At 47.4% G+C, this 40,920-nt stretch carries 35 protein-coding genes; 15 read left to right on the top strand and 20 right to left on the bottom strand.

Going from position 1 to position 40,920, the window contains the following annotated elements; genetic code table 11:
* Positions 1-6 precede the first annotated feature (6 nt).
* From H9626_RS10055 to dxs, 3 genes are all read right to left on the bottom strand, one after another.
* Positions 7-705, bottom strand: coding sequence for a hypothetical protein (locus H9626_RS10055; protein ID WP_191710418.1), 699 nt, complete (start codon positions 703-705; stop codon positions 7-9).
* A gap of 246 nt (positions 706-951) precedes the next feature.
* A complete protein-coding gene (gene trkA / locus H9626_RS10060) occupies positions 952-2,289 on the bottom strand; it encodes a Trk system potassium transporter TrkA (protein ID WP_178257509.1) in 1,338 nt (445 codons plus the stop codon).
* Positions 2,286-4,193, bottom strand: coding sequence for a 1-deoxy-D-xylulose-5-phosphate synthase (gene dxs / locus H9626_RS10065; RefSeq protein ID WP_178257508.1), 1,908 nt, complete (start codon positions 4,191-4,193; stop codon positions 2,286-2,288). The genes trkA and dxs overlap by 4 nt, the downstream gene beginning before the upstream one ends.
* Before the next feature lie 171 nt (positions 4,194-4,364).
* Between dxs and H9626_RS10070 the strand changes: the two genes are divergently transcribed.
* The 5 genes from H9626_RS10070 (at position 4,365) to H9626_RS10090 (ending at position 11,162) form a co-directional block, all read left to right on the top strand.
* The gene (locus H9626_RS10070; protein ID WP_191710419.1) at positions 4,365-5,351 is read left to right on the top strand and encodes a GSCFA domain-containing protein; all 987 of its coding nucleotides are present in this window, start codon (positions 4,365-4,367) and stop codon (positions 5,349-5,351) included.
* Positions 5,327-7,795 (top strand): bifunctional UDP-N-acetylmuramoyl-tripeptide:D-alanyl-D-alanine ligase/alanine racemase, encoded by a 2,469-nt coding sequence (locus tag H9626_RS10075; RefSeq protein ID WP_191710420.1) that lies wholly within the window; start codon positions 5,327-5,329, stop codon positions 7,793-7,795. Before H9626_RS10070 ends, H9626_RS10075 begins: the two co-directional genes overlap by 25 nt.
* 4 nt (positions 7,796-7,799) lie before the next feature.
* Positions 7,800-8,765, top strand: a complete 966-nt coding sequence (locus H9626_RS10080; protein ID WP_191710421.1) for a transporter — start codon at positions 7,800-7,802, stop codon at positions 8,763-8,765.
* Positions 8,766-8,911: 146 nt separating this feature from the next.
* Positions 8,912-9,490, top strand: coding sequence for a helix-turn-helix domain-containing protein (locus tag H9626_RS10085; RefSeq protein WP_178255849.1), 579 nt, complete (start codon positions 8,912-8,914; stop codon positions 9,488-9,490).
* A gap of 19 nt (positions 9,491-9,509) precedes the next feature.
* Positions 9,510-11,162, top strand: a complete 1,653-nt coding sequence (locus H9626_RS10090) for an AMP-binding protein (protein WP_178255848.1) — start codon at positions 9,510-9,512, stop codon at positions 11,160-11,162.
* Between the two features lie 94 nt (positions 11,163-11,256).
* Here the strand turns inward: H9626_RS10090 and hisC are convergent, their stop codons facing one another.
* The 7 genes from hisC to H9626_RS10125 form a co-directional block, all read right to left on the bottom strand.
* Positions 11,257-12,300, bottom strand: a complete 1,044-nt coding sequence (gene hisC / locus H9626_RS10095) for a histidinol-phosphate transaminase (protein WP_191710422.1) — start codon at positions 12,298-12,300, stop codon at positions 11,257-11,259.
* Positions 12,297-13,592: a histidinol dehydrogenase gene (gene hisD / locus H9626_RS10100; RefSeq protein WP_191710423.1), complete on the bottom strand. Its 1,296-nt coding sequence runs from the start codon at positions 13,590-13,592 to the stop codon at positions 12,297-12,299. The genes hisC and hisD overlap by 4 nt, the downstream gene beginning before the upstream one ends.
* A 24-nt stretch (positions 13,593-13,616) precedes the next feature.
* The gene (gene hisG, locus H9626_RS10105; RefSeq protein ID WP_191710424.1) at positions 13,617-14,468 is read right to left on the bottom strand and encodes an ATP phosphoribosyltransferase; all 852 of its coding nucleotides are present in this window, start codon (positions 14,466-14,468) and stop codon (positions 13,617-13,619) included.
* Positions 14,469-15,092: 624 nt separating this feature from the next.
* Positions 15,093-15,584 carry a PaaI family thioesterase gene (locus tag H9626_RS10110; RefSeq protein WP_191710425.1) on the bottom strand — a complete coding sequence of 164 codons (492 nt, stop codon included), beginning with the start codon at positions 15,582-15,584 and terminating at the stop codon, positions 15,093-15,095.
* A gap of 15 nt (positions 15,585-15,599) precedes the next feature.
* A complete protein-coding gene (locus H9626_RS10115) occupies positions 15,600-15,899 on the bottom strand; it encodes a Dabb family protein (protein WP_178255843.1) in 300 nt (99 codons plus the stop codon).
* Positions 15,900-15,950: 51 nt separating this feature from the next.
* Positions 15,951-17,039 (bottom strand): hypothetical protein, encoded by a 1,089-nt coding sequence (locus H9626_RS10120; RefSeq protein ID WP_191710426.1) that lies wholly within the window; start codon positions 17,037-17,039, stop codon positions 15,951-15,953.
* 21 nt (positions 17,040-17,060) lie between these two features.
* Positions 17,061-18,116, bottom strand: a complete 1,056-nt coding sequence (locus tag H9626_RS10125) for a DNA adenine methylase (protein ID WP_191710427.1) — start codon at positions 18,114-18,116, stop codon at positions 17,061-17,063.
* 143 nt (positions 18,117-18,259) lie between these two features.
* Between H9626_RS10125 and udk the strand changes: the two genes are divergently transcribed.
* Both udk and H9626_RS10135 read left to right on the top strand, forming a co-directional pair.
* Positions 18,260-18,871, top strand: a complete 612-nt coding sequence (udk, locus tag H9626_RS10130) for a uridine kinase (RefSeq protein ID WP_178255842.1) — start codon at positions 18,260-18,262, stop codon at positions 18,869-18,871.
* Entirely contained in the window at positions 18,868-20,235 is a 1,368-nt protein-coding gene (locus H9626_RS10135; protein ID WP_191710428.1) for an MltF family protein, read from the top strand. Before udk ends, H9626_RS10135 begins: the two co-directional genes overlap by 4 nt.
* Before the next feature lie 83 nt (positions 20,236-20,318).
* Here the strand turns inward: H9626_RS10135 and H9626_RS10140 are convergent, their stop codons facing one another.
* A complete protein-coding gene (locus tag H9626_RS10140) occupies positions 20,319-21,329 on the bottom strand; it encodes an aspartate-semialdehyde dehydrogenase (protein WP_178255840.1) in 1,011 nt (336 codons plus the stop codon).
* Between the two features lie 207 nt (positions 21,330-21,536).
* Here H9626_RS10140 and H9626_RS10145 point away from each other — a divergent pair, with 207 nt between their 5' ends.
* From H9626_RS10145 to H9626_RS10155, 3 genes are read left to right on the top strand one after another with little or no spacing between them, the layout of a single operon-like run.
* Complete coding sequence (locus H9626_RS10145; RefSeq protein ID WP_191710429.1) at positions 21,537-23,684, top strand: cation:proton antiporter; 2,148 nt, start codon at positions 21,537-21,539, stop codon at positions 23,682-23,684.
* Complete coding sequence (locus H9626_RS10150) at positions 23,681-24,403, top strand: tRNA threonylcarbamoyladenosine dehydratase (protein ID WP_178255838.1); 723 nt, start codon at positions 23,681-23,683, stop codon at positions 24,401-24,403. Before H9626_RS10145 ends, H9626_RS10150 begins: the two co-directional genes overlap by 4 nt.
* A 5-nt stretch (positions 24,404-24,408) precedes the next feature.
* Positions 24,409-25,062 (top strand): ABC transporter ATP-binding protein, encoded by a 654-nt coding sequence (locus H9626_RS10155; protein WP_178255837.1) that lies wholly within the window; start codon positions 24,409-24,411, stop codon positions 25,060-25,062.
* A 127-nt stretch (positions 25,063-25,189) separates the two neighbouring features.
* Here the strand turns inward: H9626_RS10155 and rny are convergent, their stop codons facing one another.
* The 8 genes from rny to alaS form a co-directional block, all read right to left on the bottom strand.
* The gene (gene rny, locus H9626_RS10160; protein ID WP_178255836.1) at positions 25,190-26,719 is read right to left on the bottom strand and encodes a ribonuclease Y; all 1,530 of its coding nucleotides are present in this window, start codon (positions 26,717-26,719) and stop codon (positions 25,190-25,192) included.
* A 114-nt stretch (positions 26,720-26,833) separates the two neighbouring features.
* The gene (locus H9626_RS10165) at positions 26,834-27,127 is read right to left on the bottom strand and encodes a cell division protein ZapA (protein WP_178255835.1); all 294 of its coding nucleotides are present in this window, start codon (positions 27,125-27,127) and stop codon (positions 26,834-26,836) included.
* Positions 27,128-27,144: 17 nt separating this feature from the next.
* Positions 27,145-27,438 carry a coiled-coil domain-containing protein gene (locus tag H9626_RS10170; protein ID WP_178255850.1) on the bottom strand — a complete coding sequence of 98 codons (294 nt, stop codon included), beginning with the start codon at positions 27,436-27,438 and terminating at the stop codon, positions 27,145-27,147.
* A gap of 203 nt (positions 27,439-27,641) precedes the next feature.
* A complete protein-coding gene (locus H9626_RS10175; protein WP_225230958.1) occupies positions 27,642-28,565 on the bottom strand; it encodes an adenylate/guanylate cyclase domain-containing protein in 924 nt (307 codons plus the stop codon).
* Positions 28,566-28,568: 3 nt separating this feature from the next.
* The gene (locus H9626_RS10180; protein WP_191710431.1) at positions 28,569-29,138 is read right to left on the bottom strand and encodes a Pycsar system effector family protein; all 570 of its coding nucleotides are present in this window, start codon (positions 29,136-29,138) and stop codon (positions 28,569-28,571) included.
* 119 nt (positions 29,139-29,257) lie between these two features.
* A complete protein-coding gene (locus H9626_RS10185) occupies positions 29,258-29,491 on the bottom strand; it encodes a hypothetical protein (RefSeq protein WP_191710432.1) in 234 nt (77 codons plus the stop codon).
* A gap of 439 nt (positions 29,492-29,930) precedes the next feature.
* Complete coding sequence (locus H9626_RS10190) at positions 29,931-31,280, bottom strand: MATE family efflux transporter (RefSeq protein ID WP_191710433.1); 1,350 nt, start codon at positions 31,278-31,280, stop codon at positions 29,931-29,933.
* 186 nt (positions 31,281-31,466) lie between these two features.
* Positions 31,467-34,085, bottom strand: coding sequence for an alanine--tRNA ligase (gene alaS / locus H9626_RS10195; RefSeq protein WP_191710434.1), 2,619 nt, complete (start codon positions 34,083-34,085; stop codon positions 31,467-31,469).
* 135 nt (positions 34,086-34,220) lie between these two features.
* On the opposite strand from alaS, the gene H9626_RS10200 reads away from it, so the two are divergent.
* The 5 genes from H9626_RS10200 (at position 34,221) to H9626_RS10220 (ending at position 39,975) form a co-directional block, all read left to right on the top strand.
* Positions 34,221-35,189 carry a M23 family metallopeptidase gene (locus H9626_RS10200; protein ID WP_178255832.1) on the top strand — a complete coding sequence of 323 codons (969 nt, stop codon included), beginning with the start codon at positions 34,221-34,223 and terminating at the stop codon, positions 35,187-35,189.
* Between the two features lie 33 nt (positions 35,190-35,222).
* Positions 35,223-35,570 (top strand): MerR family transcriptional regulator, encoded by a 348-nt coding sequence (locus H9626_RS10205; RefSeq protein ID WP_178255831.1) that lies wholly within the window; start codon positions 35,223-35,225, stop codon positions 35,568-35,570.
* 891 nt (positions 35,571-36,461) lie between these two features.
* On the top strand, positions 36,462-37,226 hold the full coding sequence (locus tag H9626_RS10210) for a DUF2971 domain-containing protein (protein WP_191710435.1): 765 nt from the start codon (positions 36,462-36,464) through the stop codon (positions 37,224-37,226).
* Between the two features lie 262 nt (positions 37,227-37,488).
* Positions 37,489-38,541, top strand: coding sequence for a DUF6998 domain-containing protein (locus tag H9626_RS10215; protein ID WP_191710436.1), 1,053 nt, complete (start codon positions 37,489-37,491; stop codon positions 38,539-38,541).
* Between the two features lie 126 nt (positions 38,542-38,667).
* Positions 38,668-39,975 carry a Na+/H+ antiporter NhaC family protein gene (locus H9626_RS10220; protein ID WP_191710437.1) on the top strand — a complete coding sequence of 436 codons (1,308 nt, stop codon included), beginning with the start codon at positions 38,668-38,670 and terminating at the stop codon, positions 39,973-39,975.
* Between the two features lie 23 nt (positions 39,976-39,998).
* Here the strand turns inward: H9626_RS10220 and H9626_RS10225 are convergent, their stop codons facing one another.
* Positions 39,999-40,784 (bottom strand): glycoside hydrolase family 16 protein, encoded by a 786-nt coding sequence (locus H9626_RS10225; protein WP_191710438.1) that lies wholly within the window; start codon positions 40,782-40,784, stop codon positions 39,999-40,001.
* Positions 40,785-40,920: the final 136 nt, after the last annotated feature.

Below are 40,920 nucleotides of genomic sequence, written 5' to 3' on the forward strand. Positions count from 1 at the left end.
TCAGGATTAACGGATGAAGTCCCACTCGTCATCTCCTTCATCGAAATGGTCTTCGCCGTCATCGTGTTCGTCATCACGGCTGTGGCGGCGGTGATGTTTTACGTGGCGGTTATCCCACTCGTCGTCTCCTTCGTCGAAATGGTCTTCGCCATCGTCCCATTCTTTGTTAAACCGTCCGCCGAAGTAAATCCGTCCGTCATTCCACCGGTCGTCGCTGTACCGGCGTATCACTTTGCCTCGTTCCGAAACGAGGTACATCCCGTCTCGTCTGCCGCAATCCACCTGTACAGCGAAATATCGTCCGCGTGGGGTTTCCAGAAGCTGGTTGTCGTTGTCGTCGATGTCGGAATAAGCAAATCCCGCACGTTTCAAGCCTACGATAACTCGTTCGGGCAACTGGTTCCGCCTTACTTCCCAAAGCGTATGAAGCCATTTTGCATTTCCGTCGAACAAGATTATTTTTTCTATGCCGTGATGTCTGATTTTTATTTCAACAAACCCGTCGTCGGTGTCTCTGTCAAGAATCCTGCATCCGGGATATTTTTGTTTGATGAAAGAATTGATGGCTCTTCGTGGCGGGACGTTTCTCCGCATCGAGGATACGTTTGCTTCATTTCTTTCTAACTTTAAATTGCCGGCATACGAATCGGTAAATGATAGCGCAATGCCTATCAAAGCTGCTGTGATAAAATGGTTTGTTCTCATAATCATCGGATTATATCGTGTTTCTGCAAAAATATGGATTTATTCGATAGAACGTGTTTTTGTTAACATTATTAATATAATTTGCTTAACTTTGTGTGGCTTTGTAGGAGCATAAAAAACGCTACCCGTAGAACCGGTGGTTTCTATGGGTAGCGTGAAGCAATTCTACCGCTTGTGCAGTGAGATGCTAACGGTAGTGTTTTGTGGAGGAATAGATCTGTCTGTTGACTGTTGGTTTTCAGTGTTTTAGAAATATTTCTCCAGTTTCTTTATCATCATGCCTAAACAGAATACTACCACGTGGTCTCCTTCTTGAATCATGGTATTACCTGTAACCAACATGCCTTCCCCGTTTCGGGTCAGTCCGCCGATGGTTGCGCCTTTAGGCAGCCCGATGTCTTTTACGGGAGCTTTTGTGATGCGCGACCCTGCCTTGACGGTAAATTCCGCTACGTCGGCATCGGCAAATGTCAGACACTTTACGTTTGAAACGTCGGCGTCCAGCATCATTTGATAGATATGGCTTGCGGCGATGAATTTTTTGTTGATAACCGTTCCGATGTCTAAACTTTCAGCCATGCTGATATAGTCGACGTTTTCTACCTGCGCAATCACCTTCGTAACGCCCATCCGCTTGGCAGCCAAACAAGCCAGAATGTTGGTTTCCGAGCTTCCCGTCAGTGCCACGAAAGCCTCGGTGTTGCGTATACCCTCCTCGCGCAGCAGTTCGATGTCGCGTCCGTCTCCGTTGATAATCATCACCTTGTCGTCTACCAGTTCGGTCAGGCGGTTGCAGCGGTTCAGGTCGTTCTCTATGATTTTGGCATGGATGTCTTCAGGCATATACTGCACCGTGCGCACGGCTATCCGGCTGCCTCCCATAATCATAACGTTATGTATGTCGGGTTCGTTTTCCTTTCCGGATATTTTGCGGATGTAAGGGATGTATTTCTTTGTTGTGGTAAAGTAAACTACATCGTTCAGCCGGATGGTGTCATCTCCTCGCGGGATAATCGTTTCGCTTCCGCGCTTGATGGCTACGATATGGAACGGGATGTTTTGTCCGCCCAGTTCGTGAAGCGGAACGTTCAGAATCTCGGCCGTTTCACGCATTTTAGTACCCAGCATCACCAATGCGCCTCCGGCAAATTCCCACCATTGGCGTATCCAGCTCAGCTTCACGGCATCTACGATTTCGCGTGCGGCGAGCATTTCCGGATAAATCAGCGAGTGTACGCCCAAGCGGGAAAAAAACTCTTTGTGTTTAGGCAGCAGGTACTCGTAATTGTCGATACGCGCTACCGTTTTCTTCGCTCCCAAGTTCGTGGCAAGCATACACGCGGTCATGTTTTGACTTTCGTAGGGAGTTACGGCGATAAACAAGTCGGCATTGGCTACTCCGGCTTCTTTTAAACCGTTAATCGAGGTTGGAGACAGGTTGACCGTCATTAAGTCGAGGTTGTTTCCCATCCGGCTTAACTTTTCGTCATCCTCGTCCATTAATATAATGTCTTGTTTTTCGCCCGAAAGCAGTTTGGCGAGGTGGGTTCCTACCGCTCCTGCGCCTGCAATGATGATTTTCATAAGTTTAACGTATGAATAATAGCATGATATATACTGTCTTCGTCAAAGCCACACAAGGCACGAAGTTCTTTTACTGTACCGTGTTGGATGAAACGGTCCGGGATGCCCAAGCGCTTTACGGCAGGTGTGTAACCGTGGTCTGCCATAAATTCAAGCAATGCGCTTCCCATGCCTCCTTTTAGCACACCGTCTTCTACCGTAATGACGTGTCGGAAGTTGCGTCCTATTTCGTGGAGCATCTCCTCGTCAATGGGTTTCAGGAATCGCAAGTCGTAATGTGCGATGCTGCATCCGGTTTCTTTCTCGGCACGCCGGATGGCTGCCGCGGCATCGTTTCCAATCGGTCCGATGGTTACTACGGCAAGGTCGGTGCCCGATTTCATTTTCCGTCCTTTTCCTATTTCAACCTCCTCTAACGGACAGTGCCAGTCGGTTAGCACCCCTCTTCCCCTCGGATAGCGGATGGCAAAAGGACCACGGTCGGGGAGTTGGGCGGTGTACATCAGCCGCCGCAGTTCATGTTCGTCGTAAGGCGAGGCGATGATGAGGTTCGGTATAGGGCGCAAGTATGCCAAGTCGAATGCTCCGTGATGCGTAGGCCCGTCCTCGCCAACCAGTCCGGCACGGTCAAGGCAGAACACCACGTTGAGTTTTAATATGGCAACGTCATGGATGATATTGTCGTACGCACGCTGCATGAACGACGAATAGACGTTACAGAACGGCAGCAATCCTTCTTTAGCCATTCCTCCTGAGAACGTCACGGCGTGACCTTCGGCAATGCCGACATCGAAAGCCCGTTCAGGCATTGCCTTCATCAGAATGTTCATCGAACATCCGGAAGGCATGGCAGGTGTGACACCCACTATTTTGTCGTTCTGCCGTGCCAGCTCCAGCAGGGTATTCCCGAATACGTCTTGGAACAATGGAGGCATCCCTGTGGTATCTGCCACGATACGTTCGCCCGTTTCCTTGTCGAATATGCCGGGAGCGTGCCACACGGTAGCCGCCTCTTCTGCCGGCTTGAATCCCTTGCCTTTCCGCGTATGAACGTGAAGCAGTTTCGGGCCTTTCATGTCTTTTATCTCCTTCAATACCCGTGTGAGCGCCGTCACATCATGTCCGTCCACCGGACCGAAATAGCGGATATTCATGCCCTCGAAAATGTTTTGCTGTTGCATGAGCATCGACTTCAAGCTGTTGTTGAAACGAATCAGGCTTTTGCGCCGTTCATCGTTCAGGATTCCCCAGCGATAAAGTTTTTTCGACAAAGCGTTCCGCAGGCGGTTATATCCTTCAGACGTATGCAGGTTAAGCAAATATTGCTTCATTCCCCCCACACTCCGGTCTATCGCCATGTTGTTGTCATTAAGAATGATAAGCAAATCATTGGGAGTAGACGACACGTTGTTTAACCCCTCGAAAGCCAGTCCTCCGCTCATGGAGCCGTCTCCGATAACCGCTACCACCCGGCGGTTTTCCTCTCCTTTCCGTGCCGCAGCCACAGCCATACCGAGTGCGGCGGAAATGGAATTGGATGCGTGTCCGCACGTAAACGTATCATATTCGCTCTCTGTCGGTGTAGGAAACGGACAAAGGCCGTTCAGTTTGCGGTTTGTATAAAAGATGTCTCTGCGTCCGGTCAGTATCTTATGCCCATACGCCTGATGCCCTACGTCCCACACGATGCGGTCGTAAGGAGTATTAAATATATAATGAATGGCAACCGTCAGTTCCACTACGCCTAAGCTCGAACCGAAGTGCCCCGGATTACGTGAAAGTTCGTCGATTATTTTATCCCGAAGCTCGGCACACACCCGTGGCAAAGCCTCGACGGGCAGTTGGCGCAAGTCGTCAGGAGAATCTATTTTATTTAACAATTCGTATGAAGTTTCTTCTTTCATTCCTGTTTCGTTAAACATTAATCGCACAAAATTAGCATAAATAAATAGATTGTACTTATTTTTGCGTAAAAAAGTACAGACACGCTTCCGTTGAGGCTTGGAAGAATATTTATTCGGGATGCTGAGACTTTTTCGAAAAAGAAACAAAATGTAAGAATCTTGCGATGATTTATGGAATTGAGAACTAAAGTAGAACTTCCTGTCGGACAATATGAAATCCGCCATGCCGATAAGTTAATGTTGTGGGGGTCGTGTTTTGCCGAAAATATCGGAGAAAAACTGGATGCTTACAAGTTTACTTGTGACGTTAATCCTTTCGGCATTTTATATAATCCGCTGTCGATAGCCGAGGGCATCGCCCAGCTTTACCGCGGAAAACGATACACGGATGCCGATTTGCGTTACGACCGCGGACAATGGTTCAGCCTGATGCACCACGGTTCGTTTTCGTCGCCCGATAAAGCAGTCTGCCTCGAAGCTATCAACCGCCGTATGGAAGCAGGGGAGGAGCATCTGAAACAGGCTGACTGGCTGCTGTTTACGTGGGGAACGGCACGTGTGTACGAGTGGTGTGAGGACGGGAATATCGTAGGCAACTGCCACAAGCTGCCGGAACGGTTGTTTACGCGCCGTCTGCTGGAGGTGGAAGAAATCGTATCCGTTTATACCACCATGCTGGGCGAGCTTAAACGCATGAATCCCCACCTGAAAATCCTGTTTACGGTAAGCCCCATCCGCCACGTCAGAGACGGGATGCACGGCAATCAGGTGAGCAAAGCCACGCTGCTGCTTGCTGCCGACTGTTTGTGCCGCCGGTTATCCTACTGCCATTATTTTCCTTCTTACGAAATCATGATGGACGAGTTGCGCGACTACCGTTTTTATGCCGATGATATGTTTCATCCCACTCCTCTGGCTGTTAATTATATTTGGGAATGTTTTTCCGATACAGCCTTCTCTGCCGATACCCGGATTGTGATGAAGCAATGGGATGAAATCCGCCGGGGACTCGCTCACCGCCCGTTCGATGCCACATCCGAGGCATATCGCAGCTTTTTAAGTCAAATACTGTTAAAGATTGAAAGACTAAAAGAAAAATTACCGTACTTAGATGCGGAAAAAGAAATCAAGTTATGTCAAGCAATATTGAAGAAATAACTCTTGTCACGGGTGCGGAGCGTCATGGAAACGCTTCGGCACAGATTGATTGGATTCTGACGGACAGCCGTTCGCTGTGCTTTCCGGAAGAAACCTTATTTTTTGCGTTGAAAACCAAGCGCAACGATGGACACAAATATATAGACGACCTTTATACGCGCGGAGTGCGCAATTTTGTGGTGAGTACGTTGCCCGAAAACATTGCACGTTATGCCGATGCCAACTTTCTGTTGGTGGCAGACCCGCTGAAAGCCTTGCAGAAGCTGGCAGCACGCCGGCGCGAGCAGTTCGATGTGCCGGTTATAGGAATCACCGGCAGTAACGGGAAAACGGTGGTCAAAGAGTGGCTGTATCAGTTGCTCAGTCCGGAACGTATCATCACCCGTTCGCCCCGCAGCTATAATTCACAGATAGGCGTGCCCTTGTCGGTATGGCTGATGAATGAACATACCGAGCTGGGTATCTTCGAGGCCGGCATATCCGAGATGGGAGAAATGGAATCTCTTACTCCGATTATCCGCCCCACCATCGGCGTGCTGACCAACATCGGGTGGGCGCATCAGGAAAACTTTTCCTCGCTGCAAGACAAGTGCATGGAAAAAGTACAACTGTTTAAAGACTGCGACGTGATAATTTATAACGGCGATAACGAGCTGATAAGCAGCTGCATTGCAAAATCGCTCTTCACGGCACGCGAAATAGCATGGTCGATGAAAGACAGCGAACGCCCGCTCTTCATTGAGAAAATACAGAAAGACGATACCGGAACCACGATAAAATACCGCTACTTGGGGTTCTTTAAAGAATACCGAATCCCGTTTATTGACGATGCTTCCATTGAAAACTCGCTGAACTGTCTGGCAGTGGCGCTTTACCTGATGGTGTCGCCCGAACTTATCGCCGAACGGATGGCACGGTTGGAGCCGATTGCCATGCGTCTGGAAGTGAAAGAGGGAAAGAACGGATGCGTATTGATTAACGACAGTTACAACTCCGATTTTGCTTCACTGGACATTGCACTCGACTTTATGGCGCGTCGTTCCGAAGACAAACACCGTAAGCGTACCTTGATTTTGTCGGATATTCTTGAGAGCGGACAAACCAGCAAACTGCTTTACCGGCAGGTGGCAGACTTGGTACACAGCCGTGGCGTAAACCGCATTATCGGTGTGGGGAAAGAAATCTCCGAATCGGCATCGCGGTTTGAGATAGAAAAATCGTTCTTCCGCTCTACCTCCGAATTGTTGGAGTCCGGCATCCTGAACGGGCTGCGTAACGAAGTGGTACTTATCAAAGGAGCACGGGCTTTTCATTTCGACACGATAACCGACTTGCTGGAACTGAAAGTACATGAAACCATTCTGGAAATCAATCTGAACGCTTTGGTTGACAACCTGAATCACTATCGTAACAAGTTGAAGCGTCAGGATACCAAAATGGTTTGCATGGTGAAAGCATCGGCGTATGGGGCAGGTTCATTCGAAGTGGCGAAAACGCTCGAAGACCAGCGTGTAGATTACTTGGCAGTGGCTGTTGCCGATGAGGGAGCCGACCTTCGCAAAGCAGGTATCCAAAGCTCCATCATCATCATGAATCCTGAAGTAACCGCTTTCCATACCATGTTCGATTATAAGCTCGAACCCGAAGTTTACAGTTTCCACTTGCTGGAAGAACTGATAAAAGCCGCCGAACGTGAGGGCGTGACCAACTTCCCGATTCATGTGAAAATAGATACAGGAATGCACCGGCTGGGTTTTGCACCCGAAGATATGTCCCGATTGGTGGAACGCCTGCATCGACAGAGTGCCGTGATTCCACGGTCGGTATTCTCGCATTTGGCGGGCAGCGACGATGCCCGTTTCGATGCCTTTACCCGCCGCCAGATAGAGACGTTCGAAGCTGCCGCCGCCGAACTGCAAGCAGGATTCAATCATAAGATTCTGCGTCACATCTGTAACACGGCTGGTATCGAGCGTTACCCCGGCGCACAGTTTGACATGGTTCGTCTGGGCATCGGACTGTACGGGGTAGACCCCTTTACCAATAAAATGCTTCATAACGTTACTACCCTGAAGACTACCATTCTCCAGATACGCGACGTTCCGGCAGAGGAAACCGTGGGCTACAGCCGGAAGGGAATCCTGAACCGCGATTCGCGCATTGCAGCCATCCCCATCGGATATGCCGACGGATTGAACCGACACTTGGGTAACGGACATGCCTACTGCCTTGTGAACGGACAGAAAGCTCCTTACGTGGGCAATATCTGTATGGATGTATGTATGATAGATGTGACAGACATCGACTGTAAAGAGGGCGATAAGGTGATTATCTTTGGTGATGACCTGCCTGTAACGGTGCTGTCAGACCTCCTCGAAACCATCCCTTACGAGGTGTTGACCAGCGTTTCCAACCGCGTAAAACGCATTTATTACCAAGATTAACCCCATGAACATTATTCGATTTTGTAAGAACTGGACACTCCCGATAGCAATGGTATCGGGAGTGTTGCTTTATGTGGTCTACGTAAACATTCCCGCGCTTGCCCCGACCAAACCTTTTGTGGCACGTGCCGTCGACATCATTCAGCCGTTGCTGATATTCACGATGCTGTTTCTTGCCTTCTGTAAGATTAGCCTGCACGACTTGCGCCCCTGCCGCTGGCACTTGTGGCTGCTGCTGATACAGGGCGGGAGTTTCTCGCTGATGGCATTGCTCCTTATACTCTTGCCCCACTTCCCCGCACGCATCTTGGTAGAAGGTGCCATGCTCTGCATGATATGTCCTACGGCTACGGCTTCCGCCGTGGTAACACGCAAGTTGGGAGGCGATGCCGGACACATCACCACCTACATTATCCTCGCCAACCTGCTGACTTCGTTTCTTGTGCCCCTGCTGCTTCCTTTGGTGCATCCGCAGCCGGGTGTAAGTTTCGCAAGCGCCTTTACGCTTACGTTAGGCAAAGTCTTTCCGCTGCTGCTCTGTCCGTTTGTGGCAGCCATCCTGTTGCGCTATCTTTGTCCCAAGCTCCATGCGCGTGTCGCCGAGTATCAAGACCTCTCGTTCTACCTGTGGGCAGTAGCCCTTACCATCGCCATTGCGGTTACGGCTAAAAGTGTGGCTCACAGCGATGTCTCTTTCTGGTATCAGGCAGGACTGGCAGTAATATCACTCGTGTGTTGCGCTTTACAGTTTATTTTCGGGAAACGCATAGGCCGCGTGTATGGCGATTCCATTACTGCCGGACAAGCATTGGGACAGAAAAATACCGCCCTCGCCATTTGGATGGGATATACGTTTTTCACTCCCGTAACCTCCCTTGCCGCCGGCTTTTACAGCGTATGGCATAATGTGGTCAACTCGTATCAGCTCTATCGTAAGCGGAAAGAGGAAGCATCGTCTGCCTCGGAATAAGCGAAACGATACCCTGTGGCGATAAATCATAACGGATTGTGCGGTTTTACTGATTTCCTTTTCTTTATATTATGTAATTTGCGTATATTTGCAGCTAAGTGGTTATTTATTATAGCAAATACAGATAACTTAAAACAACGATTACTATGGATTGCACGAATATCATTGGCGAAAAGATTAAATCGCTCAGAACACTCAAGGAAATAAGCATTGAAGAATTGGCGGAACGCTCGGAACTGACTGTCGACCAAATCCGCCGCATTGAAGATAACATCGACATCCCTTCGCTGGCTCCGCTAATCAAGATAGCACGGACGCTGGGGGTACGTCTGGGAACGTTCCTCGATGACCAGCCCGACGAAGTGGGAGCCGTAGTTTGCCGTCAGGGAGAAGCCGACGATACGGTGAGCTTCTCGAACAATGCCGTCGATGCCCGCCAGCACTTGCATTATCACTCGTTGGCACGCAGCAAGACCGACCGTCACATGGAGCCGTTTGTCATTGACATCGATGCCGGAGAAAACGAGGATTTCCGCCTCTCGGCACACGAGGGAGAGGAATTCATTCTGGTGATGAGCGGTAAGCTGGAAGTGAATTACGGTAAACAGACGTATGTATTGAGCGAAGGAGATACGATTTATTACGACTCCATCGTGCCACATCACGTACATGCTTACGAAGGACAGGCGGCGCGCATTCTTGCGGTAATTTATACTCCCATTTAATCTCTAAAACCCAACGGCTATGTTACAACTCTCTGAAAGAACTTTAGGCGACTGGCTGGAGCATTGGGCGGAAACCACTCCCGATAAGGAGTATTTGGTGTATTCCGACCGTAACCTGCGTTTTACATGGAGCCAGTTTAACCGGCGTGTAGACAATATGGCGAAGGGATTGCTTGCCATCGGTGTGAAAAAAGGTACACACGTGGGGATATGGGCTGGCAACGTCCCCGACTGGCTTACTTTCCTTTATGCCTGTGCCAAGATAGGGGCGGTGGCAGTAACGGTGAATACCAGTTACAAGCAAGCGGAGCTGGAGTATCTTTGCAAGAACTCTGACATGCACACGCTTTGCATCGTGAACGGCGAGAAAGACAGTAACTTTGTTGACATGACTTACACCATGCTGCCCGAACTGAAAACTTTCGAGCGCGGACACATGAAGAGCAAACGTTTTCCGTGTATGCGCAATGTGGTTTACATCGGGCAGGAGAAGTATCGCGGTATGTATAACACGGCGGAGATTCTGTTGCTGGGAAATAACATCGATGATGAGGAGTTGCGCCAAGCACGCAGCAAGGTAAACTGCCACGACACGGTGAACATGCAGTATACTTCCGGAACTACGGGATTCCCCAAAGGCGTTATGCTTACACATTATAATATTGCAAACAACGGCTTCCTCACAGGTGAACACATGAAGTTTACTGCCGATGACAAACTCTGTGTATGCGTGCCGCTGTTCCATTGTTTCGGTGTGGTACTTGCTACGATGAACTGCCTCACGCATGGATGTACGGAGGTGATGGTAGAGCGGTTCGATCCTCTGCTGGTGCTGGCATCCGTACACAAGGAACGTTGTACTGCCCTTTACGGTGTGCCTACCATGTTTATTGCCGAGCTTCATCATCCGATGTTCGACATGTTCGACCTCTCGTGTCTGCGCACGGGCATCATGGCAGGTTCGCTCTGTCCTGTAGAATTGATGCGTCAGGTGGAAGAAAAGATGTTTATGCGCGTAACCAGTGTGTACGGGCTTACCGAGACTTCGCCGGGAATGACTCACAGCCGTATCGACGACGATGCGGAAGTGCGCTATAACACCGTAGGACGCGATTACGAATTTACCGAAGTGCGCGTTATCGACCCCGAAACGGGCGAAGAATGTCCCGTAGGCGTGCAGGGTGAAATGTGTAACCGGGGATATAACACCATGAAGGGGTATTATAAGAATCCCGAAGCTACAGCCGAGGTTATCGACAAGGACGGTTTCCTCCATTCGGGCGACTTAGGTGTGAAAGACGAAAACGGCAATTACCGCATCACGGGGCGTATCAAAGACATGATTATCCGTGGCGGTGAAAACATCTATCCGCGCGAGATAGAAGAGTTCCTGTATCAGATGCCGGGTATCAAGGATGTGCAGGTAGCCGGAATCCCTTCGAAGAAATACGGTGAAGCGGTAGGTGCTTTCATCATCCTTCACGACGGATACACGATGAACGAGTTCGACGTGCGTGAGTTCTGTCAAGGCAAGATAGCCCGCTATAAGATTCCGAAATACATCTTCTTCGTGAAAGAGTTCCCGATGACCGGAAGCGGGAAAATCCAAAAATTCAAGTTGAAAGATGTCGGACTGGAATTATGTAAGCAGCAAGGTATAGAAATTATCTGATAACCGACGGTGGCTGTCATAACAGAATCCCGCCGTACCGTCTGAGATGTGCATCCGGACGGTGCGGCGGGATTTCGTTATTTACAAGCTCAGCTTACTGAAGTTTCAGTTTCTTGAGTGCATCTAATAGTGCATCGTTTTCGGGGCGCGTGCCGATGGTAATCCGCAGGCAGTCTTTACAGAGCGTGATGTTGCTCCGGTTCCGCACGATGATACCCTGACTCACCAAGTAATCGTAAATTTTCTTGGCATCGGTAACCCGCGTCAGGAAGAAATTGGCATCCGTAGGATATACATGCTGGCAGCAGGGGAGTTTCTTGAACTCGCGGACGAGGCGGGTACGCTCTTCGAGCAGCGAACCTACCCATTCCTTTACCCGGTAATGCTGTTCCATCATCCGCACCGCCTCTTGCTGCGTCAGCCTGTTCACATTATACGGATATTTTATTTTATTTAAAATGCCGATGATGTCGGCGTGGGCAAATGCCATGCCGAGGCGGATGGCAGCACATCCCCATGCTTTTGAGAACGTTTGAAGCACCACCATGTTGGGGTATTTCTCCAAGTCGAGCAGGAACGAAGGAGCGTCGGAAAAGTCGGCATACGCCTCGTCGATAATCACCAGTCCTTCAAATCCCTGCAAGAGCGCGATAATCTCTTCCCTGCACAGGTTGTTCCCCGTCGGGTTGTTGGGCGAGCAGAGAAAGATGAGTTTCGTGTGTTCGTCCGAAGCCGCCAGCAGCGAGTCTGCCGTAAACTGGAAATTCTCATCGAGTTGCACTTTACGGTACTCCACATCGTTCACCTCGGCACACACCTGATACATGCCATACGTAGGGTCGATAGCCACCACGTTGTCTACCCCCGGACGGCAGAACGCCCGATACATCAGGTCGATGGCTTCATCGCTCCCGTTTCCGAGGAAAAGCTGTGAGGGCAGCACCTTCTTGACCGGTGCAATCAGGTTTTTCAGTTCCTTTTGCAGCGGGTCGGGATAACGGTTATTAGGCGTGTTATACGGGTTCTCGTTGGCATCCAAAAAGATAGATGCCTCTGCGCCACTATACTCGTCGCGTGCCGATGAGTAAGGCTTCAGCGCCCAGATGTTCGGGCGAGTCAATTCTTGTAACGGTTTCATAGTTTGTTCTGAGGATTAAAAGCCAGCCGGACACTCACGGCATTCTTATGCGCGTCTAAATACTCGTTGGCAGCCAATACTTCGATGGCAGGACCTATCATGCGGATACCTTCCTGCGTTACTTCTTGGAACGTGATTTTGCGGATGAAACTATCCAGACTTACGCCGCTGTATGCCTTTGCGTATCCGTTGGTGGGCAGCGTATGGTTCGTGCCCGACGCATAATCGCCCGCACTTTCCGGCGAGTAAGGGCCGAGGAATACCGAACCTGCGTTGACGATGCGTTCCGCCGTCTGCTGGTAATCTTTTGTTTCGATAATCAGGTGTTCGGGCGCATACTCGTTCACCATGTCGACAGCCTCGTCCATCGTGCGCACCAGTATCAGTTTGCTGTTGGCGAGCGACTTCTCGGCGATGCCCTTGCGCGGAAGCTGTTCAAGCTGGCGCTGTACTTCTCCGGTCACTTCACGCAGCAATGCCTCCGAAGTGGTAATCAGTATCGCCTGACTGTCGGTTCCGTGTTCCGCCTGCGAGAGCAGGTCGGCAGCCACGAAAGCAGGTTGCGCCGTCTCGTCGGCAAGCACCGCCACTTCCGACGGACCGGCAGGCATGTCGATAGCCACATCGCGCAGTGACACCTGCTGTTTGGCAGCCGTAACATACTGGTTGCCCGGTCCGAATATCTTGTACACCTTCGGGATGCTGCTCGTTCCGTATGCCATTGCCCCGATAGCCTGCACACCTCCCGCCTTGAATACCCTGCTTACGCCTGCCACCTTTGCCGCGTACAAGATGGCGGGGTGGATTTTTCCGCTCCGGTCGGGAGGCGTACAGAGAATGATTTCCTTGCATCCGGCTATCTGGGCGGGAGTGGCGAGCATCAGCACGGTAGAGAACAGCGGCGCCGTTCCGCCGGGAACGTACAGACCCACCTTTTCGATAGCCACCGCTTTCTGCCAGCACGTAACGCCCGGCAGCGTGGTAACCCGTTTCCCCTCAAATTTCTGGGCAGCGTGAAACGTGCGGATGTTGTTAAAAGCCAGCATGATGGCAGCTTTCAGCTCGATGCTTACCGCTTTTTCGGCATCGGCAAATTCCTGTTCGCTCACGGCGAGCGATTGAAGCGTTACTTTGTCGAATTTCTCTTCGTACTCCATTACCGCCCGGTCTCCCTCGGTGCGTACGCGGTTCAGAATTTCGAGTACCGTGTCGCGCAGCGTGTCGGTATTCATCACGGGGCGTTTCAGCAGTTCGTTCCATGTAGAACGTTCGGGATAAGTTATGATATTCATGGCATTCCGTTCTATGTAGTAAGGTTAAATAATCATTTTCTCAATGGGTAACACCAGTATGCCCTGTGCGCCCAGCGCCTTCAGCTTACCGATGATGTCCCAGAAACACTTCTGGTCAAGCACCGTGTGTACGCTGCTCCATCCCTCGGTGGCAAGCGGCATCACGGTGGGGCTCTTGATGCCCGGCAGCACGCCGATGATGTCTTTCACTCGCTCGGTGGGAGCGTTCATCAGCACATACTTCTTGTCTTCGGCAGCCTTTACAGCATCAATGCGGAACAGCAGCTCTTTGAGCGTTTCCTTTTTCTCGTCGCTGAGGCTCTTGTTCCCGATGAGCAACGCTTCGCTCTTCATCACCACCTCTACCTCTTTCAGGTTATTGCTGATAAGCGTAGAGCCGGAGCTTACGATATCGAAGATAGCGTCTGCCAGTCCGATGCCCGGAGCTATCTCCACCGAACCGGTAATTACGTGGATTTCCGCATCGATTCCGTTCTTGTCCAAGAAGCGTTGCAGGATGCCCGGATACGACGTAGCTATTTTCTTTCCCCGGAACCACTCCAGCCCCTCGTAATTCTCCTCTTTATGGATGGCGAGCGACAGGCGGCATTTGCTGAAGCCCAAGCGGTAGATGATGTCGGCATCCTCGTTACGTTCCACAAATTCGTTCTCGCCCACGATTCCCAAGTCGGCTACTCCGCTTGCCACACACTGGGGGATGTCATCGTCGCGCAGAAACAAAACCTCCACCGGGAAGTTGGACGACTGGGTGAGCAAGGTACGTTTCGAAGTCGACAGCTTGATGTCGGCTTCCGCAAGTAAGGTCATTGTGTCATCAAACAACCGACCTTTTGATTGTACAGCAATTCTAAGCATATCTTTTTATGTATTTATGAAGTTGTCAAATAACCGGTTAAAATTTCCCGACCAACTGAAACATGGAAGAAATCCGCAGCCGATATCCCTCCCGAAAACGCTACCGTTAGCACTCCCCCTTCCAAGCGGAAGGGTTGCCCCTTCTTACCCGTAGGATTCATCGGTTTATCGGATAGAATTTTTTCAAGCTCCGGACAACGCCGGACACCGTGTTTCTTCAATCCCGGAAATAAAAAAAGGCTCGCCGTTGGTAATGGGCAAGCCTTTGCGTTTTTTTCTTGTTACATACACGCCGTATCAGCCTACCGCATAAACGTTAGGTAATGATGATGCACGTGGTATGTAGCTGTAATATTCATGATTATCTTTGTTTGTTTGCGACAAAAGTAAAGCGTGCGAATGAGAAATCCAAATATTTATCAGGAAAAGTTTTATTTTTCTTTCAAATTACGCTGTTTCTGTAAGGATGAGATTAAGAACCTGTTTAAATTTTCCAATAAGTTGTTTTTATCAGCTTCCCTTTGAGTTTGTTTCCGGTCTGTTTTCCCGTTTTTACTCGTCAGATAGCCCGCTATCCTCCTCGCAAAAACAAAAAAACAGTCTCGGAAACATGCCATTTTTTCTTCATCCTATCGGATTCACGTCTTCTTTTTCAGTGAAGCAGCCGTTGAAGTACATCTCCTCGCGTGCTTTTTCTTTCGAGAAAGTGAAATACGTACATACGGCTTGTGTGCAAACCTCACCCGCCCGGTTGCTGATGCTTGCGGTAACGGTGACAAGGTTACGGCGTTGTTCTTTCACGCTCGCCCGTAAGACGAGGTACTCATCGGTAGTCATCACAGGTTTCAGGTAGCGCGTTTCCATCTTCGAGGTAACCCCCGTCGTCTGAAGTTTAAGCGCGATGGCCCACGCACAGATTTCGTCGAGCAACACCGCCTGAATTCCTCCGTGAAGCGTGTCTTTCCATCCCTGATATTTAGGTTCGGGATGCCAGAAGCTCACCACCTCGTCGCCGTCTTCGTAAAACTCCATTTTTACGCCGGCTTCATTCTCCGGAGCACACCCGAAACAGAAGTACCCCTTTATCCCTTTCCACGGGTTGATAATTTTTTTCATGGCAGCCCCTCCCGTTTACAGTTCGTAATCCACGCAGGCGCGACCGTCCTTCGCGTCCTTCAGTATGCCGGCAGCCGCCACGTGGTCGGGATGCACGGCGTAAGCCTTCACGTCGTCCAGCGAGTCGAACGTACTGTCTAAGCAGATGTCCCACTGTTCATCGGGGTTGATGTTCAGTCCCACCCGTATATCGCGTATAAAATCAATTTTTTGAGGCAAGGCTTCGATAGCCGCCTTGAAACGGTTCATTACGTCGGCTTTTTCCGCGCTTGTCAGGCTTTCTTTCAGCTTGAATAAAACAATGTGTTTGACCATAGTTGTTTATTTTATATAATGTTGATATTATTGGAATTGTTGCTGCTATAATTAATTTTTTGTCACGAAAATTACATCTGCAAGACTGGTATATGAATTTCCTTTGAAAGTGAAATCAATCTTTTTTAACGATGTTCGGGTAAAGTTGTTAAGATAATTATTGATTTTGGGTTCAATCAATGAGAAAGCCCTTTTCATTTTCCAAGATTGGCTTATGTCGTTTGCATCTGTTAGAATGACAAAAAGACGGTTTTCTGCACCAAACCTCATTTCGCCTTGGTTGGCATATAGCCATGTCATTAGTTCTATGGGGTTTGTTTGTGCTTCGTCAATAATTTCCTTGCGTTTGGCATTTAGGTCAGAAATAATGTCTTTACGTCCTATTTCTGATAATTTTTCCGAAATGGTATATATTTGCTGGGTTTCTGTCTGATTCGCATCTATTGTTATGTTATTTTCTTTGGCTTTTTCTTTTAACCATGAAATTTCTTTTTTCCCTAATTTCTCCTTTAATTTTTCATTCAAATATTGGTTAGGGAAGAATGTGACTTTTAAATCAATGGGATTATCATCCAAAAAGAAATCGACACTTTTTATTTCTCCAACTGCCGATATGACTTTTTTATGGCGTTTAAACAGTGCCTCTATGAGGTACGATGTCCAATTATTATACCAGCTTGTCTGTACATAGTTCCATGCGTTATCTGCTATTTCGGATTGTTTGCTTGCTAATACATCGAACTTGCTGATTACTTTTACATATCTGCTTATCAAATGCTTGTCTAATGAATTATTTTGATCGCCACCCCATGCATAGTGGTGAATTTTGTATAAATCGTTTTTCAGTTGTTCTTCATCAATTCCTAATGACTTGTACCATTCATGCTCCTGATTATTTAAGAACTCATTTAATAGCAACATCGCATCAGGCTTCTTTTCCAGCAGTTCGAATAACTCTACATTTTGTTCTGCGATTTTAGTTGTAGTAAGGGTTATTTTATTGATTTCAGTAAATTTCTTTAATTGTTTGCTTCTACATACAGCGCGTGTCTTTAGCCATAGTAATCCGTTGGTGTCTCCATTAAACGCATATAGATTTTGCGCTCTGAATTCTTTTTCCCATTTTGAAAAATTTTTCATTGACATAATAGCTTATCGTATTTATTTCATGGTACAAATTAGAAGAACCTCACTGCTGCCGGCTACACTGCCTTTTCCGCCTCGTCCTGTGTTATATTTTTTTCTTTCGATTTTTACCTGTCGATAAGGCGTAATCATTTCAATCATCGTGTTTATATCCGGATAACTTCGGTCATTATAACTCACTATCCATGTAGGTATGTGATTGGCTCGCTCAAACATTAGTTGAAGATTTGAAAGAGTTTCACTGTTTTTGTCAAATCCACTATATCTTTTGGGTTCATAACGTTTGATACCATTAACGAACTGTTTGTCTTTCCAATATTCTACGTAAGTTTCTAATAAGTGATAAAATGATTGATAATCCGCATGGCTGTTACAATACGGAGGATCAAAATATGCTAAGTCTATATCGGTAAGTTGAGGTAATAGGTCTAAAATATTTTTATTATAACTTTTATTGTCTTTTGAATTATCAAATACGGCTGCGTTATATTCGGGAAGTAACTCTTCGAATATGTCTTTGAGTGGTCGTACTAAACTGCGGTTACGTTTGATACGGGCAGGATCTGCTGCATATACTAACGCTTGCGTGTGGGCGAAATGTCCCATTGTAACTTTTCGTGTCATACTTCGGCACATTACAGATAAAGCCAATGCTTCTTTATACTTGTTGTTTAGGCGATTGACGTTACTGCGGAAACTATCGGCAAAGGCAGCTTCTTCAGGTAAGAAAAATAAGTTTGCAAATAGCTTTCCCATGAGATTAAAGACTTCCGGATTGCTGTTTTCTGAGAAAAGTATTTCTAAATCTTCTTTGTTAAGAGTATATTGTTTGTTTTCTATTAAAGCCTTTCCTATCAGGTTGTTGCAATTTAGAAAATCATTGGTTATGACTTTCTTGCCTAATTGCTTGAACATATATGCAATGGATTGTGAGCCGGAAAAGGCATCCAAAACATTGTTTGCTTTGTCGGGGATAAACTGGGCAATCCATCCGCGATGAATGTATTTAGCCCCTAAATATTGTGGTTCGGGAAATTTATAATCAAGATATTTGGTGTCATCAAAGAGCATATAATTACTATTTTAATACAAAAATACACGTTTTTTCTTTAAAGGAAAAATGATTTTAATTTCTTCTTCTCGTTATGTGTTTATTTTATGAATTATCGTAATTTTGTATATTGCAAATATATAACTAATTATTGAAACGAACCATGATTATTATCGGAATTGCAGGAGGTACAGGCTCCGGGAAAACAACTGTGGTGAGAGAAATCGTTGCAAGTCTGCCCGAGGGCGAAGTGGCAGTTCTTCCGTTAGATTCTTATTATAAAGATAGCAGCCACGTGCCTGTGGAGGAACGGCAGAGTATTAATTTCGACCATCCGAATGCGTTCGACTGGGATTTGCTGTCTGAGCATATCTCCATGCTGCGCCGCGGTGAGGCTATCGAACAGCCGGTGTACTCGTTTTTGACGTGTACGCGCCAGCCCGAAACCATCCACATCGAACCGCGCAAGGTGGTTATTATCGAAGGGATTCTGGCACTGAGCGACAAGCAGCTTTGCGACTTGATGGACTTGCGTATTTTTGTGGATGCCGACCCTGATGACCGATTGATACGGGTTATACAGCGCGACGTGATAGAACGCGGGCGAACTGCCGAGGCGGTGATGGAACGCTACGAAAAGGTGTTGAAGCCCATGCACTTGGAATTTATCGAACCTGCCAAGCGGATAGCCGACCTGATTGTTCCGCAGGGAGGGCATAACCGCAAGGCGATTGAGATATTGAAGATGTATATCGAAAAAATAGTAGGGCGATGAAAACCGTTCCGTTTGCGTATGTATGCGTGGTGTTGTGCCTGTTACTTGCTGCTTGCGGAAAGAGTAAGGAAGAGGCGGTAGACTTGCCGCAAATCATCGAGCGCGGAGAATTGACCGTACTCACTGTCAGCGGTTCTACTTCGTACTTCAATTACCGGGGAGAGCCGATGGGATTCCAGTACGAGCTGGCGCAACAGTTTGCGCGTTCGCTCGGAGTGAAGCTCAATGTGAAGATTGTGAAAGATGAAAATGCACTGGTAGACAGCCTGCTGGCGGGAAAAGGCGACTTGATAGCGTATAATCTTGCCGTAACCAACCGGAGGAAGGATAAACTGATTTATTGCGGCGAAGAAAATATTACGCATCAGGTCATCGTGCAACGGAGGGGGAAAAATGCGCTGACCGACGTGACTCAGCTCGTAGACCGCGACGTGTACGTCAATCCCGGTGTATACCGGGTTCGGCTTGCGAATCTGAATAAAGAGCTGGGTGGGGGAATCCGCTTACATGTCATGCCTGCCGACAGCGTTTCGGCGGAAGGGCTGATTACGCAGGTGGCGGAAGGGGTAATCGACTATACGGTGGCAACCAACGAGGTGGCGCGTATCAATAAAACCTATTATCCCAATCTTGACATCCGACTGAAGATTAGTTTCGACCAGCGTTCATCGTGGGCGGTGCGGAAAACATCGCCACGGCTTGCCGAGGCTGCCGACAAGTGGCACAAGGAAAACATCAACTCAGCCGAGTTCCGTGCCAGTGCGCAGCGTTATTTCGAGCTGAACAAACACGTTTCCCACGGTGCCATCCTCTCGGTGGCGGACGGAAAAATTTCGGTGTACGATGATTTGTTCCGTAAATACGCCAAGCAGATAGGCTGGGACTGGCGGTTGCTGGCGTCTCTTGCCTATACCGAATCGAATTTCGACCCCAACGTGACCTCGTGGGCAGGGGCAAAAGGACTGATGCAGCTGATGCCGGCAACTTCGCGTGCTATGGGAGTGCCCGCCGGCAAGGAGAACGATCCGGAAGAAAGCATACGTGCAGGAGTGAAGTTGATAGCGGCATTACAGCAGATTTTTAAGAAAGTAGACGACCCGGCAGAGCAAGTGAAGTTTGTGCTTGCCGCCTACAATGCCGGAGCGGGACACGTGACCGATGCCATCGCGCTGGCACGGAAATACGGGAGAGACCCTTACGTGTGGGAGCATAACGTGGCACATTACATCCTGCTGAAAAGTAACGAAGAGTTTTATCAAGACCCCGTATGTAAGAACGGGTATTTCCGTGGGACGGAAACCTACAATTTCGTTCGCGAGGTGCTTGAACGCACAGAAGTATACAAAGAAAAAATAAGGAGTTGAATACCCTCCGGACGGGTGGCAAAAAAACGACACCCCTGCTTTCACGACGGTTGCCGGAAGCAGGGGCGCGCTGTTTATAAAAATTATCGGATGTTGTTCACTTTAATCAAATACTCGGCAATCTGTACCGCATTGAGCGCCGCACCCTTCTTGATTTGGTCGCCCACAATCCAGAATGTCAGTCCGTTTTCATTGGCAAGGTCCTTGCGTATACGTCCCACATATACCGGATCTTTGCCGGCAAGGAAAAGCGGCATCGGGTATTCTTTCTTTTCCGGATTATCCATCAGCACCAGTCCTTCGCCGTGAGCAAACGCCTCGCGTGCTTCTTCTACCGACACAGGACGTTCGGTTTCAATCCAGATGCTCTCAGAGTGAGAACGAAGTGCAGGCACACGTACACACGTTGCGCTCACCTTTACATCGGAGTGCATGATTTTACGTGTTTCGTTATACATCTTCATTTCCTCTTTCGTATATCCGTTATCGGTAAACACGTCGATTTGCGGAATCAGGTTAAACGCCAATTGGTATGCAAATTTTTCTACCGTTACCGGTTCGCCGGCCAATACTTGGCGGTATTGTTCGTAAAGCTCATCCATAGCTGCCGCACCTGCTCCGCTGGCTGCCTGATAAGTCGATACATGCACGCGCTTGATGTGAGTCAGGTTTTCGATAGCTTTCAGCGCCACAACCATCTGAATCGTCGTACAGTTGGGGTTGGCAATGATGCCGCGCGGACGGTTCAGCGCATCTTCAGCATTCACTTCGGGAACCACCAGCGGAATATCTGCATCCATACGGAATGCGCTTGAGTTATCAATCATCACAGCCCCGTATTTGGTAATGGTATCGGCAAACTCTTTCGAAGTTCCGGCTCCGGCAGAAGTGAAAGCAATGTCTACACCTTTAAAGTCATCGTTGTGCTGCAAGAGTTTTACTTCGATTTCTTTTCCTCGGAAAGTGTATTTTCGTCCGGCGCTGCGTGAAGAACCGAACAATACCAACTCGTCTATCGGGAAGTTTCTCTCATCGAGCACGCGCAGGAACTCTTGTCCTACGGCTCCGCTCGCACCAACAATTGCTACTTTCATTTTCGTTGTCTTTAAAAATAATGGTTATCGTTTGTTTGTTCTACCGCGAGGAGTACGCCAACGCATCACGTTTGTCGTTTCGTGTCTTTGTGTCTCCTTCGTCAAGGTTTCTGCTGCAAAAATAAAACATTTTGAAATAATAATCGGGAGATATTGAAGATTTTTCGTATTTTTGTTCCTAAAAACGGATTAAACTATACGCATTTTATGAAGGAATGGTTCGAATGGATAAATTTTGATATTGCATTTCCGATAACTGACCCCACGTGGATTTTCTTTCTGGTTTTGGTGATAATTCTGTTTGCTCCTATCCTGTTAGAGCGTTTGCGCATACCGCACATCATCGGCATGATTTTGGCCGGGCTGGTTGTGGGAGAGCATGGGTTTAATATTCTTGCACGCGACAGCAGTTTCGAACTTTTCGGCAAAGTGGGATTGTATTATATCATGTTTCTTGCCGGACTTGAGATGAACATGGAGGACTTTAAGAGCATCCGTATGAAAGCGACGGTACTGGGCTTGCTTGCCTTTATTTTTCCGTTGGGCATCGGTATCTGGACGAATCTTCATCTGCTTGACTACGGGCTGATTACTTCGGTATTGCTGGCAAGTATGTATGCCTCGCATACGCTGATAGCCTATCCGATAGTGATTCGGTACGGCATTAACCGGAACAGGGCGGTGAGCATTGCCGTGGGAGGTACGGCGGTAACGGATACGCTGACGCTGCTGGTGCTGGCGGTCATAGCAGGCATGTTCAACGAAAAAGGCATTTCGGAGATGTTCTGGGTATGGCTGGTGGTCAAGGTAGTGGTACTCAGTGTGGTGATAATGTACACATTTCCGCGCATCGGACGCTGGTTTTTCCGCCGTTACACCGATAATGTGGTGCAGTTCATCTTTGTGCTGGCAATGGTGTTCTTAGGTGCGGGACTGATGGAACTTATCGGTATGGAGGGCATCTTGGGAGCGTTCCTCGCCGGACTGGTGCTGAACCGCCTTATTCCTCACGTGTCTCCGCTCATGAGTCATCTGGAGTTTGTGGGCAATGCGCTGTTTATCCCTTATTTCCTGATAGGTGTGGGGATGCTGATTAACGTCAACGTGCTGTTCGGGCATATCGACTCGATAAAGGTGGCGGGTGTGATGATTGTGGTGGCGCTGCTGGGCAAGTGGATTGCCTCATGGGTTACACAGAAAATCTACGGAATGAAGGCTTTAGAGCGTGAACTGATGTTCGGTTTAAGCAATGCGCAGGCGGCGGCTACGCTGGCAGCGGTGATGGTGGGATATAACATTATCCAGCCCAACGGCGAGCGGTTGCTGAACGAAGATGTACTGAACGGAACCATTCTTCTCATATTGGTAACGTGTGTAGTCAGCTCGTTTATAACCGAACATGCGGCGAAGCGCGTGGCGATGAGTGATGCCGAGCTGAATGAGGAAAAAGGACAGGAAAAAGAACGTTTCCTTATCCCGGTGGCAAACCCCGAAACGTTAGACCGCCTGATGGGGCTGGCGATGGTGGTGCGCGATGAAAAGCAGATAAATAACCTTGTGGCTCTTAACGTGATAAACGATAATAACGACTCGGTGAAGCAGGAGATGAAGGGAAGGCGCAGCTTGGAGCGGGCGGCGCAAATTGCTGCCTCGGCAAATGTCATGCTGAAAACGGTGAGCCGTTTCGACTTGAATATTACCACGGGTATCTTACACACGGCGAAAGAAAACGAAGCTACGAGCATCATCATCGGGCTGCATCATAAAGCAAGTATCGTCGACTCCTTTTTCGGAAATCTGACCGAGAATCTGCTGAAAGGTACTTACTTGCAGGTGATGATTGTTCGCTTTCTTATTCCGGTGAACACGCTTCGCCGTATCATCGTGGCGGTTCCGCCCAAAGCCGAATTCGAACATGGGTTCGTAAAATGGATAGTCCACCTCTGCCGCATGAGCAGTCAGCTGGGGTGCCGGTTACACTTCTTTGCCCACCCGCAGACGCTGGGCTACATCAAAGGGTACATCCAGAAGAAACATAAAGACGTATTGACGCAGTATCAGGAATTGGAGGATTGGGATGACTTGCTGATTATCACCGGACAGGTGAACTATGACCATCTGTTGGTTGTCGTCAGCTCGCGTCGTGGTTCCATCTCTTACGATTCGGCTTTCGAACGTCTTCCGATGCAGATTTCCAAATACTTTAATAATAATAGTATCATGTTGCTTTACCCCGACCAGAAAGGCGATCCGAGCGAGGCGTTGAGCTTTGCCGACCCGCGCGGATGGGCGGAAACACAGTATTATGACCGAGTGGGCAACTGGTTTTATAAATGGTTTAAGAAAGATTCATGAGTGACGATAAAAGAGCGTGGCAGCAGCGTACCGAATTGTTGCTGGGCACGGATAAAACCGAACGCCTGCGCCGGGCACATGTGCTGGTGGTAGGACTGGGAGGTGTGGGAGCATACGCTGCCGAGATGATTTGCCGGGCAGGAGTGGGGCGCATGACCATCGTAGATGCCGATACGGTACAGCCCAGTAACATCAACCGTCAGCTTCCGGCAACCCATTCGGTGCTGGGGCGGTTGAAAGCCGAGGTACTTGCCGAGCGTTTCCGTGACATCAATCCCGAACTGGAGCTTACCGTGCTTCCGGTTTACCTGAAAGATGAGGCGATACCGGAACTGTTAGACAGTGCGAAACCCGACTTCATAGTCGATGCCATTGATACCGTAGCCCCGAAATGTTACCTTATCTACCATGCTTTGCAGCGTGGAATGAAGATAGTGAGCAGCATGGGGGCAGGGGCGAAAAAAGACATCACGCAGGTACGCTTTGCCGACCTGTGGGACACTTACCATTGCGGACTGAGCAAGGCGGTGAGGAAACGTCTGCAGAAGATGGGGATGAAGCGGAAGTTGCCCGTGGTGTTCAGCACCGAACAGGCAGATGCCAACGCCGTAATACTTGTCGACGACGAGCGCAACAAAAAGTCTACAGCCGGAACAGTAAGCTACATGCCTGCCGTATTCGGGTGTTATTTGGCAGAATACGTAATCAGAAAGCTATAAAACAGATGATAGAATTACAGGGTATAACCAAGAGTTTCGGTTCGCTCCAAGTATTGCGGGGGATAGACCTCACCATCGAGCGGGGCGAAGTAGTGAGCATCGTTGGTCCCAGCGGAGCGGGAAAAACCACCCTGCTTCAGATAATGGGTACGCTTGATAAGCCCGACAGCGGAAGTATCCGGCTGAACGGGGTAGAGGTCAACCGCTTGGGCGAGAAAAAACTTTCGGCATTCCGAAACAAAGAAATCGGTTTCGTTTTTCAGTTTCATCAGTTGCTGCCGGAGTTTACCGCACTTGAAAATGTCACGATTCCCGCATTGATTCAAGGTGTGTCGGCGGGTACGGCTCGCAAGCAGGCGCAAGAGATGCTGGACATGCTCGGACTTTCTGAACGGGCTGCCCACAAACCTGCCGAATTGTCGGGCGGTGAGAAACAAAGGGTGGCGGTGGCGCGTGCGCTGATAAACCACCCGTCGGTGGTTCTGGCCGATGAACCTTCGGGGAGCCTTGACACTCAGAACAAAGAAGAACTTCACCGCCTGTTCTTCGACCTGCGCGACAAGTTGGGACAGACGTTCGTTATCGTGACCCACGATGAGGGCTTGGCTGCACAAACCGACCGTACGATTCACTTGGTAGACGGACAAATCGTAAGATAATACCCGCTTCGGGCATCCGCTTCAAAGGGTATGCACATAAAAAGAGAGGGAGAACAGCGTCATCCGTATCGGAAACATTCGTCTGTTCTTCCTCTCTTTCTGTATTGGAATATCAGCAGGACTTGAGTTACTTGGCAAAACTTACGGCGCGTGTTTCGCGGATTACCGTAATCTTAACCTGTCCCGGATAAGTCATTTCGTCTTGAATCTTCTTAGCGATTTCGGCAGACAAGTTTTCTGTTTGCTTGTCGTCAATCTTATCTGCACCTACGATTACGCGGAGTTCGCGGCCTGCCTGAATAGCATACGTCTTGGTAACCCCCGGATACGACATAGCCAACTGTTCAAGGTCGTTCAAACGCTTGATGTACGCTTCTACGATTTCGCGGCGTGCGCCCGGACGCGCTCCTGAGATGGCATCACATACCTGAACGATAGGAGCCAGCAGGCTGGTCATTTCTATTTCATCGTGGTGAGCACCGATAGCGTTGCAGATATCCGGTTTTTCCTTGTACTTCTCGGCGAGCTTCATACCCAGCAGTGCGTGTGGCAATTCCGGTTCTTCATCGGGCACTTTACCAATATCATGAAGCAATCCCGCACGTTTGGCTTTCTTCGGATTCAGTCCCAGCTCAGATGCCATGACCGCACACAAGTTGGCGGTTTCGCGTGCGTGCTGCAACAGATTCTGTCCGTACGATGAGCGATATTTCATTTTACCGATGATACGGATAAGTTCAGGATGCAATCCGTGGATACCCAAGTCGATGGTAGTGCGCTTTCCGGTTTCGATGATTTCGTCTTCCACCTGCTTGCGTACTTTGGCAACCACCTCCTCGATGCGTGCCGGGTGGATACGTCCGTCGGTAACTAATTGGTGAAGCGCCAAGCGGGCAATTTCGCGGCGAACCGGGTCGAATGCCGAGAGAACGATTGCTTCGGGCGTATCGTCTACTACGATTTCCACTCCCGTAGCAGCCTCCAATGCGCGGATGTTACGTCCTTCGCGTCCGATGATGCGTCCTTTGATTTCGTCCGATTCGATGTGGAATACCGTCACCGAGTTTTCGATGGCTGTTTCAGCAGCTACACGCTGGATAGACTGAATCACGATGCGTTTCGCCTCGCGGTTGGCAGTCAGTTTGGCATCGTCCATGATGTCGTTGATGTACGACTGCGCCTGCGTTTTAGCCTCCTCTTTCAGCGATTCCACCAAACGCTCTTTGGCTTCTTCGGCAGATAATCCCGAAAGCGTTTCCAGCTTCGTGCGTTCCTGCGACTGAAGTTCGTCCAGTTCCTCCTTTTTCTTTTCGATGATAGTCATCTGCGCTTCAAGATTTTCGCGGATAGCTTCCGTTTCATTCCGTTTGCGCTGTAACTCCTCGTTTTTCTGGTTCAACACCATTTCGCGTTGTTTCAGTTTGTTTTCCGCCTGCTGAATCTTTTGGTTTCGTGCAGCCACTTCCTTCTCCAAGTCAGCTTTCTTGTTCAGGAATTTCTCCTTCACCTCCAAAAGTTTGTTTTTCTTGATTACTTCCGCTTCGTTTTCCGCCTCTTTAATAATCGAATCATATTTTGATTTCAAGCCATACTTGAAAAAACAATATGAAAGAGCCCCTCCTACGAGGAAGGCCACAACCACTAATATAACTGTCATCTCGTTACTGTTTTAATAATATATAAATAAAAACGCACAAACCTCGTCTGCCGATATTCCGGCTCTGAGGTCTGTGCGTGAGTCTCTTCGTGTTTCTATTTGCTAAACAGCTACCTATTCCCCTGTCCCGATGCACTGGTCGATGTCGGTTGTCAGTTCTTTTATTTTGTCAATAAAAGGTTGCGTATCGTTGCGGTCTTTCACCATCACGTACTGAAACGACAGTTCAAGCATCGACATAGCCCAAATCCGGTCGGTAGTAAAGCTCGGGTATTCCCGGCGGTATCTGTTTAGTTTATCTTTTATTAGTTTGGCAGCATCGCGGTATAACTTTTCGTCCTCACGTGGGACGATTAGTTCAAACAGTTGATTGCCTACCCACAAACTTATATTCTGTTTATCGTCCATATCCGTATCGTTTTTTGCTATTCGTTCAACATGGCGATACATTTATCGACTTCACGCACCAAGCGCGCCAACCGTTGTTTCGTATCGCGGAGTTCACTGTCGTTGATACTGATTATGCGCGCCATTTTCAAGTTAGTGTACTTTTCTTCCAATTCTTTCCGGCTATTTTCCATGCGCAGAATTTCGTTGTCTTTTTCTGCAAGAAGTTCCCGAAGCGAGGCATTTTCTTTTTTTACTTCTTCGTAAAGCAAGAGTAAATGCCGCAGTTTTCCTTCGAAAGTGTTTAATAGCTTCTTGTCTTCTTCCGTCATTACTACACTAAAATTGTACACAAATATAATGGATTGCTTGGAAACACAAAAATATTTGCTGAATATTTTGCGAAAAAAACGATATTAAAATAGGAATATATTAGAAATAAGCTTCTTATGAGTGTTTTTTTAAGAATAAGGTTGGTTAACAGTTGCAATTCTGTGATTAATCATTGTTTTTATAATATTCAATTATAGGATATTCATGGTAGTTTCCAACGTAAATTTGCTCCCCATACTCTATATGATATATCTTTTATTTCTCTTGTTTCTTGTTTCCAATGCTTAGATTCTTGAGGGCGTTGTTTTATGTATTCCTTATGTACTTTATCTGAAATCAATATAGAACTGTATTTGTATGATTCTGTTTTTTTCTCAAGTGAAGATATATTACGAATGTTTGAATAGCATAATTCATGCGCAAATTGTTCAGCTGTTAGTTTTTTACGTTCTTTATACCATTCATCATGTGGTTTACTAAAGAATGGTGGTATTACAAATGGGTTATAATGATGGAAATCTCCAGTTACGTCATAAAATTCGTCTTCTACCGTTTTTCCTGCAAAATCGGTAAGGCGGGAAGCGAAATTAGCAGGTTTGCCAACCCAAACCAATCCTTTATTCTCTGTGTTTTCGTCTCCTTTGCGTTCAATACCGACTTTTATCACTCGCATTTTCCCATAATCAATACCTATACCACAATGAAAATCAACATCGGAAAATGTTTCGTTAATCATTTGAGAGATATGATTGATTGTAATAGCACAATTTACAGCATTGATAAAACAGTCTTCAACAGGAAATACAACCATCACTCTGTCTCCTATAATATTCCTAACATATCCATCATGTTCTCTTGCAGCACTAAGCACCCCTTTGGTAAATGTAGTATAAATCCGCCCCATCGTTTCGGTATTATGTTTGCGGGTCAATTCTACAGAATTTCGAATATCAACAAACAATACGCATGTTTCAATACATTTACCTTTTTTTGCCTCTCCACTTTCATATGTCAAATCACAATCGGATAAAGAAGGAACTTTTGATGATGTACTGTATGTGAAGTTTTTTGTGCGTACATCATTTATCATATTTCTCACATTTGTTATAAAGTCTTTTAGATTCATAAGCTATTTAATCACAAATAGAATGACTGATATAAAAACAAGTAAAAATAGAAACCAGCAAAAATAATACACTGATTTTTTATGATATTTAAACTTAGTAGTGCAAATAGATGAATTTATATATATCTGTGACAACAAATCATTCAACATTGATTCATTAGACTGGTTTATAGTCGCTCTTTTAAAATTATTAAAACTTTCGCTTGATATAGATGTAAAATGTAATAATGACTTTTCAGTCAATCCAGATTGTTTAAACAGACTCGGATCTGTTGTCCCTTTTATAACTTGAAGAGAATAAAAGATAGAAGATACAATCAAGACAAGCATGACAGTAAGTAAACATAATTGAATAGCATTGATTAATGAAAATTCTCCATTCCTCGTCTCATAATAGTAGTATATTGGAAATATAAGTTTTTGACGTATCCAACTTATATAATCAGATGTGCACAAGATAGTGACTACGATTCCTTCAACCGCTAATAGAATACTTGCTTTTTGATCACAATTATTAATCCAGCTATTTATTCTATCCAACCTTAACTTTAATTCATCCTCAGTTATTTCCATAATTCTAATCTTATTGTAAAAGTAAAAAAACAACCTCTTTATATATGTTTGGCGGTTGTTTTCTTAATATATACGTCACCTACAAATAGTTGCTGCAACTTGTTTTACAATCTTAATTTTTATTCGTCTTTGACAAAGAATATGTAGAAAGAGTCTTTAATCAAATAAACTCCAGCTATTGCCATTAGTCCCAAATAGATACCTCCACCTCGACTAGAAAGCATCCAAAAAAAATTAGTAGCTCGTTCAAATAGCTGAAGAATGAATACAAATACTCCTAAAACAGGAGGTAGCAAGAAAAACAAGCCTATAATACATTCTACCTTTTTTGCTTTAATAATAGTTTTATCCATATTGTTGAGGTTTATATTAGTGTTTCATTTTCATGTCTTGAAAGGGGTAAGCTTAATCCGATTACAAAAGTAGAGGATTTTTGCGATAATCATCTGTTTTTTAATGATTTTCTTTGCTTCTGAATTGGTTTTAGAGTAAACTCTATATTTTCGCTCCTTTATATATAGCTTTTAAATAATATAAAGCAATATAAAATACAGAAATAGAGACTGCTATAGCTAATGTGCATTTGATGTCGGGTAATGGTTTAGAAGTGCATTTATTGCTATAATTCACTTAAATTCATTTTCTTTCCTTATGCTACATTGTGCTACTCAAAGCCAATTCTAATCGTCAGTGAGAACGTTCAAATTCGCAAAACGTTCTGTTAATACGCCGAATATTTTGCGAAAAAATCCGTTATCCCCTTTTTATCGGAGGCGTGAAGTGGTTTTTCCGCTACCGCGCAGCCATCCGGTTTTGCAGTTTCCGATTGTTCCGCCTCAAGTACCAGAAGCATATCAGCAGCGATACGATGGTGGAGAGCGGCGGGGCGTATCCCATCAGTACCAAGTCGGTAGGGTCAATCTTACCGCACAGGTAGGAGAGGGGGATACGGAACAGGAAGGTGGCAATCATGCTGTGTATCATGGGGAACCACGAGTTGCCCTGCCCGCTGAAGTAAGAGTTGATGCAGAACACGAAGCTCACCATCACGCAGTCGATGCTGTATCCGCGCAGGTATCCGGCTGCCATTTCTATCACGGCGGGGTCGTTCGTGAAAATGCCTGTCAGCGTTTCGGGCAGGAACTGTGAGTACACGCATACCGACACGCCGAATACCAGCGAGATGCCGATGCCGGAATACAGGCAGCGGCTCATGCGCTGAATCAGTCCCGCACCGTAGTTTTGAGCCGTCATGGTGGCCACTGCCGCAGCCATAGCCGTGGGCGGAAGCATGGCGAAGATGATGATTTTCTCTACCACGCCCAGCGAAGCCGAAGCGATGACACCCATCTGGTTGACGATGACGGTGATTATCAGAAACGATACGTTGATAAGCGCATCTTGAAGGGCGATGGGTGCGCCGAGCGTAACGATGCGCCGTGAGAGGTCTTTGTGGAAACGGATGTCGCGGCGGGTAAACTCGAAATGGAATCCCCGGCGGTGAAGAAACCACAGCGCGGTAAGGAAACTGATGCCTTGCGAGAGTACCGTGGCGATGGCGGCTCCTGCTGCACGCATCCCGAATCCGCCCACGAGGAGGAAGTCGGCACCGATATTGATTATACACGCCAGCCCCACGAAGTAGAGCGGCGACTTCGAGTCGCCCAGTCCGCGCAGGATACCGCATACCACGTTATAGCCCATGATGAACGGAATCCCCGCCGAGCAAATCAGGATGTAATGAAGCGTGTCTGCCATCGCTTCCTCCGGCGTGTGCATCAGTGCGGCGATGGGACGGTGGAACAATACCATCACAAGGGTAAGTATAATCCCCGTCACCGTGAAGAAATAAACCGACGTGCCGATGGTGGCAGCCACCTTCCGGTCGTCTTTCGCTCCCGTTCCCATCGCTATCAGGATGGTAGTCCCCGTGGTCAGCCCGAGGATGATACCCGTAATGGTCTGCATCACTTGGCTGCCGATGGCGACGCCCGCTACGCTGGCAGCATCGTCATACTGTCCCACCACGAATAAGTCTGCACCGCCATACAGCGCCTGAAGCACGTTGGCGATAAGAAAAGGCATCGCGAACCGCAGCAGCACCTTCGGAACGCTTCCCTGTGTCAAATCCAGTTCTTTCATACTCAAATTTGTGTTTATGTTTACATGAAAAAAGCCGGATAAGTTGATTGGTTTTACCCAGTCATCTTATCCGGCTTTTTATTTTGCCCTCCGATGAGGATTACAAAACGCATTTATCTGTCAGGTCGCTGCAAAGGTGGGTCAAAAGTTTGGAATATCCAAATCTTTTTCCTGCGTTTTTTTCTTTTAGAACCCTGCAAGCTCCACCACCTTGTCTACCGCTGCGCTCAGTCCGTCGGGGTTCTTGCCTCCCGCCGTAGCAAAGTGAGGCTGTCCGCCTCCGCCGCCCTGAATCAGTTTCGCAGCCTCGCGCACTAATTGTCCGGCGTTCAGTCCTGCCTTCACTTGGTCGTCGCTCATGGTTACCGTAAGCAGCGGTTTGTCATCGTGCACGCTGCCGATTACCACAAACAGGTTTTCCGTTATCTGACCTTTCAGTTGGAAAGCGATGTTCTTCACCGCGTCTGCCGGCATGGGCAGTACGGCTTTGATAACCTTCACGCCGTGGATTTCTTTTGCCGACTCTATCAGCTTAGCTTTCACCGCAGCTTCTTTTTCCTTCATGAATGCTTCCATCTGCTTCTTCAGTCCGGCGTTTTCGTCGATGTACTTGGCGATGGCAGCTTTCAGGTCGGGAGCGTTGTTAAACAGCGCCTTCAGGTCGGCGATGGTATCCTGTACGGCATCGAACATCTCTTCCACCTTTGCTCCGGTGATGGCTTCGATGCGTCGAACCCCGGCTGCTACCGAACTTTCCGACAGAATCTTCACCATACCGATTTTTCCGGTTGCCGATACGTGTGTACCGCCGCAGAACTCGATAGACGAACCAAACTGAACCACGCGCACTTCGTCGCCGTATTTTTCGCCGAAGAGGGCGATGGCTCCTAACTCGCGAGCCTTTTCGATGGGCAGGTTGCGGTATTCCGTCAGCGGGATGTCTTCACGGATTTTGGCGTTCACCAAGTGTTCCACCTCGCGGAGCTGTTCCGGCGTTACTTTCTGGAAGTGAGAGAAGTCGAAGCGCAGGCTGTCCGGTGTAACGAGCGAACCTTTCTGTTCTACGTGCGTACCCAGTACCTGACGCAAAGCCTCGTCAAGCAGGTGGGTACAAGAGTGGTTGGCTGCACACGCGGCACGCTTCTCCGTATCCACACAAGCCATCATCGGTGCGTCGAGGTGTTCGGGCAGTTTCTTGGCAATGTGTATCGGCAGGTTGTTTTCTTTCTTCGTGTCGATGATGTCGATGCTTTCAAATTCGTTGACCAGCACACCCGTATCGCCTACCTGACCTCCGCTTTCGGCGTAGAACGGTGTTTCGCTCAGCACGATTTGATACAGCGTCTGGTTCTTCTGCTTCACCTGACGGTAGCGCAGGATGGAGGTTTCATACTCCGTATAGTCGTAGCCCACGAACGTGGTTTCGCCCTCTTTCAGCGTCACCCAGTCGCCCGTTTCAACGGCGGCAGCGTTACGTGCGCGCTCTTTCTGTTTCTTCATTTCCACCTCGAAGCCCTTCACATCGGCAGTCAGTCCGTTTTCGCGGAGAATCAGTTCGGTGAGGTCGAAGGGGAAGCCGAACGTGTCATACAGCGTAAAGGCATCCACGCCGCTGATTTCCGTCTTTCCGGCGGCTTTCGCGTCTGCCATCATCTTGTCAAGCAGGCGGATACCCGTCTCTAGCGTGCGCAAGAAGGCTTCTTCTTCCTCCTTGATAACCTTTTCGATGAGCGTTTGCTGCGCTTTCAGTTCGGGATAAGCCCCGCCCATGTTTTCTACCAACACAGGCACTAACTTGTAGATGAACGCCTGCTTCTGACCCAAGAACGTGTAAGCGTAACGCACGGCGCGGCGCAGGATGCGGCGGATTACGTAGCCCGCTTTGGCATTCGAGGGGAGCTGGCCGTCGGTGATAGAGAAAGCGATGGTACGCACGTGGTCTGCCACTACACGCATTGCCACGTCCGTCTTTTCGTCCTTGCCGTAGGTAGTTCCCGCCAAGTCGCCGATTACCTTGATGATGGGCTGGAACACGTCGGTGTCATAGTTCGAGCGTTTGCCCTGCATAGCCATGCACAGACGTTCGAATCCCATACCCGTGTCGATAACCTTAGCCGGCAGGGGTTCGAGGCTTCCGTCCGCCTTGCGGTTATACTGCATGAACACGAGGTTCCAGATTTCGATAACCTGCGGATGGTCATGGTTCACCAGCTCACGGCCCGGCACTTTGGCGCGCTCTTCTTCCGGACGCAGGTCGATATGGATTTCCGAGCAAGGACCGCACGGACCCGTGTCGCCCATCTCCCAGAAGTTGTCATGCTTGTTTCCGTTGATGATGTGGTCGGCGGGCATGAACTGTTCCCAGTACGAAGCCGCCTCGTTGTCGCGCTCCAGCCCTTCGGCAGGACTGCCTTCGAACACGGTGGCATAGAGGTTGGCAGGGTCTATCTTCAGCACGTCTACCAAGAACTCCCATGCCCAACTGATGGCTTCTTTCTTGAAATAGTCGCCGAATGACCAGTTGCCTAACATCTCGAACATCGTATGATGGTAAGTATCGTGTCCCACTTCCTCCAAGTCGTTGTGTTTTCCGCTTACGCGAAGACACTTCTGCGAGTCGGTAACACGCTTGTATTTCGCCGGATGGTTGCCCAGTATGATGTCTTTAAACTGGTTCATGCCTGCATTGGTAAACATCAGCGTAGGGTCATCCTTGATGACCATCGGTGCCGAAGGCACAATCTGATGTCCTTTCGACTCGAAAAACTTAACAAACGAGTCGCGGATTTCATTAGCTGTTAACATATCGTCTATAAAGTACTTGTAGTTAATATTCTCAAAATCGGTTTGCAAAGATAATCGGTTTTATTATTTTTGTCCGTATGTTTGACGCAAAAACTTGGAGTTTGGTCTCTTATTTTTTTTCAAAATCAGATTTGAATGCGTAAAGTTTATTATATCTACAACCCTAAAACCCGTACTTACGACCGTATATACCCCACCATCCGACAGCGGATGCTGAGCTACGTGCGCCGCCTGATGCTCGGTATCGGTCTGGGGGCAGGCAGTTTCCTGTTGCTGCTGTTCATTTTCGGGTCGCCCTCCGAGAAAGACCTCCGCACCGAGAACGCACGCCTTCAGGCGCAGTATAACATCCTCTCGCACCGGCTGAACGAGGCGCTCGAAGTAATGAAACGCTTGCAGCAGCGCGACGATAACCTTTACCGGTTTATCATGCAGGCAGACCCCGTGGCCGACGGGCTGCGGACGGCGAGCTACGGCGAAACAAACCGTTACGAGGAGCTGACGGACATGGCGAATGCCGAGCTGGTGGTAAACACCACGCAGAAGATGGACTTGCTGGCAAGGCAGATTTACGTGCAGTCGAAATCGTTCGACGAGGTGGTCGACCTCTGTAAGCAGCACGACGAGATGCTGACCTGCATCCCCGCCATTCAGCCCGTGGCGAACAAGAACCTGAAGCAAACGGCGTCGGGCTACGGGATGCGCATCGACCCGATATACAAGACGCTGAAGTTTCACTCCGGGATGGACTTCTCGGCAAACGTGGGTACGCCCGTCTACGTAACCGGAAACGGGAAAGTGGTGCAGGCGGGATGGGACGGACTGTATGGCAAATGTATCGTGATAGACCACGGGTTTGGTTATACCACCCGATATGCTCATCTGAACAAAATCAGCGTGAAGGTAGGGCAGCAGGTGAAGCGCGGAGAAACCATCGGCGAGGTGGGGAGCACCGGAAAAAGCACCGGGCCGCACCTCCATTACGAAGTTCACGTAAAGGGACAGGTGGTAAATCCCGTGAACTACTACTTCATGGACCTCACCGCCGACGAGTACGACCGCATGGTGGAAATGGCGGCAAATCACGGCAAAGTGTACGATTAATCTTTAACCCTGAAACAAAAACATTGCAGCATTATGGCATTACGTCCGGAAAAAGAACTGAAATTATACTACTCCATCGGCGAGGTGGCGAAGATGTTCGGTGTAGCCGAGTCGCTCCTCCGCTATTGGGAAAAAGAGTTTCCCTTCATCGCGCCCCGCAAGGCAGGCGGGAACATCCGCCAGTACCGCAAAGAAGACATTGAAAACGTGCGGCTGGTCTATCACTTGGTAAAAGAGAAAGGCATGACGCTTGCGGGTGCCAAACAGCGCTTGAAGCAAAACAAGGATGCGGCGATGAACAATGCCGAAATCGTGGAACGGCTGAAGCGAATCCGCGAGGAACTGGTAAGCATGAAAAAGGAGCTGGACTATCTGACGTAAACCCGATAGTTGGCTTGTCAATATTTTTTCATCCAAACAAATGTATTGTGGAAGTTTTCTCCGTAAAACTTACCTTGCTTATTATTTCTTTCTTTATATAATATATAGAGAGGGTGGTACGGCAGGTGGCTCACTCGTGTCACACTACCCTCTGTATCGAGCTGATATACATATTGTTAAGTATGTCTAAAATAGTTGTTAAAGTGGCTCACCCTAAAAATAGTTTTCACTAAAAGACTGATTATCAGTAGAAAGCAAAAATACGCTTCGGTCGGTTTTCCGCTCCGGGGCAAGGAACGTACAGTCTCACCGTGTTATGATTCTTTACTCGCGCATTGGCGAAAGGCAGAGGTTGGGCTTGATTTTGTGGCGGGATTGGATTTGCTTTTTAATGTCACGTCGATTGTGTGAAGGAGTATTATGTTATCTTTTTGTGTTGATGTTTTCCGGATTTTTCTTGTTCTTTTATCGGTTGATGTAATATACTTTGAGATGAGCGGATATATTTCTAAATAATTTTCTATCTTAGTAGCTCTATCAGGTTAGATACAATTAATACGGAATGTAATTTATGGAACTCGTATTAAATCTGTTTTTACAGAGAAAGACAAAGGTGGTGTTTGGGGCTTGAAAAACAAGCGGGCAGACCGATGAGTCTTACGGATAGAATTGGTAAACTTATCCGCATGAGTTGAGTGATGCTATTCGTAGTATTTTTATATGTCATCGGAGAACTCTTTTTAAGTGGTTCTCCGAATAGTAAGGCAGAGTTTTACTATAAATTTCAAATGGGTTACAAATGTAACCCGCCCAATATGGAGATGTTGATTTAAACATCTAACCATTGAGTGCGATTGTAGATGATTTATTGAGAACTAAATAAATGAATTTATGGGAGAAGCTAAATTATATAAGTACCTTGATTTTAACGGTGGATTGATGATGTTGCAAAATAGTGATATTCAATTTACCAATGCTACGCAGTTGAATGACCCGTTTGATTGCCATCCCTCACTGATTGATTTCTCTAACGTTCCGAAAGAAGCGTGTAGAGGATGGACGCCGGAAATTATTGAAGAATTAAAACGAGACCCGTTTCGGAGAATAAGAGAAGAGGCATGGATATGTAGCTTGTCTAAAGTATATGATTCCATATTGATGTGGAGCTATTATAGCAAGCACAAAGGTATCTGTATCGGTTTGGATATGGAAAGAAGCAGGAAATATCTTTCTCGCATGTTGGGTGGAACTATGATAGGTTGTGCCGAAGTGGAAGTACAATATAAAGATATTGTAGAAAAACCGGATTATTTCAGAGATGCAAAAGATTTTTTCCGTTATCAGATATCCACTAAGGCAAAGGCTTGGGAGCATGAGCAAGAGGTCAGGTTATTTATTTTAGATCCTTTTCCTACATATATGGCATTATTGCCATGGCAAAATGATGATAAAGGTCCGATTGATTGGAAGGAGGTTCGAGCTTTTCCTAAAATAGGAGGTGAATGTTTTGAGTCCGTTTATTTGGGAGTAAATATGGATACCGATGAAAAATCGAAAATAATAAGTGTTGCCCGAAAGCTGAATCCGGATATAAAGATTTATCAAATGGGAATTGATTCAAATGCTTTTAGGCTAAATGCAGAGTTGATTAAATAATAAAAACTAAGAGTGTGTTGTTTAAATTTTCCAATAAAGTAATTTCGTTTGCTTCAATTTGAGTTAGTTTCCAGTCTGTTGCTCCGTTCTAAATTACAGACAGTTTGCTATCTTCTTTATAGAGCAGAAAAAACTCTTAAATTAAATCAGAGCAAGATTTAAACGACAACTCTATTTTTCCCATAAAATGTACATGAAGATAATTTAAATAGTTTCTGAATTTGTATTTTTGCAATCTATAAATAGAAAGACAAAATATATTATGGGGGAGCAGATATTAGCAAGGGAGATTTTATTGAAAGATTTTGCAAATTGCAGTGACGAACTTTTCAATTTAGGGATAATCCGTACAGATAGTTTTACAGGGGAAATTGGAGAATTTATAGCTTCCAAGTATTTTAATCTTCGTTTAGTAGGAAAATCAACTAAAGCATATGATGCTAAATGTTCTCAAGGGTATAAATACCAAATCAAATCTAAGATTCTTACTAAGAAAAGTTTAAATTGCAGTATTTCTAATTTAAAATGTTTAGCCTTTGACTTTCTAATAGTTGTCTACTTTGATGAATATTATAATCCTCTGTATATATTAAAAATTCCTTCTAAAGAGATAAGTGCAGAAAAATATTATGTTAATTCTTCCGTTATTTCTATGTATTCTTTAGATGTGAATCTATTAAGATTGTCAGAAAAAGAAAAAAGTGCTATTAAGAATTTTGCTTTAAGTTATTTGAGTTTACGAAAAGCAAATATTATCAGAAGTCGCAGAGTTGTAGGAGATATTGGTGAATATTATGCGTGTAGACGTTTGAATTTAAAATTATGTAATAACGTAAATGAAAAAGGTTTAGATGCAATAAATCAAAAAGGATTAACTTTTGAAATTAAAACAAGAAGGGTATATGATAGCGGAAGACGCACTTCCGAGGCTAGAAGGTTAAATAAACTCAAAGGTAAGAATGCTGATTATTTGATAGTGGTGACTTTAAATCATGCTTTTGAATGTTCCGGTATGTGGATAATGCCAATGAAAAACGTGGTTAATCCGGATTCTGCCCATCTTACGATTGTCAATAAAATCATAGGAGTAAGAAATCTAGTACCTAGTCAAATTAATGGGTTGGAAACGGGTGAAAAGTTTGTGTCTTTCAATGAAATGAATAGGCAAAAACAATCTCTTGTGTTAAATAATAAGCAAAATGAGCGTCAATCAGAATTAGCAGATATTATTGTTCCTGCAAGTGGGAACCATAAAGGAATGTATTTAATTTTATTAGTAATTATAGGTTTTATTCTGGTTTGCTTAGCTTTTTAATTGTTTTAAGTTAATTCAAATTCTGTATATTGGCATTTGTTGAATATCTCTAAATAAAAAATTGAATAGAGGGGATGTATCTCGCAGATTTTCTCTAATTTTGCATTTCCAATCACTAAACTATCTATGAATCCGAATAAATTGACCCCCATCGTCAACAAGCCCAGCGCATGGGCGCTCAGTCCGCTTGTGGTGTTTCTGTGCCTCTATTTAGTTACTTCGCTCATTATCGACGATTTCTATAAAGTGCCTATCACCATCGCCTTCTTGGTAGCGTCGGTCTATGCCGTTGCCATTACGAAGGGATTGAGCCTGAACGACCGCATCCTGCAATACTCTACGGGAGCGGCTAACAAGAACATCATGCTCATGATTTGGATATTCATCCTTGCGGGAGCATTCGCTAAGTCGGCAGAAACGATGGGAGCCATTGATGCTACGGTCAACCTCGCTCTTTACCTCCTGCCCGATAATCTGCTGCTTGCCGGAGTATTCCTCGCCTCGTGCTTCATCTCGCTCTCTATCGGCACGTCGGTGGGAACCATCGTTACACTGGTGCCTGTGGCGGCAGGCATCGCCGAAAAAACCGACCCCGGGATGCTTCCCCTCGTTACCGCGTTGGTGATAGGAGGGGCGTTCTTTGGCGATAATCTGTCGTTTATATCCGATACCACCATCGCCGCCACCCGCACGCAGGGATGCGTGATGCGCGACAAATTCCGTGTCAACCTGCTCATCGCCCTGCCTGCCGCCCTCATCGTATTCGTCTACTACATTGTGTGCGGGTCGGGTGTCGAGTCGGCATACGAAGTGCAAGAGATAGCGTGGGGCAAGGTGGTTCCTTACCTCATCGTGCTGGCTACGGCGATAGCGGGTGTCAACGTTACGCTGGTGTTGCTGCTGGGCATCGTGTCGACCGGCATCGTGGGGATGTGTTACGGCAGTTTCGACGTGTTCGGATGGTTCGGCTCGATGGGAGAGGGGATTATCGGCATGGGCGAACTGATTATCATCACCCTGATGGCGGGCGGACTGCTGGAGCTGATTCGCTTCAACGGCGGGGTGGATTACATTTTGAACGTGCTGACGAAACACATCCGCGGAAAGCGTGGAGCCGAGCTGAGCATCGCTGCGCTGGTGAGCTTGGCAAACGTATGTACGGCAAATAACACGATAGCCATCATTACCGTAGGCCCGCTGGCAAGTAACATTGCCGAGCAGTACCGCATCGACAAACGCAAGAGCGCCAGCATCCTCGACATCTTCTCGTGTGTGGTGCAGGGCGTTATCCCTTACGGCGCACAGATGCTGATAGCTGCCGGACTTACCGGACTGTCGCCCCTCAGCATCATCGGTTACCTGTATTACCCCATGCTGCTGGGCGTGGTGGCGCTGCTCAGCATCCTGCTCCGTTTTCCCCGGCGGTACTCCTGACGAGAGACCTCCGGAGGCTTCCGTTATTCTTCCCTGAGCTTATAGATCTTTACCCAGTCTACCATCATCTCCACCGGAAGTTCTTCGGGTTTTGCCTTCCCTACCCATGAACCCTCTATCTGCATGTCTATCAGCAGGTAATAGGGCGTGCCGAAAGGATACTGCCCCTCTTTGTCTGTCTCGATGCGCGGGTAAGCGAATGTTCTTTGTCCGTTGATGGAAAACACGAGGCTGTCGGGCAGAATTTCCACACCATAGGTATTATAACCGTCGCGGTCTATCGTTCCGGTACCTCCGTGCGGCGGGTTGTTCTTCTCCTTTAATATGTGCGTGTAATACGAATGTACGGTCTGGTAAGCGATGCTGTCGTGGTTGAGGTGCTCCATGATGTCTATCTCGCCCCCGTTGGGCCATTTTCCCGTTTCGGGCAGCATCCAGATGGCAGGCCAAGCCCCTTGTGCGCGTCCTAATTTGGCACAGACTTCCACTTTCCCGTACCCGATGTTTACCTTCCCTTTGGTAAAGAGTCCGCCCGTGATGAAGCGAGCCGTATCTTGCGGCACCTTGCCGTTGTTGACCGTGCCGTGCAGCACTAAATTCCCGTCTTTTACTTCGTAGAGGAAGTCGGCATCCGACATGTGCCGGTTCCAGTCCGCTCCTCCCCGTGGAATCTTGCTCCAGCACTGTTCGTCGAAGGTCCGCCCGCTGAAGTTGTCCTCCCATACCAAGTCATACATAGCCTGTTGTGCCTGTGCAGTCATCATCAGGCAGCAGCCGCAAAGTGCGGCAAGCATTTTCATAGTTTTCATACGTTGTTCTTTTTATGTGAAAATTGGGCTTTAAAGATAATACAAATTCGGTGAATACAGCCGATTATCGAAAAAACGGGTGATAAATTTGTAAGATTCAAAAGAAAAGTCTACCTTTGCACCGCAAATTGAGGAT

Source organism: Phocaeicola faecium (genome assembly GCF_014837055.1).
Lineage (GTDB): Bacteria > Bacteroidota > Bacteroidia > Bacteroidales > Bacteroidaceae > Phocaeicola > Phocaeicola gallinarum.

Excerpts from the sequence above, each read along its gene's own strand:
- H9626_RS10135 (WP_191710428.1), top strand. The coding sequence starts at position 18,868 with ATGAAAACCGTTCCGTTTGCGTATGTATGCGTGGTGTTGTGCCTGTTA.
- hisD (WP_191710423.1), bottom strand. The coding sequence starts at position 13,592 with ATGAATATCATAACTTATCCCGAACGTTCTACATGGAACGAACTGCTG.
- H9626_RS10120 (WP_191710426.1), bottom strand. The coding sequence starts at position 17,039 with ATGAAAAATTTTTCAAAATGGGAAAAAGAATTCAGAGCGCAAAATCTA.
- H9626_RS10090 (WP_178255848.1), top strand. The coding sequence starts at position 9,510 with ATGTTACAACTCTCTGAAAGAACTTTAGGCGACTGGCTGGAGCATTGG.
- H9626_RS10190 (WP_191710433.1), bottom strand. The coding sequence starts at position 31,280 with ATGAAAGAACTGGATTTGACACAGGGAAGCGTTCCGAAGGTGCTGCTG.
- H9626_RS10150 (WP_178255838.1), top strand. The coding sequence starts at position 23,681 with ATGAGTGACGATAAAAGAGCGTGGCAGCAGCGTACCGAATTGTTGCTG.
- rny (WP_178255836.1), bottom strand. The coding sequence starts at position 26,719 with ATGACAGTTATATTAGTGGTTGTGGCCTTCCTCGTAGGAGGGGCTCTT.
- H9626_RS10145 (WP_191710429.1), top strand. The coding sequence starts at position 21,537 with ATGAAGGAATGGTTCGAATGGATAAATTTTGATATTGCATTTCCGATA.
- udk (WP_178255842.1), top strand. The coding sequence starts at position 18,260 with ATGATTATTATCGGAATTGCAGGAGGTACAGGCTCCGGGAAAACAACT.
- H9626_RS10185 (WP_191710432.1), bottom strand. The coding sequence starts at position 29,491 with ATGGATAAAACTATTATTAAAGCAAAAAAGGTAGAATGTATTATAGGC.
- H9626_RS10055 (WP_191710418.1), bottom strand. The coding sequence starts at position 705 with ATGAGAACAAACCATTTTATCACAGCAGCTTTGATAGGCATTGCGCTA.
- H9626_RS10180 (WP_191710431.1), bottom strand. The coding sequence starts at position 29,138 with ATGGAAATAACTGAGGATGAATTAAAGTTAAGGTTGGATAGAATAAAT.
- H9626_RS10200 (WP_178255832.1), top strand. The coding sequence starts at position 34,221 with ATGCGTAAAGTTTATTATATCTACAACCCTAAAACCCGTACTTACGAC.
- H9626_RS10070 (WP_191710419.1), top strand. The coding sequence starts at position 4,365 with ATGGAATTGAGAACTAAAGTAGAACTTCCTGTCGGACAATATGAAATC.
- trkA (WP_178257509.1), bottom strand. The coding sequence starts at position 2,289 with ATGAAAATCATCATTGCAGGCGCAGGAGCGGTAGGAACCCACCTCGCC.
- H9626_RS10125 (WP_191710427.1), bottom strand. The coding sequence starts at position 18,116 with ATGCTCTTTGATGACACCAAATATCTTGATTATAAATTTCCCGAACCA.
- H9626_RS10170 (WP_178255850.1), bottom strand. The coding sequence starts at position 27,438 with ATGACGGAAGAAGACAAGAAGCTATTAAACACTTTCGAAGGAAAACTG.
- H9626_RS10175 (WP_225230958.1), bottom strand. The coding sequence starts at position 28,565 with ATGAATCTAAAAGACTTTATAACAAATGTGAGAAATATGATAAATGAT.
- H9626_RS10220 (WP_191710437.1), top strand. The coding sequence starts at position 38,668 with ATGAATCCGAATAAATTGACCCCCATCGTCAACAAGCCCAGCGCATGG.
- hisC (WP_191710422.1), bottom strand. The coding sequence starts at position 12,300 with ATGAAACCGTTACAAGAATTGACTCGCCCGAACATCTGGGCGCTGAAG.
- H9626_RS10210 (WP_191710435.1), top strand. The coding sequence starts at position 36,462 with ATGGGAGAAGCTAAATTATATAAGTACCTTGATTTTAACGGTGGATTG.
- H9626_RS10075 (WP_191710420.1), top strand. The coding sequence starts at position 5,327 with ATGTCAAGCAATATTGAAGAAATAACTCTTGTCACGGGTGCGGAGCGT.
- hisG (WP_191710424.1), bottom strand. The coding sequence starts at position 14,468 with ATGCTTAGAATTGCTGTACAATCAAAAGGTCGGTTGTTTGATGACACA.
- H9626_RS10140 (WP_178255840.1), bottom strand. The coding sequence starts at position 21,329 with ATGAAAGTAGCAATTGTTGGTGCGAGCGGAGCCGTAGGACAAGAGTTC.
- H9626_RS10225 (WP_191710438.1), bottom strand. The coding sequence starts at position 40,784 with ATGAAAACTATGAAAATGCTTGCCGCACTTTGCGGCTGCTGCCTGATG.
- H9626_RS10080 (WP_191710421.1), top strand. The coding sequence starts at position 7,800 with ATGAACATTATTCGATTTTGTAAGAACTGGACACTCCCGATAGCAATG.
- alaS (WP_191710434.1), bottom strand. The coding sequence starts at position 34,085 with ATGTTAACAGCTAATGAAATCCGCGACTCGTTTGTTAAGTTTTTCGAG.
- H9626_RS10155 (WP_178255837.1), top strand. The coding sequence starts at position 24,409 with ATGATAGAATTACAGGGTATAACCAAGAGTTTCGGTTCGCTCCAAGTA.
- H9626_RS10205 (WP_178255831.1), top strand. The coding sequence starts at position 35,223 with ATGGCATTACGTCCGGAAAAAGAACTGAAATTATACTACTCCATCGGC.
- H9626_RS10085 (WP_178255849.1), top strand. The coding sequence starts at position 8,912 with ATGGATTGCACGAATATCATTGGCGAAAAGATTAAATCGCTCAGAACA.
- H9626_RS10215 (WP_191710436.1), top strand. The coding sequence starts at position 37,489 with ATGGGGGAGCAGATATTAGCAAGGGAGATTTTATTGAAAGATTTTGCA.
- H9626_RS10165 (WP_178255835.1), bottom strand. The coding sequence starts at position 27,127 with ATGGACGATAAACAGAATATAAGTTTGTGGGTAGGCAATCAACTGTTT.
- dxs (WP_178257508.1), bottom strand. The coding sequence starts at position 4,193 with ATGAAAGAAGAAACTTCATACGAATTGTTAAATAAAATAGATTCTCCT.
- H9626_RS10110 (WP_191710425.1), bottom strand. The coding sequence starts at position 15,584 with ATGAAAAAAATTATCAACCCGTGGAAAGGGATAAAGGGGTACTTCTGT.
- H9626_RS10115 (WP_178255843.1), bottom strand. The coding sequence starts at position 15,899 with ATGGTCAAACACATTGTTTTATTCAAGCTGAAAGAAAGCCTGACAAGC.